The 43,094-nt window shown below is 72.8% G+C and carries 43 protein-coding genes and 2 riboswitches (1 of these 45 cut by a window edge); of the genes, 27 read left to right on the top strand and 16 right to left on the bottom strand.

Annotated elements, in window-relative coordinates:
- The 3 genes from ABD976_RS24190 to ABD976_RS24180 all read right to left on the bottom strand — a co-directional run.
- The coding region (locus tag ABD976_RS24190; RefSeq protein WP_486374965.1) for a PLP-dependent aminotransferase family protein at positions 1 to 555 on the bottom strand (555 nt) is incomplete at its 3' end.
- Between the two features lie 24 nt (positions 556 to 579).
- A complete protein-coding gene (gene gcvT, locus ABD976_RS24185; RefSeq protein ID WP_345367083.1) occupies positions 580 to 1,683 on the bottom strand; it encodes a glycine cleavage system aminomethyltransferase GcvT in 1,104 nt (367 codons plus the stop codon).
- A 116-nt stretch (positions 1,684 to 1,799) separates the two neighbouring features.
- Positions 1,800 to 1,910: riboswitch (glycine riboswitch) on the bottom strand.
- A riboswitch (glycine riboswitch) is annotated at positions 1,911 to 2,000 on the bottom strand. It abuts the riboswitch before it with no gap.
- Positions 2,001 to 2,551: 551 nt separating this feature from the next.
- Positions 2,552 to 3,187, bottom strand: a complete 636-nt coding sequence (locus ABD976_RS24180; RefSeq protein ID WP_345367081.1) for a TetR/AcrR family transcriptional regulator — start codon at positions 3,185 to 3,187, stop codon at positions 2,552 to 2,554.
- A 101-nt stretch (positions 3,188 to 3,288) separates the two neighbouring features.
- Between ABD976_RS24180 and ABD976_RS24175 the strand changes: the two genes are divergently transcribed.
- Both ABD976_RS24175 and ABD976_RS24170 read left to right on the top strand, forming a co-directional pair.
- On the top strand, positions 3,289 to 4,467 hold the full coding sequence (locus tag ABD976_RS24175; RefSeq protein ID WP_345367079.1) for an acyl-CoA dehydrogenase family protein: 1,179 nt from the start codon (positions 3,289 to 3,291) through the stop codon (positions 4,465 to 4,467).
- A 213-nt stretch (positions 4,468 to 4,680) separates the two neighbouring features.
- Positions 4,681 to 4,833: a hypothetical protein gene (locus ABD976_RS24170; protein WP_345367077.1), complete on the top strand. Its 153-nt coding sequence runs from the start codon at positions 4,681 to 4,683 to the stop codon at positions 4,831 to 4,833.
- A 40-nt stretch (positions 4,834 to 4,873) separates the two neighbouring features.
- Here the strand turns inward: ABD976_RS24170 and ABD976_RS24165 are convergent, their stop codons facing one another.
- The 3 genes from ABD976_RS24165 to ABD976_RS24155 are packed head-to-tail and all read right to left on the bottom strand — an operon-like array spanning position 4,874 to position 7,097.
- Positions 4,874 to 5,824: a hypothetical protein gene (locus ABD976_RS24165; protein ID WP_345367075.1), complete on the bottom strand. Its 951-nt coding sequence runs from the start codon at positions 5,822 to 5,824 to the stop codon at positions 4,874 to 4,876.
- Positions 5,821 to 6,768 carry a WXG100-like domain-containing protein gene (locus ABD976_RS24160; RefSeq protein ID WP_345367073.1) on the bottom strand — a complete coding sequence of 316 codons (948 nt, stop codon included), beginning with the start codon at positions 6,766 to 6,768 and terminating at the stop codon, positions 5,821 to 5,823. Before ABD976_RS24160 ends, ABD976_RS24165 begins: the two co-directional genes overlap by 4 nt.
- A complete protein-coding gene (locus ABD976_RS24155; protein WP_345367071.1) occupies positions 6,765 to 7,097 on the bottom strand; it encodes a type VII secretion target in 333 nt (110 codons plus the stop codon). The genes ABD976_RS24160 and ABD976_RS24155 overlap by 4 nt, the downstream gene beginning before the upstream one ends.
- 89 nt (positions 7,098 to 7,186) lie before the next feature.
- On the opposite strand from ABD976_RS24155, the gene ABD976_RS24150 reads away from it, so the two are divergent.
- From ABD976_RS24150 to ABD976_RS24105, 10 genes are all read left to right on the top strand, one after another.
- Positions 7,187 to 7,507, top strand: a complete 321-nt coding sequence (locus tag ABD976_RS24150; protein WP_345367069.1) for a YbaB/EbfC family nucleoid-associated protein — start codon at positions 7,187 to 7,189, stop codon at positions 7,505 to 7,507.
- A 385-nt stretch (positions 7,508 to 7,892) separates the two neighbouring features.
- Positions 7,893 to 8,045 carry a lasso RiPP family leader peptide-containing protein gene (locus ABD976_RS24145; RefSeq protein WP_345367067.1) on the top strand — a complete coding sequence of 51 codons (153 nt, stop codon included), beginning with the start codon at positions 7,893 to 7,895 and terminating at the stop codon, positions 8,043 to 8,045.
- 142 nt (positions 8,046 to 8,187) lie between these two features.
- Positions 8,188 to 10,041: an asparagine synthase-related protein gene (locus ABD976_RS24140; protein WP_345367065.1), complete on the top strand. Its 1,854-nt coding sequence runs from the start codon at positions 8,188 to 8,190 to the stop codon at positions 10,039 to 10,041.
- Entirely contained in the window at positions 10,038 to 10,295 is a 258-nt protein-coding gene (locus ABD976_RS24135; RefSeq protein ID WP_345367063.1) for a lasso peptide biosynthesis PqqD family chaperone, read from the top strand. The genes ABD976_RS24140 and ABD976_RS24135 overlap by 4 nt, the downstream gene beginning before the upstream one ends.
- Positions 10,292 to 10,723: a lasso peptide biosynthesis B2 protein gene (locus tag ABD976_RS24130; protein ID WP_345367061.1), complete on the top strand. Its 432-nt coding sequence runs from the start codon at positions 10,292 to 10,294 to the stop codon at positions 10,721 to 10,723. The genes ABD976_RS24135 and ABD976_RS24130 overlap by 4 nt, the downstream gene beginning before the upstream one ends.
- A 79-nt stretch (positions 10,724 to 10,802) precedes the next feature.
- Positions 10,803 to 12,005: a Tm-1-like ATP-binding domain-containing protein gene (locus ABD976_RS24125; protein WP_345367059.1), complete on the top strand. Its 1,203-nt coding sequence runs from the start codon at positions 10,803 to 10,805 to the stop codon at positions 12,003 to 12,005.
- Complete coding sequence (locus ABD976_RS24120) at positions 12,002 to 12,835, top strand: phosphoenolpyruvate hydrolase family protein (protein WP_345367057.1); 834 nt, start codon at positions 12,002 to 12,004, stop codon at positions 12,833 to 12,835. The genes ABD976_RS24125 and ABD976_RS24120 overlap by 4 nt, the downstream gene beginning before the upstream one ends.
- 10 nt (positions 12,836 to 12,845) lie before the next feature.
- Positions 12,846 to 13,283, top strand: coding sequence for an SRPBCC family protein (locus ABD976_RS24115; RefSeq protein WP_345367055.1), 438 nt, complete (start codon positions 12,846 to 12,848; stop codon positions 13,281 to 13,283).
- Positions 13,284 to 13,374: 91 nt separating this feature from the next.
- The gene (locus ABD976_RS24110) at positions 13,375 to 14,322 is read left to right on the top strand and encodes an NAD-dependent epimerase/dehydratase family protein (protein ID WP_345367053.1); all 948 of its coding nucleotides are present in this window, start codon (positions 13,375 to 13,377) and stop codon (positions 14,320 to 14,322) included.
- Positions 14,319 to 16,583: a glycosyltransferase family 2 protein gene (locus tag ABD976_RS24105; RefSeq protein WP_345367051.1), complete on the top strand. Its 2,265-nt coding sequence runs from the start codon at positions 14,319 to 14,321 to the stop codon at positions 16,581 to 16,583. The genes ABD976_RS24110 and ABD976_RS24105 overlap by 4 nt, the downstream gene beginning before the upstream one ends.
- Here the strand turns inward: ABD976_RS24105 and ABD976_RS24100 are convergent.
- Entirely contained in the window at positions 16,552 to 17,022 is a 471-nt protein-coding gene (locus ABD976_RS24100; protein ID WP_345367049.1) for a GtrA family protein, read from the bottom strand. The two genes, ABD976_RS24105 and ABD976_RS24100, sit on opposite strands and share 32 nt — an antisense overlap.
- Before the next feature lie 208 nt (positions 17,023 to 17,230).
- On the opposite strand from ABD976_RS24100, the gene ABD976_RS24095 reads away from it, so the two are divergent.
- A complete protein-coding gene (locus tag ABD976_RS24095) occupies positions 17,231 to 18,400 on the top strand; it encodes an NAD-dependent epimerase/dehydratase family protein (protein ID WP_345367047.1) in 1,170 nt (389 codons plus the stop codon).
- Positions 18,401 to 18,865: 465 nt separating this feature from the next.
- Here ABD976_RS24095 and ABD976_RS24090 read toward each other — a convergent pair whose 3' ends face one another.
- Positions 18,866 to 19,774, bottom strand: coding sequence for a sulfite exporter TauE/SafE family protein (locus tag ABD976_RS24090; RefSeq protein WP_345367045.1), 909 nt, complete (start codon positions 19,772 to 19,774; stop codon positions 18,866 to 18,868).
- Positions 19,775 to 20,566: 792 nt separating this feature from the next.
- Here ABD976_RS24090 and ABD976_RS24085 point away from each other — a divergent pair.
- Positions 20,567 to 21,403: a M23 family metallopeptidase gene (locus ABD976_RS24085; RefSeq protein ID WP_345367043.1), complete on the top strand. Its 837-nt coding sequence runs from the start codon at positions 20,567 to 20,569 to the stop codon at positions 21,401 to 21,403.
- A gap of 109 nt (positions 21,404 to 21,512) precedes the next feature.
- Here the strand turns inward: ABD976_RS24085 and ABD976_RS24080 are convergent, their stop codons facing one another.
- From ABD976_RS24080 to ABD976_RS24065, 4 genes are all read right to left on the bottom strand, one after another.
- Positions 21,513 to 22,322 (bottom strand): RNA polymerase sigma factor SigF, encoded by an 810-nt coding sequence (locus ABD976_RS24080; protein ID WP_345367041.1) that lies wholly within the window; start codon positions 22,320 to 22,322, stop codon positions 21,513 to 21,515.
- On the bottom strand, positions 22,319 to 22,756 hold the full coding sequence (locus ABD976_RS24075; RefSeq protein WP_345367039.1) for an ATP-binding protein: 438 nt from the start codon (positions 22,754 to 22,756) through the stop codon (positions 22,319 to 22,321). Before ABD976_RS24075 ends, ABD976_RS24080 begins: the two co-directional genes overlap by 4 nt.
- 227 nt (positions 22,757 to 22,983) lie before the next feature.
- Positions 22,984 to 23,580, bottom strand: a complete 597-nt coding sequence (locus tag ABD976_RS24070) for a vitamin K epoxide reductase family protein (RefSeq protein ID WP_345367037.1) — start codon at positions 23,578 to 23,580, stop codon at positions 22,984 to 22,986.
- A complete protein-coding gene (locus ABD976_RS24065) occupies positions 23,577 to 24,317 on the bottom strand; it encodes a DsbA family protein (protein WP_345367035.1) in 741 nt (246 codons plus the stop codon). The genes ABD976_RS24070 and ABD976_RS24065 overlap by 4 nt, the downstream gene beginning before the upstream one ends.
- Before the next feature lie 212 nt (positions 24,318 to 24,529).
- Here ABD976_RS24065 and ligD point away from each other — a divergent pair, with 212 nt between their 5' ends.
- Complete coding sequence (ligD, locus tag ABD976_RS24060; protein WP_345367033.1) at positions 24,530 to 25,519, top strand: non-homologous end-joining DNA ligase; 990 nt, start codon at positions 24,530 to 24,532, stop codon at positions 25,517 to 25,519.
- A 25-nt stretch (positions 25,520 to 25,544) separates the two neighbouring features.
- Here ligD and ABD976_RS24055 read toward each other — a convergent pair whose 3' ends face one another.
- Positions 25,545 to 25,691 carry a hypothetical protein gene (locus tag ABD976_RS24055; RefSeq protein WP_345367031.1) on the bottom strand — a complete coding sequence of 49 codons (147 nt, stop codon included), beginning with the start codon at positions 25,689 to 25,691 and terminating at the stop codon, positions 25,545 to 25,547.
- A gap of 233 nt (positions 25,692 to 25,924) precedes the next feature.
- On the opposite strand from ABD976_RS24055, the gene ABD976_RS24050 reads away from it, so the two are divergent.
- From ABD976_RS24050 to ABD976_RS24025, 6 genes are all read left to right on the top strand, one after another.
- On the top strand, positions 25,925 to 26,773 hold the full coding sequence (locus ABD976_RS24050) for an acyl-CoA thioesterase (RefSeq protein WP_345367029.1): 849 nt from the start codon (positions 25,925 to 25,927) through the stop codon (positions 26,771 to 26,773).
- Positions 26,774 to 26,829: 56 nt separating this feature from the next.
- On the top strand, positions 26,830 to 28,035 hold the full coding sequence (locus tag ABD976_RS24045; RefSeq protein WP_345367027.1) for a PucR family transcriptional regulator: 1,206 nt from the start codon (positions 26,830 to 26,832) through the stop codon (positions 28,033 to 28,035).
- Positions 28,036 to 28,370: 335 nt separating this feature from the next.
- Entirely contained in the window at positions 28,371 to 29,831 is a 1,461-nt protein-coding gene (gene lpdA / locus ABD976_RS24040; RefSeq protein ID WP_345367025.1) for a dihydrolipoyl dehydrogenase, read from the top strand.
- A gap of 23 nt (positions 29,832 to 29,854) precedes the next feature.
- Entirely contained in the window at positions 29,855 to 30,961 is a 1,107-nt protein-coding gene (pdhA, locus tag ABD976_RS24035; protein WP_345367023.1) for a pyruvate dehydrogenase (acetyl-transferring) E1 component subunit alpha, read from the top strand.
- Positions 30,962 to 31,097: 136 nt separating this feature from the next.
- Positions 31,098 to 32,090 carry an alpha-ketoacid dehydrogenase subunit beta gene (locus tag ABD976_RS24030; protein WP_345367021.1) on the top strand — a complete coding sequence of 331 codons (993 nt, stop codon included), beginning with the start codon at positions 31,098 to 31,100 and terminating at the stop codon, positions 32,088 to 32,090.
- A 23-nt stretch (positions 32,091 to 32,113) separates the two neighbouring features.
- A complete protein-coding gene (locus ABD976_RS24025; RefSeq protein WP_345367018.1) occupies positions 32,114 to 33,394 on the top strand; it encodes a pyruvate dehydrogenase complex dihydrolipoamide acetyltransferase in 1,281 nt (426 codons plus the stop codon).
- A 421-nt stretch (positions 33,395 to 33,815) separates the two neighbouring features.
- On the opposite strand, the gene ABD976_RS24020 is transcribed toward ABD976_RS24025, so the two are convergent.
- Positions 33,816 to 34,844, bottom strand: coding sequence for an ABC transporter substrate-binding protein (locus tag ABD976_RS24020; RefSeq protein WP_345367016.1), 1,029 nt, complete (start codon positions 34,842 to 34,844; stop codon positions 33,816 to 33,818).
- A gap of 259 nt (positions 34,845 to 35,103) precedes the next feature.
- Between ABD976_RS24020 and ABD976_RS24015 the strand changes: the two genes are divergently transcribed.
- The 3 genes from ABD976_RS24015 to ABD976_RS24005 all read left to right on the top strand — a co-directional run bounded on the left by ABD976_RS24015 (position 35,104) and on the right by ABD976_RS24005 (position 37,516).
- A complete protein-coding gene (locus tag ABD976_RS24015; RefSeq protein ID WP_345367014.1) occupies positions 35,104 to 35,325 on the top strand; it encodes a hypothetical protein in 222 nt (73 codons plus the stop codon).
- An 81-nt stretch (positions 35,326 to 35,406) separates the two neighbouring features.
- Complete coding sequence (locus ABD976_RS24010; RefSeq protein WP_345367012.1) at positions 35,407 to 36,183, top strand: EI24 domain-containing protein; 777 nt, start codon at positions 35,407 to 35,409, stop codon at positions 36,181 to 36,183.
- Positions 36,184 to 36,193: 10 nt separating this feature from the next.
- Positions 36,194 to 37,516 (top strand): M20 family metallopeptidase, encoded by a 1,323-nt coding sequence (locus ABD976_RS24005; RefSeq protein WP_345367010.1) that lies wholly within the window; start codon positions 36,194 to 36,196, stop codon positions 37,514 to 37,516.
- Between the two features lie 159 nt (positions 37,517 to 37,675).
- On the opposite strand, the gene ABD976_RS24000 is transcribed toward ABD976_RS24005, so the two are convergent.
- Both ABD976_RS24000 and ABD976_RS23995 read right to left on the bottom strand, forming a co-directional pair.
- A complete protein-coding gene (locus ABD976_RS24000; RefSeq protein ID WP_345367008.1) occupies positions 37,676 to 39,616 on the bottom strand; it encodes an ABC transporter permease/substrate-binding protein in 1,941 nt (646 codons plus the stop codon).
- Entirely contained in the window at positions 39,609 to 41,129 is a 1,521-nt protein-coding gene (locus ABD976_RS23995; RefSeq protein WP_345367006.1) for a sugar ABC transporter ATP-binding protein, read from the bottom strand. The genes ABD976_RS24000 and ABD976_RS23995 overlap by 8 nt, the downstream gene beginning before the upstream one ends.
- Positions 41,130 to 41,284: 155 nt before the next feature.
- Here ABD976_RS23995 and ABD976_RS23990 point away from each other — a divergent pair, with 155 nt between their 5' ends.
- The 3 genes in view from ABD976_RS23990 to ABD976_RS23980 are tightly spaced (at most 58 nt apart) and all read left to right on the top strand, a layout consistent with a single transcriptional unit that may run on beyond the window.
- Positions 41,285 to 42,265: a LacI family DNA-binding transcriptional regulator gene (locus ABD976_RS23990; protein ID WP_345367004.1), complete on the top strand. Its 981-nt coding sequence runs from the start codon at positions 41,285 to 41,287 to the stop codon at positions 42,263 to 42,265.
- 58 nt (positions 42,266 to 42,323) lie between these two features.
- On the top strand, positions 42,324 to 43,046 hold the full coding sequence (locus tag ABD976_RS23985) for a M50 family metallopeptidase (protein WP_345367002.1): 723 nt from the start codon (positions 42,324 to 42,326) through the stop codon (positions 43,044 to 43,046).
- A 40-nt stretch (positions 43,047 to 43,086) separates the two neighbouring features.
- A protein-coding gene (locus ABD976_RS23980) for an oxidoreductase (protein ID WP_345367000.1) crosses the window boundary here: on the top strand, positions 43,087 to 43,094 show its 5' portion. Its footprint extends 898 nt past the window's final position; the window shows 8 of its 906 coding nt (coding positions 1-8); it begins with the start codon at positions 43,087 to 43,089; its stop codon lies beyond the right edge, outside the window.

Raw genomic sequence — 43,094 nt, 5'->3', positions numbered from 1 at the left:
GAGCTGCCGCGGGTAGGCCGACCAGCCCGCGACGATCAGCTGCGGCCGGTTCTCCCGGGCCAGGCGGGCGACCTCGTCCATGTCGACCCGGTGATCATCGTCGCGCACCGTGTAGGGCACCACGTTGTACAACTTCCCGGAAAAGTTGATCTTCATCCCGTGGGTCAGGTGACCACCGTGCGCCAGATCCAGACCCATGATGGTGTCACCCGGCTTGAGCAGCGCGAACATCGCCGCGGCGTTGGCCTGCGCACCCGAGTGCGGCTGCACGTTGGCGTACTCCGCACCGAACAGCGCCTTGACCCGGTCGATGGCCAGCCGCTCGACCACGTCGACGTGCTCGCACCCGCCGTAGTACCGCTTGCCCGGGTAGCCCTCCGCGTACTTGTTCGTCAGGACCGAACCCTGCGCCTCCAGCACCGACCGCGGCGCGAAATTCTCCGAAGCGATCATCTCCAGCGTGCTCTGCTGGCGGTTCAGCTCGGCACCGACCGCCCCCGCCACCTCGGGGTCCACCGCGGCGAGCTGGTCGTTGAACAGGTCAGGTGTCGACATGGTGTTGCCTCCTGTAGTGATCTCTCAGGCGTTGCGGCGGTAGAAGGGGAGCTCGACGACCTCCACCGGCGCGGTCCTGCCCCGGATGTCCACCTGCAGCGCGGTGCCCGGCGCGCTGTGCGCCCGGTCCACGTAGGCCATCGCCACCGGGTGCCCCAGCGTCGGCGACGGCGCACCGCTGGTGACCTCGCCGACCTCGGTGCCCGCGTCGTCGAGGACCCGGTAGCCGTGCCGGGGAGCGCGGCGCTGGTCGGTGGTCAGCCCGACCAGGGTGCGCGCGGTGGGCTGCTCGGCGACCGCGGCCAGCGCCGCCTTGCCGACGAAGTCGCCCGGCTTGTCGAGCTTGACCACGCGGCCCAGGTTGGCGTGGAACGGGGTCAGCTCGGTGGAGAGCTCGTGGCCGTGCAGCGGCATCCCGGCCTCCAGCCGCAGCGTGTCCCGGCAGGACAGCCCGGCGGGCCGCAGCTCGTGCTCGGCGCCCGCCTCGGTCAGCGCCTGCCAGATGGCCGCCGCGTCGCCCGGCGCGGTGAACAGCTCGAAGCCGTCCTCGCCGGTGTAACCGGTGCGGGCCAGCAGCACCGGGTGACCGGCCACCGCGCTCCGGTAGCCGGCGAAGTACTTGACCTCGGTGAGGTCGGTGTCGGTCAGCGGGGCCAGGATCGCGGCGGCGCGGGGGCCCTGCACCGCCAGCAGCGCGTACTCCTCGGAGACGTCGGCGAACTCGGCGTCGAACCCGCCGACGCGCTCGGCGAGCTCGGCGGCGACCACCGCGGCGTTCGCGGCGTTGGCCACCACCAGGTACTCCTGCTCGGTGAGCCGGTAGACGATGAGGTCGTCGAGCACGCCGCCCCGCTCGTCGCAGAGCATCGTGTAGCGGGCGCGGCCCGGTTTGATCCCCGACGCCTTCGCCACCAGCGCGTGGTCCAGGGCCTCGGCGGCCTGCGGGCCGCTGATCCGGAGCTCGCCCATGTGGGTGAGATCGAACAGCCCCGCGGCGGTGCGCACGGCGTGGTGCTCGGCGGTGTCACCGGAGTACCGCAGCGGCATCCGCCAGCCCGCGAACTCGGTGAAGGTGGCGCCGAGCGACTCGTGCACCTCGTGCAGCGGGGTCCGTCGTGGCGACGACATGGCTATGGCTCCTCCTGGTGGGCGCGGGTCGGCGGACGAGGGGCCGGTCAGCCGCGCGAAGCACAACCATATCCGGGGCACCCCGACGTCGACCTGCGCGGGTTCGCGCTGGTCGGGGTCTCCCCGGAGTCATTGGCCTGAGAGTTTCACCGCGGTCCGGCGCCAGGACACCGGGCGGCTTGCACCGTGGGCGAGGAGCGGGGCTCCTGCTTTTCTCCGTGTTCGCCTGCTGTCGCGCGGTGCCGGTGCCTGAGAGTTTCTTGGGGAGATTGCTCCTTCGGCGCCCCGTGACGTGGGGTCTCTCCCGCACGACGTCGTCGGCGCGGTCTTGAGTTGTGGGCCGGTCGGATTCGGACGCTACGGAGGTGCGGGAAGCCAGTCAACACAACGCGAGGGTGATCTCAGGTGGAAGGTGTGGTGGTCCTTGTGCGTGGCGGTGCCAGTGGCGGAACCTCAGCGGCCTTCTCGTCGGGAAGGTGTTGTGGTCCGGTTGCGTGACGGTGCGGGTGGCGGAACCTCAGCGGCCTTCTCGCTCCGGGCGCCCTTCCTCATGTACCAACCACGTACACAGCGTCAGGGCGTCCTCGCGAGAAGACCGCTGAGAACCCGCGGCGGTGCCGGTTGCTCAGGTGGGGCAAGACGTAAGCGGCTTTCGCCGCTTGCCTGACGGCGGTTGGGCGAGCTTGCGGGTTCGGCTGGAAGCGGCTGGCGCCGCTTGCCTGGCGGTGGTGCTTCTTGTGCGCGAGTGCAGGAGCGTTCGCCCGTTCGTGAAGTGAGTGAGGGGCACCCTTGTCCGAGTTACTTGGGCAAGGGTGCCCCTCACTCAGGTCGCAGACGGGTGAACGGGAGCCCGTGGCGGTCGGGTGGCTCAGTCGGGCTTGGTGGTGAGGTCGTGGTGGAGGCGGGTCAGGCTGTCGACCAGGGCGGCGAGTGCGAGCTCGAAGCTGTCCGCGTCGATCTCGGCGGCGTGCTCGCGCAGCAGGTGGGCCCGGTCCAGGTGGGGGAAGCGCTCGTCGTAGACCTCCGCCTCGTCGGGGAAACCGGCCGAGAAGGAGCCCATCGCCGAGCCGACCACCAGGTACTTGGTGGAGGCGCCGATCATCGTCGCGTACCGCTGCGGCCAGCCCGCCGAGGTGAGCCCGCCGTGCACGGCGTCGGCGCGGCGCAGCGCGGTCTCCCGCCGGGCCGGGCCGGAGGCCAGGAACGGGACCAGGTGGGGGTGCGCGATGAGCGCGGCCCGGAACGAGCGCGCCCAGGTGCGCAGCCCGGTCGCCCAGTCCTGCTCGAAGCCGCTGACGTCCACGGCGCGCATCACGCCGTCGGCGATCTCGTGCAGCAGCTCGTCCTTGCCGGGCACGTGGTTGTAGAGCGACGCGGCCTTGACGCCGAGCCGGTCGGCGAGCCGCCGCATGGACAGCGCTTCCAGCCCGAGCTCGTCGATGATCTCCAGACCGGCCAGCCGGATGCGGTCCGGCGACAGCAGGGGATTGCTGGGGCGGGGCACGGTCCCTCCTCCTCGGAACACCCTTGCGGGCCTCGTCGCGGCGGTCCTAGACTCCCATAAAACTAACGCCGTTAGTCACAGGGCGCGGAAAGGAAAGCCCCATGGTCGACTTCTCGCTGTCGGAGACCGAGCGCGACATCCGCGACTGGGTCCGCAACTTCGTCCAGCGCGAGCTGGTGCCGCTGGAGCCGGAGGTGCTGCGCCGGGAGCGCGCCGGCGAGCGCGGCCTCACCAAGGACGAGCAGCGGGAGCTCCAGGACAAGGCCAAGCAGGCGGGCTTCTGGGGGGTGCAGACCCCGGAGGAGTACGGCGGGATGGACCTCTCCGCCGTGATGTCGGCGCTCATCGAGGTCGAGCTGGGCCGCACCTTCGTGCCGTTCCGGTTCGGCGGGTACGCCGACAACATCCTCTACCACGCCAACGAGGAGCAGAAGCGGGAGTACCTGCTGCCCACCATCGAGGGCACCCGCAAGTCCTGCTTCGCGATCACCGAGCCGGGCGCCGGGTCCGACGCCAAGAACCTGCGCACCACCGCGCGCAAGGAAGGCTCGGAGTGGGTCGTCAACGGCGAGAAGACGTTCATCACCGGCGGCATCGACGCCGACTTCGTGATGGTGTTCGCGGTCACCGACCGGGAGAAGGGGGCCGACGGCGGCGTCACCTGCTTCCTCGTCGACCGCGACATGGGCTGGAAGTCCGAGCCGATCGACATCATGGGCCCGTGGGAGCGCCGCCCCGCCGCGCTGGTGTTCGACGAGGTCCGGGTGCCCGAGCGCAACGTGCTCGGCGAGGTCGGGAAGGGCTTCCGGCTGGCGATGCAGTGGATCGGCCGCGGCCGGTACCTGCTGCCCGCGCACGCCCTCGGCGCCTGCGAGCGGCTGCTGGAGATGGGCATGGACTACGCCAAGACCCGCGAGACCTTCGGCGAGCCGATCGCCGAGCGGCAGGCGATCCAGTGGATGGTGGCCGACTCCGCGGTGGAGATCGAGGCGCTGCGCTGGCTGGTGCTGCACGCCGCGTGGCAGGTCGACCAGGGCGGCGACTCCCGGCACGCCCAGTCCATCGCCAAGCTCTACGGCGGCACCCGCGCCGGGGAGATCGTGGACCGGGTGCTCCAGATGCACGGCGGCATGGGCTACACCAAGGAGCTGCCCATCGAGCGCTGGTACCGCGACCTGCGGCTGCTGCGGATCTTCGAGGGCACCGACGAGATCCAGCGCCGCACCATCGCCCGCAACCTCCTCAAGGGCCACGCCTCGGTCTCCGGCGCCCTCGGCTGACCGTCCCGTCCCTGGTCAGGGGGTACCTTCATCCGGCACAGTCGGATGCAGGTGCCCCTCGCTCATTCCCCTTCCGGGTGAAATGGGAGGTGCTGGTGGGGCGGTGGCCGGTGGGCGGTTCGCCGAGATCGTCGGGAGCCGGCCGGGAGTGGGTACCCTGGGGGTGGAGTTGATCGCGGCTCGACCGCGCCCGGCCGGAGCTGAGGAGACGCTATGTCGTTGTTCAAGAAGGTCAGCCAGTTCGCCAGCAGCCCGCAGGGCCGCAAGGCGATGGAGCAGGCGAAGAAGTACGCCTCCGACCCCAAGAACAAGGAGAAGATCGACCAGGTCAAGAACAAGCTGTTCGGCAAGGGCAAGGGCCACTGACCGAGGCTTCCGCGACCCCCGGTCCGCCCGGGGGTCGTTTTCACGCGCCGGGCGCGTAGCGCACCACCGGCACCGGGCCGCTCCCGGCGGGAACGTCCCGCAGCAGCCCGACCACGGCGTCCACGGTGTCGGCCGCCAGGTCGGCGAGCGCCACGTGCGCGGTGGCCCCGGCCGCCCGCGCCGTGCGCAGCGCCGGGACCAGGCCGCGCACCAGGGCCTCGGCGGCGGGCCGGTTCTTCACCCACAGCTGCTCGAAGCCGGTGACCAGCACCGCCTCGCACCCCGATCCCGTCAGGGCCCCCTCCACCGACGCCGCTCCGGGGGTCAGGGCGCCCAGCAGCGCACCCAGGTCCGGACCGCCGCGCGCGTCCAGCACGGCGCTGCGCTCCCGCCCGGTGAAGGCCCCGTGCAGCGACGGCGGGAGGTCCAGGTGCACGGCCACCGGCTCGCCGTCCACCGGCGCGAGCCGCCCCGGGGGCAGGTCGTGCACCACGATCGGCTCCGGCGGACGGCGGTGGAAGGTGATCTGCGGGTCGTAGGGCTCGTCGGGGTCGTCGAACACCTCCACGACGAACTCCCGGTCCGGGAACTCGGCGGCCAGCAACGCCCGCCAGCAGTCGGCGAGGGTGTTCACGAGCGTGGACAGGTCCGCATCGTGCGGCTCCAGGTCATCGTTGCCGAAGAGGTCCTGGAGCGACAGCAGGTTCGAGTGCCGTTCCACGAGGTCGATCCGATCGTCGAACCTCCTGAAGAACGTGTCGATCGCCTGCCGCCGGTCGCCGCTGTCGTCGGCGCTGGATCCCGAGAAGAACATGCCCCCCCGGTGCTCGATGAACTCCGGGCGGAACAGCCACTGGGCGGCGAGCACGAATTCGATCCCGCCGCCCCACCCGAGGAAGCTGAGCGGCGTGAACCCGGGACCGTTCGTCTTGCGCCACGGGTCCAGGAAGCTGGGGAAACGACGGGGCTCGGCACCGTCCTGCTCATTCATCGGTAGTCCGTTTCCTGTTCTTCCGCGTTCCGCACCTCGGATTGTCCGACGTGGACCTCACCGGTCTTGGGGTTCGTGTGCAACGAGAACTCGTGCACGTGCCCGGTCATGCCCCCGTGCGTGCCGACGATGTCGACGCGCTTGATGATAAAGCCGCGTTCGTCGTAGACGGAGTAGCTCGTGATCGCTCCCGTCCCAGGTGGATTCCGCAGGAAGAGGACCTCGTTCGGGTCGGCTTCCTTCGGCAGCTTCCGGCCGCCGCGTCCTCGGCCCGGCTCGGTCCACTCCGAACCGTTGGCGATGAGTTCTCGGGCGTGCGGGAGGGGGCCGTCCCGCCGGTACTCCGGTGGCGGCGGGGGCGGTGGCACCGGCGGTGGTGGCGGCGGTGGTTCGGGGCCGAAGAGGGACTCGACGAAGTCGACGATGCTCTGGAACGCGCGCTTGGCGACGTCGAGCACCGTCCTGGCCACCGAGCGCAGGAGCTGCCCGAGGCGGTGCAGCAGCGGCCGGAGCGCGTTGGCCAGCATCCGCAGCAGCGTGCTGATCAGGGGCGCCACGACCGCTCCGGCGGCCTGGTGCCGGACCCGCTCCCGCTGGGCGTGCCCGGCCGCGAGCACCTCGACGGCGGTGCCCTTGGTCACGCCCGTGGCCGTGGCCAGCGCGTCCACGGCCGTGGCGACCTGGTGCGCCGCCGCCGCGCCGAGCGCGACCCGCGGTTCCAGCTCCGCCCACCGGGCGGTGAAGGCGTCCACCGCGCGGCCCCGGTGGTGGGCGGCGACCGCGCGCGCCGGGGGAGCGGCGCGGTCGCGCAGCTCCGCCAGGCGGTCACCGGTCCGGCGCCAGCCGTCGGCCAGGTCCCGGAGCCGGTCCTCGTCGGCTTCCGGCCACGGTTCGCCGACCTCGGCGAGCAGGGCGGCGAGTTCGCCGGGCAGCGCGATGCTCATCGCGGCGGCCGCAGCTCGTCGCTCAGGCGGCGGAGCCGGTCGGCGTGCTCGCGGTCGGTCTCCTCGGTGTCGTCGGCGGTGGCGCGCAGGGCCGCGCCCAGCTCGTCGACCCCGCGGCCGAGCGCCGCCACCGCGCGGGCGGCGAGGTCGGCGAGCTCCTGGTGCGCCGCGCCGAAGTCCGCGCCCGCGTCGTCGACGCCCCACACCGAGGCGTCCCCCGCGGTGTCGGCGCGAGCGCGGCCCGCGGCGGCGCCGAGGTCGGCCCCGGCGGCGCGGAGCTCGCCGCCCGACTCCCGCATCCGGTCCGGGTCGACCGAGAACGTTCCCACGGTGGTGCACCTCCGATTCCCGGCGGACGGTAGTGGGCCGATCGGCGGTGTGGGATGGTTTCGCGGAAAACCGTTCTGATCTTGGGCTGGTGGGCGACGTGGACGACGAGGTGCGGGGCAGCGGTGCGGCGGCCGAGGGCGCGGTGCGGGCCGTGCTCGACGCGAACGGGCGGCTGACCGGGTTGGAACTGGAGCCGGAGCTGCTGGAGCGGGGCGCGCCCGCCGTGGCGGAGGCGGTGCGCGAGGCGGTCACCGCCGCGCAGGACGACCTCGCCGAGCGGCTGCGCACCGACAGCGGGGCGATGGGCGCCTTCGAGGACCAGCTCGACCAGCTCACCGCCGGTTTCGAGAAGGCCATCGAGAAGGTCACCCGCGATCTCGCCGACGCGCAGAAGCGCCTGGAGGGCTGAGTCGCATCGGATCGCCGACGCGATCGCTGATTCCGGAATCGTCGGGGAATTGACGTCGTGCGGTGAATCCGCTTTCCGATCGCCGCCGCGCCTGATGCCGTCGCGGATTCCGCCCGGGATCGCGGGCGGTCGTCGTCGCCGGACCCGCGCACCGGCCGTTCCCGGCACGTTCCGGGGAATCGGGATCCGGCTGCGCGCGTCGATCCGTGCTGCTCGCGCCGCCTCCGGAGCGCTCGGCCAGGTGCGCGAAAAATGATTCATGAAATCGTCGATGGGCCTTTCGTGGTACCGCTTCGGGTGTATTGACCCGCCAAATTCGCCTCGGTAGCTTCGTGAATCGCCGCGACAACCGGCAATCAATCCTCTGGGAAAGGACGGATTCGCGATGGCCGAGAACGGGATCGACGTGCGGGACGGCGCTTACGAGGCGCCGGCGATTCTTCCGGTGGGCGACTTCACCGAGGTGACCCGGATCAAGACCAGCGGGAACTACATCGACAGCCCGTACGGGGTGTTCTGCATCGGCAACTGCGGGTGAGCGCACCGGTGATCGCGACCGCGCGGTCACCGCTGGTCCCCGAACGATGAAGCACCACGGCCTGGTCGGTTCCGGCGTTCGAACGGCGTGCGCGGGTCGGACACCGGTCCAGGCCGTCGGTGCCGGAGCGAGCAGGAGCGTCGTGGAATTCACCGTGTTCCCGGACAGTCCCTCGGCGGAACCGCTGGTCCGGCGGCTGGAGTGGGACGGTGCGCAGGTGCTGCACCACGCCTCGGGCCGGCCCTGGGTGGTCGGCCGGTGGGACGCCGGAGCCGTCGTGGACGTGGTGGCGGGGCCGAAGCGGCTGGTGCTCCTCGGGCGCAGCGACGTCGGCGCCGACGAGCTGCGGGCGCGCCTGGCCCGGTTATCCGGCGTCGAGGACCTGGACCGGGTGCTCTCCGGCGTGCCGGGCTGCTTCCACGCCCTCCTCGCCCTCGACGGCGACGTGCGGGTCCAGGGCAACATCGCCGCGAACCGGCGGATCTTCCACACCACCGCCGACGGCGTCCCGGTGGCGGCCGACCGGCCGGAGCGGATCGCGGCGCTGGCCGGGTCCCGGCTGGACGAGCGCGTGCTCGCGCTGCACCTGCTCGCCCCGTACGGCCCGCCGTGGCCGCTGAGCGACCTCGGCCCGTGGTGCGGCGTGCGGGCCGTGGCCGGCGGCCACTACCTGCGGATGCGCCCGGACGGCGAGGTGCGGGACGTCCGGTGGTGGCGCCCGCCGGAACCCGAGGTCGCGCTGCCCGCGGGACGCGAGGTGCTGCGCGCCGCGCTGGAGGACGCGGTGCGGACCTGCGGCGGGCGGGACGGGACCGCCCTCACCAGCTTCGACCTGTCCGGCGGGATGGATTCGACCAGCCTGTGCTTCCTGGCCGGTCGGGCCGGGCTGCGGTTCTCGACCGTGCACCACGAATCCGTCGATCCCGCCAACGCCGACCACGCCTGGGCCGAGTGGTGCCGGCCGCGGCTGGCGGCCGACGGCCACCGCCTGCTGCGCGCCGGTTCGTGGTCGGGCTTCTACGGCGAGGTGAGCGAACCCGATCCGCACGGCCCCAGCCTCGAAGCCCCGTACGTCCACCTGAGCAGGCACCTGGTCGAGCGGCTCGCCGAGTCCGCGGCCGAGGCCGGGGCGCACGCGCACGTCGGGGGGCACGGTTCGGACGAGCTGTTCCGCACCGAGCTGACCTTCTGCAACGCGTTCGTCCGCAGGCACCCGATCCGCTCCCTGCCGTACCTGCGGCGGACCCGCGCGAACCGCCGGATGACCGTGGCGGGGACGCTCCGGGCGCTGCGCCCGCCGATCCCGTTCGCCGAGTGGCTGCGCCGCTGCGGTGAGACCGTGACGGACCCGGTCGGCGCCGCCGGGGTGGGCTGGGACCACCCGGCCAGGATGCCGGTGTGGGCGACGCCGGAGGCGGTCGCGATCGTGCGGCGGTTCTTCGCCGAAGCCGCCGCGAGCGATCCGGAACCGTTCAGCCCGATGCCGTTGCAGCACGAGATGCTGCGGCAGGTCCAGTCCAACGGGATGACCGTGCGGCAGTGCTCGCGGATCGCGGAGCCCTTCGGCGTCTCGTTCGAGGCGCCCTACCTCGACGACCAGGTGGTCGAGGCGGCGATGTCGATCCGGCTGCGGGACCGCGTCCGGGACGGCCGCAACAAGCCGGTGCTGGCCGCCGCCCTGGCGGGCGCGGTACCGGACGAGCTGCTGAACCGGGCGTACAAGGGCGTCGGGAACCAGGACCTGTACCAGAGCTTCGACCGGCACCGGGCGGCGCTGCGCGCGCTGTGGGACGACTCCCGCCTCGCCCGGCTCGGCTTCATCGATCCGGAGCGGCTGCGCTCGACCGTGTTCGGGCTGCACGCCACGCTGCTGCCGATCCTGCCCCTGCAACCCACGCTGGCGTGCGAGCTGTGGCTCCGCTCGGACGAGGTCGCCGGTCGGCTGGGCACCGGCGCGGGACCGGCCCCGGCACCGGCCGCGGGGGGAGAGCGGTGATCGAGTTCGCGCCGCAGGTGATCCTCACCGAGACCGAGCACGGCGTGGTCCTGCTCGACGGGGAGACCGGCGGGTACTGGATCACCAACGGCAACGGCGCCGTCGTCGTGCGGTCCCTCGCCCGGGACGGCACGGCCGCGGACGCGGCCACCGCGCTGCGCGCCGCGAACCCGTCGCTGGACGGGGACATCGCCGCGCGGGACGTCGCGGCACTGCTCGACGAGCTGCGGCGGAGCGGGCTGGTGCTGCCATGAGCGTGCGGGTGACGGGCTGGGAACCGGCGGGTCCGGTGCGCTGGTGGTGGCGTCCGGTGGCCCTGGTCGCGGTGCTCGGCGCTCGGTTCCTGGGCCGGTTGAAACCCGCCAGGCTGCGCCGGGTGCTCGAAGCCGCTCGGCGGGGCGCGCGCCCGGCCACCGGCGCGGAGGCGCGGCGCGCCCTGGACGCGGTGCTGGCGGTGAGCGTGCGCTGCGGCGGCGAGTGGTGCCTGGAGCGGGCGATCGCCACCGCGCTGACCTGCCGGTTGACCGGGACCTGGCCGGAGTGGTGCACCGGGGTCCGGATGCAGCCGTTCGAGGCCCACGCCTGGGTGGCCGTCGACGGCGAGCCGATCGGGGAGAACCCGCACACGATGCCGCACTTCCGGGTCGTGTGGAGCGTCCCGCCCGCCGACCGCCGCGCGTGACGATCCCCCGATCTTCGGACTGCCGCCGAACCGTGATCGACAGTAGGGTCCCGGTGGCACCGGAGGCGAGGAGGTCGTGGTGGCGAAGGCCTACGTCGTCGGCACGTTCGACACCAAGGGCGCCGAGCTGCGCTACGTCGCCGGCTTGCTGGCGGCGCGGCACGAGGTCGTCACCGTCGACGTGAGCACCAGCGGTGCCGCCGATTCCGGGGCCGACGTCCCGGCCGCCGAGGTCGCCGCGCACCACCCGGACGGCCCCGGGGCGGTGTTCACCGGGCAGCGCGGGTCGGCGGTCGCCGCGATGAGCACCGCGCTGCGCCGCTTCCTGCCCGGCCGGGCGCCCGACGGCGTCCTCGGGCTCGGCGGTTCCGGCGGCACCGCCCTGATCACCCCGGCGCTGCGCGACCTGCCGATCGGCGTGCCGAAGGCGGTGGTGTCCACCGTGGCCTCCGGCGACGTGTCGGCCTACGTGGACGCCAGCGACATCGCGATGTTCCCGTCGGTCACCGACGTGGCCGGGCTGAACCGGATCTCCCGCACCGTGCTCGGCAACGCCGCGCACGCGCTGCTCGGGGCGCTGGCGCACCCGGTGCCCGCGGGCGAGGACCGGCCCGCCGTCGCGCTGTCGATGTTCGGCGTCACCACGCCGTGCGTGTCGGCCGTGGCCGAGCGGCTGCGCGCCGAGCACGACCCGCTGGTCTTCCACGCGACCGGGGTCGGCGGGCGGGCGCTGGACAACGTGGTCGGCACCGGGATGGTGCGGGCCGCGCTGGACCTCACCACCACCGAGGTCGCCGACCTCGTCGCCGGGGGCGTGATGAGCGCGGGGGAGCAGCGGTTCGACGCCGCCGCCCGCACCGGAGTGCCGTTCGTGGCCTCCTGCGGCGCCCTCGACATGGTCAACTTCGGTCCGCTCGACACCGTGCCCGCGCACTACCGCGACCGCCTGCTGCACGAGCACAACGCGCAGGTCACGCTGATGCGCACCACGCCGGAGGAGTGCCGCGCGATCGCGGAGTTCCTCGCCCGCAAGCTCAACGCCCACCCCGGACCGGTGCGCCTGCTGCTGCCGGAGGGCGGGGTCTCGGCGCTCGACGCGCCGGGGGAGGCGTTCCACGACCCGGCCGCCGATGCGGTCCTGTTCGACGAGCTGGAACGGCAGGTGCGCACCGGGCCGGGCCGGATCGTGCGCCGGGTGCCGCACCACCTCAACGACCCCGGGTTCGCCGATGCCGTGATCGCGGCGTTCCACGAGGTCACGACCCCTGCGGAGGCGATGTGACGGCACGACCCGACCGCGCGGAGATCCTCCGGCGGCTGCACGAGAAGGTCGCGCGCGGCGAGCCGGTCATCGGCGGCGGCGCGGGCACCGGGCTCTCCGCCAAGTGCGAGGCGGCCGGGGGCATCGACCTCGTCGTGCTCTACAACTCGGGCCGCTACCGGATGGCCGGGCGCGGCTCGCTGGCCGGGCTGCTGGCCTACGGCAACGCCAACGAGATCGTGCTGGAGATGGCCCGCGAGGTGCTGCCGGTCGTCCCGCGCACCCCGGTGCTGGCCGGGGTCAACGGCACCGACCCGTTCCTGCTGCGCGACCGCTTCCTGCGCGAACTGCGCGACCTGGGCTTCGCCGGGGTGCAGAACTTCCCCACCGTGGGGCTCATCGACGGGGTGTTCCGGGCCAACCTGGAGGAGACCGGGATGAGCTACGACCTGGAGGTCGAGCTGATCGCCGCCGCCCGCGAGGCCGACCTGCTCACCACCCCGTACGTCTTCTCGGCCGACGACGCCCGCGCGATGGCCGAGGCGGGCGCCGACGTGGTGGTCTGCCACCTGGGCCTGACCACCGGCGGCAGCATCGGCGCCGGGACCGCGCCCTCGCTGGACGACTGCGTGCGCTCGATCGACGAGTGGGCGCGGGCGGCGGCCGAGGTCCGCGACGACGTGCTGGTGCTCTGCCACGGCGGGCCGATCGCCGAACCGGCCGACGCCGCGCACGTGCTCGCCCGCACCGAGCGCTGCCACGGCTTCTTCGGCGCGAGCAGCATGGAGCGGTTGCCGGTGGAGCAGGCGATCACCGAGCGCACCCGGGCGTTCACCAACATCACCCGTTGAGGAGGAATCCGTGGCCAGGTCGTACGCGAGCGCGGTCGTCGACGCGCCGGTCGAGCAGGTGTGGGAACTGGTGCGCGACTTCGACGGGCTGCCCCGCTGGCACCCGGCGATCGAGCGCAGCGAGATCGAAGGCGGTGGTCCCGCCGACCGGATCGGCGCGGTGCGACGGCTCGCGCTCGGCGCGGGAGGTGAGGTGCGGGAGCGGCTGGTCGCCCTCGACGACACCGCCCGCAGCACCAGCTACGAGTTCGTGACCAGCCCGTTCCCGGTGCGCCGCTACCGCGCCACGCTCCGCGTCGCCGAGGACACGGCGGGCGGGCGCAGCTTCGTGGAGTGGTGCGCCGACTACGACGCGGACGCCGCCGACGAGGCCGAGCTCGACCGCACCTTCGCCACCGGCGTCTTCGCCGCCGGGCTCGCGGGACTCCAGCGCCACATCACCGAGTAGAGCGCCACGTCACCGAGTAGGGCGACGCGCCGTAACCGGTTCGACGCGGCCGTCCACCACCGGGTGATGCGCGCCGGTTAGAGTCTGGCCCGTGTCAAGCGTGAGCCCCGATCCCGCCCCCGCCGATCGGGTCGTCGTCACCGGAGGTTCCGGTTTCGTCGGCCGTGCGGTCGTGCAGGCCTTCGTCGAACGCGGTACCCCGGTCACCATCGTCGACCTCCAGGAGCCCCCGGAGTCGCTGCGCGGCGACCTGGTGCACTACCTCGCCGGTGATCTGCGCGATCCGGCGGTGCGCGACGCCGCCGTCGAGGAAGGCGCGGCCGGGATCGTCCACCTCGCCGCGATCACCTCGGTGCTGCGCTCGGTGGACCAGCCCGACGACACCTTCGCCACCAACGTCGCGGTCACCCACGGCCTGCTGGAGCTCGCCCGGCTCCGCGGCGTGGACCAGTTCGTGCTGGCCTCCACCAACGCGGTCGTCGGCGACGTCGGGCACGGCACCATCTCCGAAGCGCTGCCGCTGACCCCGCTCACGCCCTACGGCGCCACCAAGGCGGCCTGCGAGATGCTGCTGTCCGGCTACGCCGGGGCCTACGGGCTCAAGGCCGCTGCGCTGCGCTTCACCAACATCTACGGTCCCGGCATGGGGCACAAGGACAGCTTCGTGCCGCGGCTGATGCGCGCGGCGCTCGCGGGCACCGGCGTCGAGGTCTACGGCGACGGCGGCCAGCGCCGCGACTTCGTGCACATCGACGACGTGGTGCAGGGCATCCTCGCGGCCTGGGACAAGGAGTACACCGGCACCGCGGTGATCGGCTCGGGCGACTCCATCTCGGTGCTGGAGCTGATCGAGGCGGTGCGCACCGCGACCGGCGAGCCGGTGCCCAGCACCCACGTGCCCGCCAAGAACGGCGAGATGCCCGCCGTGATCGTCGACGTCACCAAGGCGCAGCGGGAACTCGGCTACACCCCCGCGGTGGAGCTCACCGCCGGGCTGCGCACGGTGTGGGCGGACTTCCGCGCCTCCGCCGCCTCATGACGGCCGCGCTCGGGCGCTTCCTCCGCGCGCACTGGCTGCTCGCGCTCCTGCTGGTGGCCGGGACGGCGCTGCGGGTGGTCGCGCAGCTCGCCTACCGCCCGGCGCTGCTCTACATCGACTCGTTCCGGTACCTCGACGACCTCGGGGTGTTCTTCCCGGGCGGGATCAACCCGATCGGCTACGAGCTGTTCCTGTGGCCGCTGCTGGCGGTGGGCAACCTGACGCTGGTGGCCGCCGTGCAGCACCTGCTCGGGCTCGGTCTCGGCGTGGCGATCTACGCGCTGCTGCGCCGCTTCTCGGTGCGGCCCTGGCTGGCCGCGCTGGCCGCCGCGCCGGTGCTGCTGGACGCCTACCAGGTGCAGATCGAGCACCTGATCATGTCCGACCTGCTGTTCCAGCTGCTGCTGCTCGGCACGATCTACCTGCTGACCTGGTGGGGGACGCCCGGGCCCAAGCTCGCCGCGCTGGCCGGGCTGGTGCTGGCCGCCTCGGTCATCGTGCGCATCGTCGGGGTGACCCTGGTGGTGCCCGCCGCGGTCTTCGTGCTGCTGGCCGCCGGGCTGCGCCCCCGCGACGGGTGGCGCCGCCGGTGGGCCTCGACCGCGGCGCTGGTCGGGGCGTTCGCCGCCGTGCTCGGCGGGTACGCGGGGTACCACATGCTGTGGACCGGGGTGCCCGCGCTGGGCGGCTCCACCGGCAGCGTCGTCTACGGCCGCACCGCCGTGGTGGCCGAGTGCGAGCAGCTCGACCTCACCCCGGAGGAGGAGCTGGTCTGCCCGGACGAGCCGGTCGCGGAACGCCAGCAGAAGGGCATCGACCACTACATCCACTTCTGGCACCAGCAGCACAACGTGGAGAACCTGCTGCCGGAAGGCATGGACTTCGTCTCCGCGCAGGGCTCGCTGGCCGCCAAGGTGCTGCTCAACCAGCCGCTGGACGTGATCGGCGGGGTCGTCGAGGACTTCCTCAAGGGCTTCGCGCCGACCCGCACCCAGAGCCCCGGGGACGTCCCGCTGCACCGGTGGCAGTTCCAGACCTTCTACCCGATGTACGCCGACGAGTGGTACGTGGCCGAGTGGGTGGAGCGCCACGACGACGGCGAGATCTCCGTCGACCCGGAGCTGGCCGGCTTCCTGCGCGCCTACCAGCTGGGCGGCGGCTACACCTCGGGCACCGTCCTCGGCGTGGCGCTGCTGGTCGCGGTGCTCGCGGTGGCCGGTGCCGGCCGGGCGCGGCGCTCCGGCCTCCGCTCGGTCGTGCTGCTGCCCGCCGGGCTCGCCACCACCGTGCTCGGCACCGCCGCCGCGATGGAGTTCTCCTGGCGGTACCAACTGCCCAGCCTGGTGCTGCTGCCGCTGGCGGGAGCGCTGGCCATCACCGCCGTCCTGGGCGGGCGCAGGCCGCCCGCGCCGCACGCATCCCCGAAGGAGACCGAGATGACGGCCTACCCGGACCCGGTGGACCGGGCCGCGCTGGACGACTACGCCACCCGCTACGGCGACCACCGGTTCGCCCCGGTCGTGGTGCTCATCGCCGCCTACAACGAGCAGGAGGCGCTCGGCGGCGTGCTGGACGGGATGCCGTCGAGCAGCTGCGGCCTCGACGTGGACACCCTGGTCGTGGTGGACGGGGCCACCGACGGCACCGCCGAGGTGGCGGTGGGCCGCGGCGTGCAGACCTGCGTCGCCCCCGCCAACCGCGGGCAGGGCGCGGCGCTGCGGCTGGGCTACCACCTGGCGGCCGAGCGCGGCGCCCGGTACGTGATCACCACCGACGCCGACGGCCAGTACGACATCACCGAGCTGCCGAAGCTGCTGCAACCGCTGATCGACGACCGGGCGGACTTCGTCACCGGTTCGCGCCGCCTGGGCAGCAACGAGCGCCCGGCGCTGGTCCGGCGGATCGGCACCCACGTGTTCGCCTGGGCGGTCAGCGCGCTGACCCGGCAGCGGATCACCGACACCTCGTTCGGCTTCCGCGGGATGAAGGCCGAGGTGCCGGTGTCGGTCACCCTGGAGCAGCCGCAGTACCAGTCCTCGGAGCTGCTGGTCGGCGTGCTCAGCCGCGGTTACCGGGTGCTGGAGCAGCCGATGCGGATGCTGGTGCGCGCGGCGGGCAAGTCCAAGAAGGGCGGCGCGCTGCGCTACGGCTACAACTACTCGAAGGTCGTGTTCGGCACTTGGCTGCGGGAACGCCGGGCCACCGCGTCGCGGCGGGCGCCGGAGCCGGTCAGCGAGGCCGCGGTGGCCGCCGAGCGGTGAACACCAGCCGGTCGATCAGGAAGAACTTCACCACGAACATCACCGCGTAGGTGCCGACGAAGGCCGCCCAGACCACGACGACCTGGGCGGCCTCCTGGTCGGCGAAGGCGGAGCGGGCGAGGTGCTCGGCGCCGCTGGTGGCCAGCGCGGCCAGCACGGCGGTGCCCACCGAGATCAGGCCGTAGCGCAGCAGCTCGCCGCGCAGCGCGTCCCGGCCACCGCCGCCCCAGGTGCGCCGGTTGAGCGCGAAGTTCGGCACCGCGCCCGCCAGCCAGGCCAGCGCGGTGGCCGCCGCCGGCGCGGCGCCGAGCGCGTAGGCCGCCACGAAGACGACCTGGCTGACCGCGGTGGCGACCACCGACGCCGCCGCGAACCGGCGGGCCAGCCGCCAGTACCGCCCGCGCGTCGGCTGGGTCCCTTCGTCGGCGTGCTGCACCATTGACCCCTCCGCGGTTGCTGCTGCCCGGCTGACCCTACCCAGCCCATCGCCGGTCGCGATGGAGGTGGCCACTGCTTCGCAGTCCGCCACAAGGATGAGAACATCACCGCGTTGTTGTACCCATCGGGTGAAGCTCGTCGGAGGCGACTTGACCCGCCCGGCTCACCGTGCCAACTGCGGTGCCGCATGACGTAGAGGAGAAATAGGCGTGCGAATCCTCGTCCTCGGGGGGGACGGCTACCTCGGTTGGCCGACCGCTCTGCACCTGTCCGACTGCGGCCACGACGTCGCCGTCGCCGACAACTACGCCCGCCGCGGCTACGACCACGAGATGGGCGTCCAGAGCCTGGTGCCGATCGAGCCCATGCAGGTCCGCGTGGACGCGTGGCGCGAGGTGTCCGGCAAGACGATCAAGTCCTACTACGGCGACCTGGTCGACGGTGACTTCACCACCGAGATGATCCGGGACTTCCGCCCGGACACCATCGTCCACTTCGCCGAGCAGCGGGCCGCCCCGTACTCGATGATCGACCGCAAGCACGCGGTGTACACCCAGCAGAACAACGTCGTGGGCAACCTCAACGTGCTGTTCGCGATCCAGGAGGTGGACCCCGAGATCCACCTGGTCAAGCTGGGCACGATGGGCGAGTACGGCACTCCGAACATCGACATCGAGGAAGGCTGGCTGGAGGTCACCCACAACGGGCGCAGCGACCGGATGCTGTACCCGAAGAAGCCGGGGTCCTTCTACCACCTGAGCAAGGTCCACGACAGCCACAACATCGAGTTCGCCTGCCGGATCTGGGGGCTGCGCGCCACCGACCTCAACCAGGGCGTGGTGTACGGCCAGGAGACCCCGCAGACCGTCCGCGACCCGCGGCTGGCGACCCGTTTCGACTACGACGCCATCTTCGGCACCGTGCTGAACCGGTTCGTCATCCAGGCCGTGCTGGGCCACCCGCTGACCGTCTACGGCTCCGGCGGGCAGACCCGCGGCGCGATCGACATCCGGGACACCGTGGAGTGCATCCGGCTGGCGTCCGAGAACCCCGCCGCGCAGGGCGAGTTCCGGGTGTTCAACCAGATCACCGAGAGCTTCTCCGTGGGCGAGATCGCCAAGGTCGTGGCCAACAGCTTCGACGGGCAGGTCGAGGTCGAGCACGTCGACAACCCGCGCGTGGAGCAGCACGAGCACTACTACAACGTCAAGCACACCGGCCTGGTCGAGCTCGGCCTGGAGCCGCACCTGCTGTCCAACACCCTCATCGAGTCGCTGTTCGGCGTCGCCGAGGCGCACAAGGACCGGGTGGACCTCGGCGCGATGCGCCCGACGGTCAACTGGCGCACGGCGTCGAGCCCGCTGCGCACCGACTCCTGATCGGGTCCCGGTGGCGCGGCTCGCCCCGGGCCGCGCCGCCGGGCGCACGCCATTGACACCCGTGATGCGGGCCCGTGCCCGAACTGTGCCGCGCCCGGGGTGGAATATGCCAAGACGGGAAGGCAGACTGAGCCTGAGCGTTGCGGCTGCGTGAAAAGTCGCGGTACGGGGAGCGGTGCCCCGGGCATGGACTCTGCGCCAGACCCGGGGCACCTACCGTGTGTCGGGGGGCTTCCACACGGTCTACTGAACGGTAACTCCTGTGGGTGAGGTCGGCGATACGGCACGTGGGTGTTGAACGCCGTTCACCGGGCCCGGAGACCCGCCCCGGCCTGCTCCACCCGGGTGAACCGCTGCTCCCCCCGCGCCACCCCGCACCACTAGGTGATCTTTTCGAGGTGAGGGGCACCCTGTACCACGTCACGTGGTACAGGGTGCCCCTCACTCAGCCCACTTCCGGGTGGTTCAGTCGGTTGCCGAGCGGGCGGGTTCGGGCTGGTCGGCGGTGTCGAGCTCGCGGCGCTCGCGGAGCACCGTGCGGGTCGTGTGGGCCAGGGCGGCCGCCCAGGCCAGGACGATCGCGACGTAGACCGCCACGCCCGCGGTGCCCGGCAGGCCGATCGCCTCGACCAGGGTGCGCGCGTTCGTCAGCACGATGAGACCGCCCGCCCCGACGCCGATGAGCCGCATCGGCACGATCCGCACCAGGTAGGCCGCCAGCGGCGCCGCGACGACGCCGCCGAGCAGCAGCGCCCCCACCGTCGTCCAGGACAGCTGCCGGCCGCTCAGCGAGGTCAGGAAGCCGATGCTGGCCGCCACCGCGATGAGGAACTCGCTGGTGTCCACCGAACCGATGACCTTGCGGGGTTCGATCTTGCCGGTGCTCAGCAGCGTCGGCGTCGCCACCGGCCCCCAGCCGCCGCCTCCGGTGGCGTCGACGAACCCGGCGACCAGCCCCAGCGGCGCGGTGAGCTTGGGGCTCACCCCGGTGAGCGTGCGGCGCCGCAGCGGCCGCAGCGCGAACTTCAGCAGGACGTAGAGGCCGAGCGCGAAGAGCACGAAGGCCATCCACGGTTCCGCCGCCGCGGTCGACACGTTGCTCAGCGCGGTGGCCCCGAGGAACGCGCCGACCGCGCCGGGCACGCCGAGGGTGAGCACGACCTTCCAGTCGACGTTGCCGAACCGCCAGTGCGACACCCCGGAGGCCACCGAGGTGCCGATCTCGGCCAGGTGCACCGAGGCCGAGGCCAGGGCGGGGGCCAGTCCGGCGGTGAGCAGGATCGTCGTCGAGGTGACCCCGTAGGCCATGCCGAGCGACCCGTCGACGAGCTGGGCGATGAAGCCGCCGAGGGCGAAGAGGATGAACCCGTGCACGATGCCTCCGATGGGTGCGTGCGGACGCCCGCGCGCGGGGCCACCGCGGGTGCGCGGTGGTGCGGGGGCCGGATCGGACGCGGCCGCGTCGCCGGTGCGGCCGGGGAAGGGAGCGGGGCGTGGTGGCGGGCCTACCGCTCGCGCCGACACCCCGCGGAGATCACGCGCAGCAGGTCCACGTGGAGGCGTTCCGCCAGCAGCCGCCACTGATCTCCATGCGCCATGCCGGACAGTCAAACAGATCACGCGGACGAGTGGGGTCGGCTCCCACAGTCCGGGAGGCCCGCCGGGACCCTTCCGCACGGGGTGTGGTCAAGGCCACCGACGGCCTCGGCGGCGATCTTCGCGGTGCCCGAGCGGCGTTCCCGCGGCTCCCGGTGGAGATCGTCCGCGGCGCCCGCCGCGCGGGCGCGCCGAGCCTCGCACGGGCCTGCCGGGATGATCTCCGCGTTCGACTCTTGCGTGCGCTGACCAGCGAAAACGGTCCGTCCCCTGATCGATTTCGGCTTTCCGGTGGGGAAAAGTCGATCGATCGGCTCCGCCGCGTGGCGCGGGCCGGGGGCGCGTTACCGGATGGTCATCTTGGGTGTTCACTCGGAGTAGCTAGTCGCTGAAACTCGGTCCGGACAAGCTCCCTGAATGGAGCATTGCTTGCGGCTCGTCGTCACCCTCCGCTACGGTCCCGGCTCGTACGTCACGGTTCGGTCACGAAGCCCTCAACCCCCGATGGAGGGCACCCGCTCGACCCCCCAGGCGGGCGCGGCCGGATCTCCCCCGAGACGGAAGGTCACGATGAGCGATCATCGCCAGGAGAACGAGCAGTCCCCGAACGCCGATCTCCCGAAGTCCCGCAAGCTCCCGGTCCGCAACAAGGTGGTGGCCGCCGTCGTGGCCACCGGTGCCTTCGCCGCGGTCGGGGTGCCGTTCACGGCCACCGCGGCCGAGGGCGAGCACCGCCCGGTGCAGCCGCTGGTCGGCGAGACCGACCTGAGCCTCGCGGTCAACGGCGCCGAGAACCGCCCCGCGTCGGTCGAGCTGCTGCAGGCGCGCAGCCCGATCACCGAGGAGGGCGAGCTCGGCAAGATCGAGAAGGCCCGCGAGCTGGAGCAGCAGCGCGCCGCCGAGGCCAAGCGCCAAGCCGAGGAAGCCGCCCGGAAGGCCGCCGAGGAGGCGAAGGCCCGGGCCGCTGCCGAGGCGCAGGCGGCCCGGGAGAAGGCCGAGGAGGAGGCCCGCAAGGCGGCCGGCTTCGTCAAGCCGGCCGAGGGCACGTTCACCTCGGGCTTCGGCGCCCGCTGGGGCAGCAGCCACAACGGCATCGACATCGCCAACGACATCGGCACCCCGATCCGCTCGGTCGCCGCGGGCGAGGTCATCAACGCCGGACCGGCCAGCGGCTTCGGCCAGTGGATCCGGGTCCAGCACGACGACGGCACGATCAGCGTCTACGGCCACATCAACACCATCGACGCCAGCGTCGGCGACCGCGTCGACGCCGGTGAGCAGATCGCCACGATGGGCAACCGCGGCCAGTCCACCGGCCCGCACCTGCACTTCGAGATCATCACCGGCGGCAGCAAGATCAACCCGCTGCCGTGGCTCCAGGAGCGCGGCATCGACGTCCAGTCCTGAGCCCCGCGGCCCCGGCCGCGCTCAGGCGATTCCGAGTGAGGGGCACCTTCATCCGGCCATGTCGGATGCAGGTGCCCCTCACTCATGTCGAAGGGGCGGCGGTCCGCGGTCAGTCGGCCTTCGCGGCGGCGTCCTGGTCCAGCCGGTCGCGCAGCCAGCTCAAGGTGCGCGCGAGCAGCCGGGAGACGTGCATCTGCGAGATGCCGACCTGCTCGGCGATCTGGGTCTGGGTCATGCCCCGGAAGAACCGCATCACCAGGATGCGGCGCTCGCGCTCCGGCAGCTCGTCGAGCAGCGGGCGGACCATCTCCCGGTTCTCCACCTCGGCCAGTTCGCTGTCGTCCTCGCCGATGGCGTCGCCGAGCGGGATCTCGTCGGTGTCGGTGAGCAGTTCGTCCAGCGAGGCGCTGCGGTAGGCGTTGCCCGCCTCCAGCCCCCGGTAGACGTCGTCGGTGCTGATGCCGAGGTGCCGGGCCAGCTCGCTGGGCGTGGGCGCCCGGCCCAGCTCCTGGGACAGCCGCGCGATGGCCGAGGAGACCGACAGGTGCAGCTCCTGGAGCCGCCGCGGCATCCGCACCGCCCAGCCGGTGTCGCGGAAGTGCCTGCGGACCTCGCCCATGATGGTCGGTACCGCGTAGGACAGGAAGTCGACGCCGCGTCCGGGGTCGAACCGGTCCACCGCGTTGATCAGCCCGAGGGTGGCGACCTGGGTGAGGTCCTCCTGCGATTCACCCCGGTGGCTGAACCGGCGCGCGATGTGCTCGGCCACCGGCAGGTGCTCGGTGACCAGCTTCTCCCGCAGCTCGCCGCGACGGGAGTCGTCTGCGCTCAGCTCGGCGTACTCGACGAACAGCGGAGCCAGTTCGTCGTAGCGTTCGTTTCTCGACGAGTGAGCAGATCCGGGAACCGCTCGCTTCACACGTGGGCCGTCCGTCCCTTGATCAGGTCGATCCGGACCAGGTTGCCGCCGCTGGCGGGGTCCGGCTCGACCGAGGTTGACACACTGTCGGCCAGGGCGCTCAGCACCCGCCAGCTGAAGGTGTCCTTGCGCGGTCCGAAAGCATCGTCGCTGGTCACCTCCGCGCTGATCGACAGCGTGTCGGTCAGCGAGCGGAACCGGCAGCGCAGCGTCGCCTCCGGTGCGGCGAGCCGCACGAGGGACGAGCACGCCTCGTCCACCGCCAGCCGCAGGTCGGCGATCGCGTCCACGTCGAAATCCGCGCGCATCGCCAGGTCACCGATGACGGCCCGCATCACCGCCAGTTGTCGCGGGTCCGCGAGCACGCGGACCTCCACCGCGTCCGCTGCGGGTTCGTCCGTCTCGACCTGCGCGACCTCGCGCTCCACGCTCATCCCCGGGCCACCTCGTCTCGGTCTGTGCGTCGGTGGCGCACACGTTGCTCACAATCAGCTCATACCCGAGCCCCGCACCGAACAAACGGACGGCGCCACCGCCACCGCCCCAACGGGTCGTCGGCCCGGAACGCGGAACGCCCCGCCGGGTCGATCGCCCGGCGGGGCGTCCCGCTAGTCGCTCAGCTCCTCGGCCCGCGGTCGTTCGCGCGAACGACCGCACGCCCCTAGAACAGCGAGCTCCAATAGTCCCAGAAACGGATCAGGATCAGAACCACGACGAGGAGGTACCACAGCACCAGCACGACGCTGTGGAAGCGGCCGAGCGCGGCGCCGAGCGAGCGGCCGCCGCCGAGGTGGCCGTCGCGCAGCACGTGCAGCAGCGTGTACCAGAACATCGGGATGACCACGGCCCACACGACCATGCAGTACGGGCACAGCGCGCCGATCTCGTAGAGGCTCTGCCAGATCAGCCAGTGGACGAACGCGGCGCCGAGCGCGGTCCCGGCCAGCAGCCCCAGCCAGAACCAGCGCGGCGGGCGGTACCCGGCCAGCAGCGCGACGCCGACCGTGACCACCACCGGGAACGCCGCGATGCCGATCAGCGGGTTCGGGAAGCCCAGCACCGCGGCCTGCGGGCTGTCCATCACCGAACCGCACGAGATGATCGGGTTCAGGCTGCACGTGGGCACGTACGTCGGGTCGGCGAGGCCGGCCAGCTTCTCGATGGTCAGCGCGAGGGCGGAGGCCAGGCCGATCAGGCCGCCGACGATGTGCAGCCAGGCCAGCCCGCGAACGGGGGTCGGGTGCTGCGCCGTGGTCACCGCGCGAGCTCCTGGTCCAGCTTGGTCCGGAACTCCTGGGACAGCTCCTGGTAGGTCTGCGAGGTCGGCTCCCACTTCTGCCCGTTGACGAAGATCGTCGGGGTGCCGGAGACGCCGGCGGCCTCGCCGTCCTCGATGTCCTGCTCGATGCGGTCCTTGACCGCCTGGGAGTCGTAGTCCTGCGCGAACCGGGCCATGTCCAGGCCGATCTGGCGGGCGAACTCCTCGAACTTGGCGCGCGCCGCGGGCACGTCGCTGGCGTAGCCGCTGCCGTCGGGCGTCATCGCCCAGCTCTGCCAGTTGTCGTACAGGGCGTGGTACATCTCCTTGAACTTGCCCTGCAACGCGGCGGCCTCGGCGGCCTGCGCGGCGGGTCGCGCCAGCGGGTGCATGTCCAGCGGGAAGTTGCGGACGACGAAGTCGATGCGGCCCTGGTAATCGGCCTCCACCTGCTTGGTCAGCGCGGTGTAGTACTGCTGGCAGGCCGGGCACTGGTAGTCCAGGAACTCCACCACGGTGACCTTGTCCCCGGGGGCCTCGCTGAGCGTGTTGCTCTCCGGCTTGCGCAGCACGTCGGCGGAGACCCGGTCGTCGCCGCCCCCGCCGCCCGGGCCGCCGCCGCTGAACAGCAGCACCCCGCCGATCACGAGCACCGCCACGACGACGACCACGACGGTGAGGATGATGTTGGTGGACATCCCGCTCTTCTGGGTCAGCGGGTTGGAGCTCTTCGGCATCGGCTGCTTCACCTTCGGCGAACGGCGAGGAACGTCTCGCTCTGCGTGGCAGTTCTGATCCAGTCTCGCGCACTCACACGAACGTGTATTCGTCCGGGTCGTCCCTCTCAGCGCGTTCACAGGAACGTCTCAGCTCCCGCCGGTTTGGCCGCGACGCCCGGCGGGGTAGCCGCTACCCGATGCGACCCCCGATGCGACCCGGGTGAGCGGCGATGAGCGATCCGTTCCGCCTCCTCCAGGAGGGCCAGGACGAGCTGCTGCGGGCCTGGGGCGGCGGCACCTGGCACACCCCGGAGCTGGCCGTGCTGACCGACCGGCCGTTCTCCGACGAGCGCTGGCTGTTCGAGCGCAAGCTGGACGGGGTGCGGCTGATCGCCGGGCGCGACGGGGGCGCGCCGCGGCTGTGGTCGCGCAACGGCAAGCGGGCCGACGCCGCCTACCCCGAGGTGGCCGACGCGCTCGGCGAGGGACCGGAGCGATTCGTCGTCGACGGCGAGGTGGTGGCCTTCGAGGGCGGCCGGACGAGCTTCGAGCGGTTGCAGCGGCGCATCCACCTGACCCGCCCGGAGGAGGCCCGGCGGACCGGCGTCGCGGTGTACTACTACGTCTTCGACCTGCTCGCGTTCGGCGGCGTGGACCTGACCCGGTTGCCGCTGCGGGACCGCAAGCGGCTGCTGCGGGAGTGCTTCGGGTTCACCGATCCGCTGCGCTTCTCGGCGCACCGCGGCGGCGACGGGGAGGACTTCTTCCGGCAGGCCTGCGAGCGCGGCTGGGAGGGGCTCATCGCCAAGCGCGCGGACCAGCCGTACCGCAGCGGCCGGTCCCGGGACTGGTTGAAGTTCAAGTGCGTCGCCGGGCAGGAGTTCGTCGTCGGCGGCTACACCGATCCGCAGGGCGCCCGGCAGGGCTTCGGCGCGCTGCTGGTCGGCTACTACGAGGGTTCCCGGCTGCGCTACGCGGGCAAGGTCGGCACCGGCTACGACGAGCGGACCCTGCGCGACCTCAAGGAGCGGCTGGACCGGCTCGGGCGGGACCGGTCGCCGTTCGCCGACGAGGTCGGGGAACGGGCGCACTGGGTCGCGCCCGAGCTGGTCGCCGAGGTCGGGTTCACCGAGTGGACCGCCGAGGGCAAGCTCCGCCACCCCCGGTTCTCCGGCCTGCGCACCGACAAGAGCGCCGGTCAGGTCGTCCGGGAGGGGTAGCCCGGCCGCCGCGCGGGAGCGCGGGTCAGCGCTGCACGTGCTCGATGGTGCTGACGCTGGCGGCCGGCGTCGGATGTTCCTGCGGAGGTCCCCACGCGGCGAAGACGACGGTGGCGAGGACCATCATCATCGATCCCACAACCGACACGATCGTGCGGCTGTTGTTCTGCATGGGCGGGGCCTCTGCTTCCTCTCGCAGGGATGGGGGAAATGTGGCGGTAGCGACACCGCCAACCGCTTGTCGCTACCCAGGGCGACAACGTTACGACCCGATCGGCTAATCCGGGTGTGACCTGAAACTCCCTCGTAACACAGGGTTCTGTCGATCTCGGGACCCCGGCCGCGGGCTGTGTCCCCCCTCACGGTGCCTTGCCGCCGCCTCGGCCCGGGTAGTTGGTTCCTCGCATGGATGTTCCCCGTCTGCAGGACCTGCTCGACCTCGCCGAGCCCGGCGGCGACCGGTTCCTGGGCCGCACCCAGCCGCTGCCCGCCCAGCGGTTGTTCGGCGGGCTGCTGCTGGCCCAGTCCATCGCGGCGGCCGGGCGGACCGTGCCGGAGGGGCGGCCGGTGCACTCGATGCACGGCCTGTTCGTCCGGGCCGCCGTGCCCACCGACCTGGTGGAGTACTCGGTGGAGCGGATCCGCGACGGCGGGGCGACCTCGGCGCGTCGGGTGATCGCGCGGCAGGACGGCGCCGAGGTGTTCTCCGCGACCGTGTCCTTCCAGCGCGCCCGCGAGGGCCTCCGGCACCAGGCGCACTGCCCGCCCGCCACGTCGCCGGAGGACCTGCTGCCGCTGCACGAGCGGTTCGCCGCATCGGACGTCCCGGTGCCCGAGTGGTGGCGGCGGCCGAGGGCGATCGAGCTGCGGCACGTGGACGACCCGCCGTACCCGCCGCCGGTGCGGGCCACCGAGGCCTCCCGCCACCTGGTGTGGATGCGGGCGCCGGAGAAGCTGCCGGACGACCCGCTGCTGCACGCCTGTGCGCTGGCCTACGCCTCGGACATGACGCTGCTGGAGCCCGTCTTCCTGCTGCACGGCGTGGACCGGCACGCCACCGACGTGCGGTTGGCCAGCCTGGACCACGCGATGTGGTTCCACGACGACCTCCGCGCCGACGAGTGGCTGCTCTACGACCAGGACTGCCCGGTGGCGGGCGGCGGCCGGGTGCTGGGCCGGGGTGCGGTGTTCGACCGCGCCGGGCGCCAGGTCGCCACCGTCGCGCAGGAGGGCCTGCTCTCGCTCTCCCGCTGATCCCGCGCGGGCTGGTTCGGCCGGGCCGGCCGGGGCCGCCGGTATCGTCGAGGAGCGTGGTAGCCGATCCTGCCGATTCCGCCGCCGTCACCCACGCGCTCGCCCGCGCGCGCCTGGAGGACCTCCCGGCGCTCACCGAGCGGCTGATGGCGGCGATCTTCACCGACAACCCGGAGTGGACCGACTACAGCCCGGTGCCCCGGGAGGACCTGTGGGACGGCTGCCGCCGCTACCTGGAGCGCATCCTGCAGATCCTCAGCGGTGCGGTCGGCGGCCCGGACGGCGACGACGTCGCCGCGGCGATCGGCAGGCGGCGCGCCGAGCAGGGCGTGCCGCTGGAGGTGATGCTGCGGACCTTCCGGCTCGGCGGGCGGATCATCTGGGAGGAGCTCGTCGACCAGGCCCACCAGGAGCACGCGGACCCGGACTCGATGCTGGGCGTGGCGACCTCGATGTGGACCGTCATCGACGGGCTGTCCTCCACGCTGTCGACCTCGTACCGCAACACCGAGCTGGAGCAGGTGCGCCGCGACGACCAGCGCAGGCACGCGCTGGTCGAGGACCTGCTCGCCGGACGCGCGCGGGACATCGCCTTCGCCCAGCGCACGGCCAAGGAGCTGGACCTGCCGCCGGGCGGCGACTACCTGGCGGTGGTGGCCGAGATGCAGCCCGACGGGGCGTTCGCGCTGCGCGGTCACCAGGACGCCCTGCACGCGCTGCACGTCCGGTCGGTGTGGCAGGTGCGGGCCGACACCCTGGTCGGCCTGGTCGCGCTGGAGCAGCACGACAAGAACCTGGTGCTGGACGCGCTGCGCCCGCTGGCGCGCGCCCGGGTGGCGGCCTCGCCGGTGGTCCGCGGCCTGGCCGAGGCCGGGCTGGCCCACCAGCTCGCGCTCACCGCCCTGGGCACCTCCTCGCACGGGGTCGCCGAGCTGGTGACGTTGGAGGAGCGCTACCCGGAGGCGCTGCTGGTGCAGTCCCCGGACCTGGCGCAGCGGCTGCTGGAATCCCGCCTCGGCCCGGTGCTGGCGCTGCCGGTGCGGGAGCGGGACATGCTGCTGGACACGCTGACGGCGTGGCTGGAGGAGAACTGCTCGACGGCCAACGCGGCGGTCCGGCTGCACTGCCACCGCAACACGGTGCTGAACCGGCTGCACCGGATCACCTCCCTGATCGGGCAACCCCTGTGGGGGCGCAGCGCCTACGTGTCGCTGTCGCTGGCCCTGTCGGCGCTGCGGCTGCGGGACGGCTTGCGGGGTTGATCGGGGAGCTCGCGCTGTGCAACCTGCGCACCGTCCCGAATGCCCGATTGGTCCGCCCGGTGGTCCGGCGCCGGCCGGAATGCACCGCACATCCGGACATTTCCGCCCGGGTCGCCCCGGCGTGTGGCACGGGTCTCGGCACCGTCGGTGATGATATGACTACCGCTGGTGTTCGTTCGAGCGACTGATGTGCGTTCTGCACAGTCGCACCCGGTGAAGTCTGGGCGAGCGGGCATAGCGCGAAAGTGGTCGTGCTCACGACACTCTGAGTGAGATTCGCCCGTCCATCCGGGCGATGGGCAACGGGCGCGTACGGCACGAAGGAGCACATCGAAGTGCAGGAGTTCGACCTTCTCGTAGTGGGTGGTGGCCCCGGCGGGTACGTCGCGGCCATCCGGGCCGCGCAGCGCGGCCTGTCGGTCGGCGTGGTGGAGAAGGAGAAGGCGGGCGGTGTCTGCCTCAACTGGGGCTGCATCCCCACCAAGGCGATGCTGCGCTCGGCCGAGGTCTACGAGACCGTGCTGCACGCCGCCGACTTCGGCATCAACGTCGGGGACGTCAGCGTCGACTACGACGCGATCAGCCGCCGCAAGGACGACGTCGTCAAGGGCCTCACCGACGGGGTGGCCGGGCTGCTCAAGGCCAACGGCGTCACCGTGATCAACGGTCACGCCCGGTTCACCGGACCGACCACCCTCGACGTCTACGCCACCGGCGAGTCCCCGCTCGGCGCGGGCGGCCCCCGCTACGCGGCCGAGCCGACCGGCGCGGAGCCGATCGAGCAGGTCTCGGCGCGCGACGTCATCATCGCCACCGGTTCGGTCCCCGTGCAGCTCCCGCTGCCCGGCGCGGACCTGCCCGGCGTGATCACCTCCGACGGGGCGTTCGGCCTCCAGGAGGTGCCGAAGCGGCTCACCGTCATCGGCGGCAGCGCGGTCGGCGCCGAGTGGGCCAGCCTGTTCAACACCCTCGGCAGCGAGGTCACCATCGTCGAGATGCTCGACACCCTGGTGCCCGCCGAGGACGCCGAGATCGGCAAGGCGCTGGGCCGCTCGTTCGGCAAGAGCGGCATCAAGGTCCTCACCGGTGCCACCGTCTCCGGGATCGAGCAGGCCGACGGTGCGCTGCGGGTCGCCGTGGACGGCGCCAAGCCGCAGCAGGTGGACGCCGACGTGGTCCTGTTCGGCGTGGGGCGCAAGCCCAACACCGCGCAGCTCGACCTGGAGCGCGCCGGGGTGAGCACCGACCAGCGCGGCTTCATCGGCGTGGACGAGGCGCTGCGCACCGACGTCGAGCACGTCTACGCGATCGGCGACGTCACCGGCAAGGCGCTGCTCGCGCACGTCGCCTCGCACCAGGGCGTGGTCGCCGCCGAGACGATCGCCGGGCACCACGCCCGGATCGACTACGGCGTCATCCCCGCCGCCACCTTCACCCACCCCGAGATCGCCAGCGTCGGCCTCACCGAGGCGCAGGCGAAGGAGGCCGGGCACGAGGTGGTCGTCGGCAAGATGCCGTTCGCGGCCCTGGGCCGGGCCAAGTCCTACGGCGACACCGAGGGCTTCATGAAGGTCGTCGCGGGCGCGAAGTACGGCGAGGTCCTCGGCGTGCACATCATCGGCCCGTCGGCCAGCGACCTGATCACCGAGGGTTCGCTGGCGATGGCTCTGGAGGCGACGCTCGACGAGCTCGCCGAGACCATCCACGCGCACCCCACGCTCGGGGAGATCGGCATGGAGGCGGCGATGGTCGCGCTGGGACTGCCGATCCACGTAGCACCGCCCAAGAAGCGCTGACCTGACGTCGAAAGGACATCCCGATGGCGCAGCAGACCGCCACCCGCGGCAAGACGTCCTCCCGCAGCACCAAGTCGCGGCGCGCCGCGAGCTCGGCGCACGGCTCGCAGAGCGGACCGCTCGCCGGTGAGCCGCAGGAACTCCTCCGGGACTACTTCCGCGAGATGACCCTGATCCGCCGCTTCGAGGAGCGCGCGGCGCAGGGCTACACCCAGGCCAAGATCGGCGGCTACTGCCACCTGAACCTGGGTGAGGAGGCCACCGTCGTCGGCCTGATGCGCGCCCTGCGCAAGACCGACGTGCTGTTCACCAACTACCGCGAGCACGGCTACGCCCTGGCCAAGGGCATCGAGCCGGGCCGCGTGATGGCCGAGCTCTACGGCCGCACCACCGGCACCTCCCGGGGCTGGGGCGGCTCCATGCACATGTTCGACGTGGAGGCCGGGCTGCTCGGCGGCTACGGCATCGTCGGCGGGCAGATCCCGCTGGCCACCGGCGCCGCGCTGGCCATCGACTACCGCGGCGGCGACGAGGTCGTGATGTGCCAGATGGGCGACGGCACGACCAACATCGGCGCCTTCCACGAGTCGCTGAACATCGCCGCGCTGTGGAACCTGCCGGTGGTGTTCGTGGTGGTCAACAACCAGCTCGGCATGGGCACCACGGTGGAGATGTCCTCCGCCGAGCCCGAGCTGCACAAGCGCGCCGCCGCCTACCGGATGCACGGCGAGCGGGTGGACGGCAACGACGTGCTGGCCGTCCGCGACGCCGCCGCCAGGCTGGTCGAGCAGGCCCGCTCCGGCGGGGGCCCGGCGCTGCTGGAGCTGGTCAGCGAGCGGCTCAAGGGGCACTCCGTGGTCGACCCGGGCAAGTACCGCAGCGACGAGTCCATCACGAAGGCGCGCGAGTCCGACCCGGTGGCGGCCTTCCGGGCCCAGCTCATCGAGGCCGGTGTGCTCGACGAGGACGCCGCGGCGGAGATCGAGTCCGCGGCGCAGGCCGACGCCGACGCCGCGGTCTCCTTCGCCGACGACAGCCCGCACCCGGACCCGTCGACGCTGTTCGACTACACCTACGCCACGCCGGTGGCCAACGACTCGCGTCGGCTGCCGGCCGACCCGGTCTTCTGACCGGACCGCTCCCACCACCACCGCGCAGGCCGCCCGCGCCACCGGGCGGAACCGACGCCCCGCCACAGCGGACCGCGGCTCGTCGCCGAGACGCCACGAGGCCACGAGCCGCGGTCCTCACCCAGGAGAATCACCCTTGGCCGTCATCACCTACCGCCAAGCGCTGCACGACACGCTTCGCGAGGAAATGCTGCGCGATGAGGACATCTTCCTCATCGGCGAGGAAATCGGGATCTTCGAAGGTTCCTACAAGATCACCGCCGGGCTGCTCGACGAGTTCGGCGAGAAGCGGGTGCGCGACACCCCGATCGCCGAGGAGGGCTTCGTCGGCGCCGCGATCGGTGCCGCGATGCTCGGGCTCCGCCCCGTCGTGGAGCTCATGACGATCAACTTCTCGCTGATCGCGCTGGACCAGATCGTCAACCACGCGGCCAAGATCTACGGCATGTTCGGCGGTCAGACCAGCGTGCCGATGGTGCTGCGCACCCCGGGCGGCGGCGGGCAGCAGCTCGGCGCCACCCACTCGCAGAACATCGAGCTGTACTACGCCTTCGTGCCGGGCCTCAAGGTCGTCGCGCCGAGCACCCCGGCCGACGCGAAGGCGCTGCTCAAGGCCTCCATCCAGGACGACGACCCCGTGCTGTTCCTGGAGAACCTCTCGCTCTACAACACCAAGGGCGAGGTGCCCGACGTCACCGAGCCGGTCGAGATCGGCAAGGCCAAGGTGACCCGGCCGGGTGCCGACATCACCATCATCGGCTACTCCCGGATGGCGATGGTCGCCCAGCAGGTCGCCGACAAGCTGGCCGACGAGGGCGTCGACGCGGAGGTCATCGACCTGCGCAGCCTGCGCCCGCTGGACCGGGAGACCATCGTGGAGTCCGTGCGCAAGACCGGATGCGCCGTGGTGGCCGAGGACGACTGGCTGACCTACGGCATCGGGGCCGAGATCGCGGCGTCGATCTCCGACGGTGCGTTCGACTACCTGGACGCCCCGGTGCGCCGGGTCGCCGCGGCCGAGGTGCCGCTGCCGTACGCCAAGCCGCTGGAGAAGGCGGCGCTGCCGTCCGCCGAGTCCCTGACCGCCGCGGTCCACCAGACGCTGGAGGCCGTCGGCCGCCGCCGCTGAGGCCCGTCTCTTCCGAGGAACTGATGACTGAGATTCAGATGCCGAGGCTCTCCGACACGATGGAGGAGGGCGTCATCTCGACCTGGAACAAGCAGGTCGGGGACCAGGTCAGCCGCGGCGACGTGGTGGCCGAGATCGAGACCGACAAGGCCATCATGGAGCTGGAGGCCTACGACGAGGGCGTGCTGGAGAAGATCCTCGTCGGCGAGGGCCAGACGGTGCCGATCGGGACCCCGATCGCCGTGGTCGGCGACGGTTCCGGCGCCGCGGCCGAGTCCGCCAGCCCTGCCGAGCCCGCCCCGGCGGCCGAGCCGGAGCAGGCCGAGGCTGAGCAGGCCGAGGCAGCGCAGCCCGCGCCCGCCGCCGAGCCCGCGCCGCAGCCGTCCGCGCAGCCGCAGGCCGCGCCCGGGTCCAAGCCGAAGGCGTCGCCGCTGGCCAAGGCGGTCGCCCGGGAGCTGGGCGTCGACCTGGCGGGGATCCGGGGCTCCGGCCCCGGCGGCCGGATCATCCGCGCCGACATCGAGGCCGCCGCGTCCTCGGCCCCGTCCGCGCAGCCGCAGGCCCCCGCCGCCGAGGCCGCTCCCGCCGCGGCCGCGCCCGCGGTGGCGAGCGAGGACGTCGAGGAGATCCCGCTCAGCGGCGTCCGCAAGGTCACCGCGAAGCGGCTGACCGAGAGCAAGCAGCAGGCCCCGCACTTCTACCTCACCAGCGCGATCGACGTGACCGACCTGGTGGAGTTCCGCGGGCACCTCAACGAGCGGCTACAGGCCTCCGGAGGCCCGAAGGTCAGCCTCAACGACCTGGTCGTCAAGGCGGTCGCCACGGCGCTGCGGGCCAACCCGTCGGTCAACGTCTCCTTCGCCGGGGACAAGATGCTCCAGCACAAGCGGATCAACCTCGGGGTGGCCGTCGCGGTCGACGCCGGGCTGCTGGTGCCGGTGATCCCGGACGCCGACCGCAAGAGCGTCTCGGAGATCGCCGCGGAGAGCCGGGACAAGGCGCTCAAGGCCCGCGACGGCAAGCTCAAGCTCGACGAGATGTCCGGTGGCACGTTCACCATCTCGAACCTGGGCATGTTCGGCGTCGAGCAGTTCTCCGCGGTGATCAACCCGCCGGAGGCGGGGATCCTGGCGGTCGGCTCGGCCAGCGACGAGGTCAAGGTGCGCGACGGCGAGTTCGTCGTCCGCAAGATCCTGCGGGTGACGCTGTCGGCCGATCACCGCGCCGTGGACGGCGCCGTGGGCGCCGCCTTCCTGCAGCAGTTCACCGCGCTGCTGGAGGACCCGATCCGGATCATCGCCTGACGGTCCCCCGATCCGACCCCTCCCGCGACGAGCCCGGCTCTCGCGGGAGGGGTCGCCCACACCCGCAACCCGCCCGGGTGAGCTGAGCTGAGTGAGGGGCACCCTTGTCCAAGTAACTCGGGCAAGGGTGCCCCTCACTCAGGTTCTTTTCAGAATGCGGCGGAGCCGCATGCGGTGAGGCCGTCAACCGGCACCGCTGCGGGTTCTCAGCGGTCTTCTCGCGAGGACAGCCGTGACGCCGTGTACGTGTTTGGTACATCAGGAGCGGCTCCCGGAGCGAGAAGGCCGCTGAGGTTCCGCTACCCGCACGGCCACGCAAGCCATCGGCGAAAGTGGTTCCCACCGGGACATTCACTCATGTCACGACCGGGTGAGCACGGCGTGCGGCCGGGCTGCTGGGGGTGCCCGGCCGCACGTCCGATCAGACCTGCAACGCCTGGGCGATCTTCGGGGTCAGCCGGTCCAGCGCGAACGGGATGCTGGAGACGGTGGCCGAACCCAGCGCCATGGTGAGGTCGTAGTCGTCGAGCAGCACCAGCGAGCCGCGCTTGGCCGCCGGGAGGTTGTTCAGCAGCGGGTCGTTGCGCACCGCCGCCACGTCGGTGGGCTTGGCCGTGGTCACGATGACCACGTCGGCGTCGAGCAGCGACACCCGCTCCTTGCTCACCTTGACGTTGAACTTGCCGCCGCTGTCCAGCCCGTCGATCGACGGTGCCAGCACCAGGCCGAGCTGCTCCAGCAGCACGGTGCGGGCGTCCTGCTTGGTGTAGGCCGCGTAGGTGCCCGCCGAGTCGGTGCGGACGGTGACGTGGGTCCGGCCGGCGAAGCCCGGGTTGGCGGTGCGGGTCTGATCGATCCGCGCCTGGGTGTCGGCGATCAGCCGGGCGACCTCCTCGACCTTGCCCACCGCCTTGCCGATCGTCTCGGCCTGCACCCGCCAGTCGACGCCGTAGTCGATGGACCCCGGCGGCTGCGCCACGACCGGGTTGAAGCTGGTCAGCCGGTTGTACTGCTCGGCGGTCAGCGCGCTCTGCAGGGCGAGCATCACGTCCGGGTTCAGCGAGAGGACGCGCTCCACGTCCACCTCGCCGCTGAGCAGTTCGGGGCGCTGCCCGTTGAGCATCGGCTCGACCCACGGGCCGACGCCGCTGTCCCACGGGCCCCACTGGGTGAGCCCGGCCGGGACCAGGCCCAGCGGCAGCAGCACGTCGTGGTCGGTGATGCCGAGGGAGGCGATCCGCTGCGGGGCGGCCGGGATCTCGGCGGTGCCGTAGCGGTTCGGGATGCTGGCGGGGAAGCCGGGACCGGCGGGGCGCGCCTGGTCGGCGGGGGCCTGGTCACCGCCTCCGGTGCCGCACGCGGCGAGGCCGGCCGCCGCCAGCACGCCGGTCGCGCCGAACAGGAAACCCCGGCGGTTCAACTGCCGAGGACCAGCGAGGGGAGGAGTCATGACCGCATCCTTCTCGTGCCGTGGGCGGGACGCCCGTGTTGCGCAAGCAAGGCTAACCTAACAAACCGGTGGCGAACTGTGGTCATCGTCGACCCCGCTCACCCGCTCCGCGGCCCGCGCCGCGGCGCTGCGCAGCGCACCGAGGCTCCGGTGATCCGCCTCACCGGGTAGCGCGGTGGCCGCCCTTCGGACTCCACTGCGCAGTTCCTCCGGCTCCTATGATGGACGTGGGGTGTTCGCGCCACTTCGGGGAGTCGCGATGGGTGACGACGTCTTCAGCCGCCGATGGGTCCTCGCGGAGGACGAGCTGCTGCGCCTGCTGTGGCGGTGCCGGGCCGGGGAGGATCCGGACGCCGTGCTGGTCGAGCTGCACGCCCTCCGCAGCAGCCACCGGGACCGGGGTGTCCGCCGGGGCAGGCGGCGCACCCCGCCGCCCTCGCGCGGCGCGCGGCGGCGGTGGCACGTCGCGCGGCACCGGTGACCTCGCGGTCCCGCCCCACGCGCGGGTGACGGGGCGGTAGCGTGGGCTCCTGATCGACGATCACCTGGAGAGCCCACCCCGATGAGTTCCTTCTTCGCGGGCGCCCGCACCCTCGGCACCGGGTTCGGCGTCCTCGTCCGCCACCCGAAGCTGCTGCTGCTCGGCGCCATCCCCGCACTGATCAGCGCCGTGCTGCTGCTCGTCAGCCTGGGCACCCTGATCTGGTTCAGCCCCGACCTGGTCACCTGGATGACCCCGTTCGCCGACGGCTGGGCGGAGGGCTGGCGCACCGCGCTGCGGGTGCTGATCGGCGTCGTGCTGGTCGGCTCGACCGCGCTGGTGGCCTCGGTGTCGTTCATCGCGCTCACCCTGCTGATCGGCGGGCCGTTCTACGAGCACATCGCCGAGGTCGTGGAGCAGCGGCTCGGGCTGGACACCTCCGACGACGGCGCCGGGCTGATCCGCTCGACCGGCCGGGGCGTGGTCGACTCGCTGAAGCTGGTGCTGGTGGCGCTGGTCGGCGCGGTGCTGCTGTTCGCCCTCGGGTTCGTGCCGGTGCTCGGCCAGACCGCGGTCCCGGTGCTGGGCGCGCTGTTCGGCGCGTGGCTGGTCACCCTGGAGATGGTCGGCATGGTGTTCACCCGGCGCGGCCTGAAGGTCGGCGCCCGGCACCGCGCGCTGTGGCGGCGCAAGGGCACCGCGCTGGGCTTCGGGCTGCCGACCTACCTGCTGTGCCTGGTCCCGGTGGCGCAGCTCGTGGTGATCCCCTCCGCGGTGGTCGGCGGCACCCTGCTCGCGCACCGGCTGCTCGGACCGCAGGAGCGCGCTACCGCCGACGATCCCTCGCCGACGCCCTAGGGTTCGGGGTGTGACGCTGCATGACGAGCCAACCCAGCCGGACGACTCCTACCTCCGCTCGGTCGCCGCGGCCACGGCCCGCGCCGTGGCCGGCGCCGAGCCGCTGCGGTCCCCGTTCAGCGGTGCCGATCCGGCGGTGCGCGCCGCGGCCGACCGCTGGATCGAGCGGCACGGCGCCGACCTGGTGGAGCTGAGCCGCGACCTGCACGCGCACCCGGAGGAGGCGTTCGAGGAGCACCGGTCCGCCGCCCGGGTCGCCGAGCTGCTCGGCGCGCACGGTCACGACGTCGAGGTGGGCGTCGGCGGGCTGCCCACCGCGCTGCGCGCCGAGGCGGGGTCGGGCGGTCCGCACTTGGCGGTGCTGGCCGAGTACGACGCGCTGCCCGGCATCGGCCACGGGTGCGGGCACAACGTGATCTGCGCGGCCGGGACCGGCGGGTTCCTGGCCGCCGCGGCGGCGGTGGAATCGGTGGGCGGCCGGGTCAGCCTGATCGGCACCCCGGCCGAGGAGGGCGGCGGGGGCAAGGAGCTGCTGGCCCGCGCCGGGGTGTTCGAGGACGTGGACGCGGTGGCGATGCTGCACCCGTTCTCGCACGACATCGCCGCCCACCCGTTCCTCGGCAGGAGGCAGGTCGAGGTGGTGTTCCGCGGTGTCGCCGCGCACGCCTCGGCGCAGCCGTTCATGGGCCGCAACGCGCTGGACGCGGTGGTGGCGACTTACCAGGGCGTGGCGATGCTGCGCCAGCACATGCCCTCCACCGACCGGGTGCACGGCATCATCACCGACGGCGGCAAGCGCCCGAACGTGGTGCCCGACCGGGCGGCCGCGGTGTTCTACGTCCGCTCCGCCGAGCCCGGGTCGATGTCCGACCTGGTGCGCCGGGTGGAGGCCATCGCGCGCGGTGCCGCGGAGCTGACCGGCTGCGGTGTCGAGCTGCACTGGGACCGCAGCCCCGGCTACCTGCCGATCCGGCACAACGCCGCGCTCGCCGCCCGGTGGGCGGTGCACCAGGCCGGGCGGGGGCGCACCGCGCTGCCGCGCGGCGTGGTGCCGGAGCACATCACCGGCTCCACCGACCTCGGCAACCTCAGCTACCGGATGCCCGCGATCCACCCGATGATCGGGTTGGGCGAGGAGTCGCTGTCGCTGCACACCGAGGAGTTCGCCGCCGCGGCCGGTTCGGCGGCCGGTGACCGGGCGACCGTCGACGGTGCGGCGGGCCTGGCGCTGACCGCGCTCGACTACCTCGCCGACCCGGAGCTGCGCGAGGCGACCCGCGCCGAGTTCGCCGAAGCGGGCGGACCCCTCGACGTCACCGCCTACTTCGCCTGATCACCCGTTCGGGAGGTAGGTGAGGGGCACCCTTGCCCAAGTATGTGGGACAAGGGTGCCCCTCACCTCGAAAAACTTTTGCGCCACGTCACCCGTTCGGGAGGTGAGTGAGGGGCACCCTGTACCGCATTACTGGGTACAGGGTGCCCCTCACCTGGGTCAGCGTCCGGTGCGGAAGGCTTCGAGGTTGTTCCTGGTGATGACCTGGACCGGGATGCTGGTCGTGGTGCCCGCGGCGGCCGGGACCTCGCCCCGGGCGGCGCGGACCGCCTGCTCCACGGCGGCCCGGCCGAGCAGCTTCGGCTGCTGGGCCACGGTGGCGGTCGCCGTTCCGGCGCCCACCGCGTCGAGGCCCTCCGGGGTGCCGTCGAAGCCGACCACCTTCACCTGATCGCCCGCGCGGTCGCCCAGCGCCTTGATCGCGCCCAGCGCCATCTCGTCGTTGGCCGCGAAGACGCCGCGCACGTCGGGGTGGGCCTGGGCGATGTTCTGCATGACGTTCAGCGCGCGGGTCCGGTCGAAGTCGGCGGGCTGGGAGGCCACCACCTCGATGCCGGGGAAGCGGGCGATCTCCTCGGTGAAGCCCCGGCCGCGCTCCCGCGCTGCCGACGTGCCGGGCTGGCCCTCCAGCACCGCCACCGGACCGGACCCGACCAGCCGGGCGAGCTCCCGCGCCGCCAGCCGGCCGCCCTCGACGTTGTCCGAGGCCACCGTCGTGACCACGGTGCCGGAGCTGGGCGCGCGATCCACCGCGACCACCGGGATCCCGGCGCGTCCGGCGGCCTCGACCGAGGGCACCACCGCGTCGGAGTCCACCGGGTTCACCACGATCGCGTCGACGTCGCGGGCGATCGCGTTCTGCACCGCGTCGGCCTGCCGGGAGGCGTCCTCCCCGGCGTCGGTGACGTTCAGGTCGACCCCGAGCCGCGCGGCCTCCTGCTGGGCACCGGCCCGCAGGTCCACGAAGAACGGGTTGTTCAACGTCGACACCGACAGCGCGATCTCCAGCCTGCCGTCCTCGGCGCCCTGCTGGCGCTGGTACACCGCCCAGCCCCCGGCGACGACCACCAGCGCGACCACCGCCGCCAGACCGCGCCGCAGCGCGGGGGAGCGCAGCGGCGGCGGTCCGCGCCGCCCGGTGCGCCGCCGCTGCCGCAGCGTGTCGAACAGGACCGCCGCGGCGATCACGGCGCCGATCACCACCTGCTGCCAGAACGCCGAGACGTCCAGCAGGTTCAGGCCGTTGCGCAGCACCGCGAGGACCAGCGCGCCGAGGAAGGTGCCCAGCGCCGAGCCGACGCCGCCGGCGAGGCTGGCCCCGCCGATCACCACGGCGGCGATCGCGTCCAGCTCGTACCCGGTGCCCGCCTCGGGCTGCGCCGAGGCCAGCCGCGCGGTGAGCAGGATGCCCGCGACGGCGGCGAACAGCCCGGACAGCGCGTAGATCAGCAGCTTCTGCCGGGTGACCTTGATGCCGGACAGCCGCGCCGCCTCCGCGTTGCCGCCGATCGCGTACATCGCCCGGCCCGCGTAGGTGCGGCGCAGCACCAGCGCGGTGAGCAGCCCGATCACCACCATGACCAGCACCGGGTAGGGCAGGAACCCGAACAGCTCGCCGCTGCCGAGTTCGCCGAGCCAGCCGCCCACCGAGATCGGCCGCCCGTCGGCGATCACCAGCGCCAGACCGCGCGCCATGCTGAGCATCGCCAGCGTCGCGATGAACGGCGGCACCCGGCCCGCGGTGACGAGCACGCCGCTGACCAGCCCGGCGGCGGCCCCGGCCGCCAGACCCAGCGGCACCGCCAGCCACAGCGGCAACCCGGCGCCCGCCACCGCCCAGCCGGTGACGATCCCGGCGAGTCCGGCGACGCTGCCCACCGACAGGTCGATGCCGCCGCTGACGATCACGAACGTCATGCCGAAGGCGAGCACCGCCACCACCGACGCCTGCACGCCGACGTTGAGCAGGTTGTTCGCGGTGAGGAAGTCCGGCGACAGCAGTGCGAGCAGCACCACCAGCACGACCAGTCCGCCGAGCGGCCCCGCGGCCCGGCCGAGCGCGGCCGTCCGCCGCTGCGCGCTGACCCCGTCGTCAGGCATCGTCATCTCCCGAGGTGTTGTCCGCCGAGACCGCGAGCGCCAGCACGCGCTCCTGGGTGGCCTCGGCTCCGTCCAGTTCGCCGCGCAGCGCGCCGTCGGCGAGCACCAGCACGCGGTCGCTGAGCCCGAGCAGTTCGGGCAGGTCGCTGGAGACCACCAGCACGGTGGTGCCGTCGCGGGCGAGTTCGCCGATCAGCTCGTAGATCTCGGCCCGCGCGCCGACGTCGATGCCCCGGGTGGGTTCGTCGAGGATCAGCACCCGGGGCGCGGCCTGCAGCCACTTGCCGATCACGATCTTCTGCTGGTTGCCGCCGGAGAGGGTCAGCGCGGGCTGGTCCAGCCCGGCGACCCGGATGCCCAGCCGCCGCACCGAGTCGGCGGCACGGCGCCGCTGCTCGGCCAGGTCCACCAGCCCCGCGCGGGTGCGGTCGGCGAGGGTGGCCAGGCCGAGGTTCTCGGCCACCGAGGCGCCCAGCACCAGGCCCTGCCCGGCGCGGTCCTCGGGGACCAGCGCCAGGCCCGCGGCGCGGGCGGCGGCGATGTCGCCCGGCGGCAGCGCGCGGCCGTCGACCAGCACCTCGCCGGAGTCGTAGCGGTCGGCGCCGAACAGCGCCCGGACCAGCTCGGTGCGGCCCGCGCCGACCAGCCCGCCGATGCCGACGACCTCGCCGGCCCGCGCGGTGAAGCTGATGCCGTCGAGCACGCCGCGCGCGGTCAGGTCGCGCACCTCCAGCCGCACGTCGCCGACCTCGGCCCGGCGCGGCGGGTACTGCTGGTCCACCGAGCGGCCGACCATCAGCCGCACCAGCTCGTCGGGGTCGGTGTCCGCCGGGACCTGCGCCACCGCCGCGCCGTCGCGCAGCACGGTGACCCGGTCGCCGATCTCGGCGACCTCGCCGAGCAGGTGCGAGATGAACACGACGCCGACGCCCCGCTCGGTGAGGTCGCCGACGATCCCGAACAGCGCGTCCACCTCGGACCGGCTGAGCACCGCCGTCGGCTCGTCCATGATCAGGAAGCGGGCGTCGAGCCCGAGGGCCTTGGCGATCTCCACGGTCTGCCGCTGCGCGACGCCCAGCTCGCCGACGACCGCGTCCACGTCGAGGTCCAGGCCCATCCGCTCCAGCAGGGCGGCGGCCCGCGCGCGCATCCGGGACCGGTCGACCAGGCCGAAGCGGCGCGGCGGTCGGCCGAGGTGGATGTTCTCGGCGACGGTGAGCTGCGGGACCAGCGCCATCTCCTGGTGGATGGTGGCGATGCCCAGCGCTTCGGCGTCCTCCGGGCCGGTGAGCCGCACGGGGTCGCCGTCCACCCGGATCTCGCCGGTGTCGGGCGGGTGCACCCCGGCCAGCATCTTGATCAGCGTGCTCTTGCCCGCGCCGTTCTCGCCGAGCAGCACGTGGACCTCGCCGGGGCGCACGTCGAAGTCCACCGCGTCCAGGGCGCGCACGCCCGGGTAGATCTTGGAGACCCCGACCAGCTCCAGGTGACCCCGGCGCGCTTCGTCGGCCATCAGCGCTTCACTCCTCGTTGAGCCGCGTCCGCCGTGGAAATCGGTTTCCACGGCGGGGCTACAGTGAACCACGCCGATTCGGGCGTCCACTAGGGTGTGGTGGAGGCAACCGATTTCCACGGCGAGGTCCAGCGCGCCGGAGAGTGGGGGAGCGGGTGGGCGTCACCATCCACGACGTCGCGGCGCGGGCCGGGGTCTCGGTGGCGACCGCGTCGCGGGCGCTGTCCGGGCAGCGCGGCGTGCGCCCGGAGAACCGGAGCAAGGTGCTGGCCGCGGCTGACGCGCTGGCTTACCAGCCCAACGCGGTGGCCGCCGCGCTGCGCAGCCGGACCACGCGCAGCCTCGGCGTGGTGGTGCCGCGGATCGCCAACCCGTTCTTCGCGACGCTGGTCGAGGAGGTGGAGCAGCGCCTGCACGCCGCGGACCGCAGCCTGCTGCTGGCCAACTCGCGCTACGACCCGGAGCTGGAGCGCCGCCAGGTCGGCGCGCTGCTGGACCGCCAGGTGGACGCGCTGCTGATGGTCCCGTGCCACCGCGTCCGCAGCGCCGAGGTGCTCGCCGAGGCCGCCGCACGGGTGCCGGTGGTGCAGCTCGACCTGCACGTCGACGGCCCCGCCGCGAGCTGGGTCGGGGTGGACAACGCGGCGGGGATCTCCCTGGTCGTCGAGCACCTCGCCGCGCTGGGCACCCGCCGCACGGCGTTCGTCGGCGCCGAACCCACCGACTCCGCCGCGCAGGCCCGGTTGGACGGCTACCGGCGGGCGGCCCCCGGTGGGGCCGACGACGTGCTGCTCGGCGACTTCAGCAAGGAGTGGGGGCAGCGCGCGGGGACGCGGCTGCTGGACCGGGCGGAACTGCCCGGGGCGATCGTGTGCGGCAACGACACCATCGCGCTCGGCGTGCTCAGCGCGCTGGCCGAGCGCGGCGTCGCGGTCCCCGACGAGGTCCGGGTGACCGGCTTCGACGACATCCCCTACGCCGCGCTGGCCCAGCCGCCGCTGACCACGGTCCGCCAGCCGCAGGGCGCCATCGCCGCCGAGGCGGTGCGGCTGCTCACCGCGCGTTGGGACGGCGCCGAGCCGGTGTCGCAGCGGACCGCGATCGCGCCGGAGCTGGTGGTGCGGGCCTCGGCCTGACCGGCGAACGGCGGCGGATACGCTCGCGGTGCCCCTGCACTCGATCGGTGGATGGCCCGTGGACGCTCCTGCTCTGGCCGACGTGGTCCGCGACTGGACCGACCGGCTGCTCGACTCCAGCAGCACCGCGGCGCTGCTGACCGCGGCGGCGGCGCTGCTGCTGGTGGCGCACCGGCGGAGCTGGCGGCTGCTGCGCAACGTGGTGACGATCGCCCACGAGGGCGGGCACGCGGTGGTCGCGCTGCTGTCCGGCCGCACCCTCAACGGCATCCGGCTGCACTCGGACACCTCCGGGCTGACCGTGTCCACCGGGCGTTCGCGCGGACCGGGCATGGTGCTCACCCTGTTCGCCGGGTACCCGGCGGTGTCGCTGCTCGGGCTGGGCGGGGCGTGGCTGGTGGCCGAGGACCGCGCCCGGCTGGTGCTGTGGGTCCTGATCGGACTGCTGGCGGCGATGCTGCTGGCGCTGCGCAACGCCTACGGCGTGCTGTCGGTGCTGCTGACCGGGGGTGCGCTGTTCGCGGTGTCCTGGTTCGCCACGCCGGGATGGCAGGCGATCTGCTGCGCGCTGGTGAGCTGGTTCCTGCTGATCGGCGGCATCCGGCCGATCGGTGAGCTGGCCCGGCTGCGGTCGCGGGGCCGCGCCCCGGACTCCGACGCCGACCAGCTCGCCCGGCTGACCCGGGTGCCCGCCGCGCTGTGGCTGGGGCTGTGGCTGGTGATCGGGGTGGCCGCCCTGGTCTTCGGCGCGCGCTGGTTGCTGCTGATGCCGCAGTGGTGACGGGCGCGAACCGGCCCCGGCGGTGACTACCATCCGGGGCATGACGAC

Source organism: Saccharopolyspora cebuensis (assembly GCF_039542665.1).
GTDB classification, from domain to species: Bacteria; Actinomycetota; Actinomycetes; order Mycobacteriales; family Pseudonocardiaceae; genus Saccharopolyspora; species Saccharopolyspora cebuensis.
This window is presented reverse-complemented; position numbering and strand designations above follow the sequence as displayed.

Coding starts and splice junctions, on each gene's coding strand:
- gcvT (WP_345367083.1), bottom strand. CDS start 1,683: ATGTCGTCGCCACGACGGACCCCGCTGCACGAGGTGCACGAGTCGCTC.
- ABD976_RS24075 (WP_345367039.1), bottom strand. CDS start 22,756: ATGAGCGTGGAGCGCGAGGTCGCGCAGGTCGAGACGGACGAACCCGCA.
- ABD976_RS23995 (WP_345367006.1), bottom strand. CDS start 41,129: ATGGCCGACGAAGCGCGCCGGGGTCACCTGGAGCTGGTCGGGGTCTCC.
- pdhA (WP_345367023.1), top strand. CDS start 29,855: ATGGCGCAGCAGACCGCCACCCGCGGCAAGACGTCCTCCCGCAGCACC.
- ABD976_RS24050 (WP_345367029.1), top strand. CDS start 25,925: ATGGATGTTCCCCGTCTGCAGGACCTGCTCGACCTCGCCGAGCCCGGC.
- ABD976_RS24165 (WP_345367075.1), bottom strand. CDS start 5,824: ATGAATGAGCAGGACGGTGCCGAGCCCCGTCGTTTCCCCAGCTTCCTG.
- ABD976_RS24145 (WP_345367067.1), top strand. CDS start 7,893: ATGGCCGAGAACGGGATCGACGTGCGGGACGGCGCTTACGAGGCGCCG.
- ligD (WP_345367033.1), top strand. CDS start 24,530: ATGAGCGATCCGTTCCGCCTCCTCCAGGAGGGCCAGGACGAGCTGCTG.
- ABD976_RS24000 (WP_345367008.1), bottom strand. CDS start 39,616: ATGCCTGACGACGGGGTCAGCGCGCAGCGGCGGACGGCCGCGCTCGGC.
- ABD976_RS24025 (WP_345367018.1), top strand. CDS start 32,114: ATGACTGAGATTCAGATGCCGAGGCTCTCCGACACGATGGAGGAGGGC.
- ABD976_RS24160 (WP_345367073.1), bottom strand. CDS start 6,768: ATGAGCATCGCGCTGCCCGGCGAACTCGCCGCCCTGCTCGCCGAGGTC.
- ABD976_RS24175 (WP_345367079.1), top strand. CDS start 3,289: ATGGTCGACTTCTCGCTGTCGGAGACCGAGCGCGACATCCGCGACTGG.
- ABD976_RS24065 (WP_345367035.1), bottom strand. CDS start 24,317: ATGCCGAAGAGCTCCAACCCGCTGACCCAGAAGAGCGGGATGTCCACC.
- ABD976_RS24085 (WP_345367043.1), top strand. CDS start 20,567: ATGAGCGATCATCGCCAGGAGAACGAGCAGTCCCCGAACGCCGATCTC.
- ABD976_RS24055 (WP_345367031.1), bottom strand. CDS start 25,691: ATGCAGAACAACAGCCGCACGATCGTGTCGGTTGTGGGATCGATGATG.
- ABD976_RS24015 (WP_345367014.1), top strand. CDS start 35,104: ATGGGTGACGACGTCTTCAGCCGCCGATGGGTCCTCGCGGAGGACGAG.
- ABD976_RS24020 (WP_345367016.1), bottom strand. CDS start 34,844: ATGACTCCTCCCCTCGCTGGTCCTCGGCAGTTGAACCGCCGGGGTTTC.
- ABD976_RS24100 (WP_345367049.1), bottom strand. CDS start 17,022: ATGGTGCAGCACGCCGACGAAGGGACCCAGCCGACGCGCGGGCGGTAC.
- ABD976_RS24130 (WP_345367061.1), top strand. CDS start 10,292: ATGAGCGTGCGGGTGACGGGCTGGGAACCGGCGGGTCCGGTGCGCTGG.
- ABD976_RS24105 (WP_345367051.1), top strand. CDS start 14,319: ATGACGGCCGCGCTCGGGCGCTTCCTCCGCGCGCACTGGCTGCTCGCG.
- ABD976_RS24010 (WP_345367012.1), top strand. CDS start 35,407: ATGAGTTCCTTCTTCGCGGGCGCCCGCACCCTCGGCACCGGGTTCGGC.
- ABD976_RS24170 (WP_345367077.1), top strand. CDS start 4,681: ATGTCGTTGTTCAAGAAGGTCAGCCAGTTCGCCAGCAGCCCGCAGGGC.